Annotated in this window: 44 protein-coding genes (1 of these 44 cut by a window edge); 18 read left to right on the plus strand and 26 right to left on the minus strand. The window is 68.4% G+C overall.

Annotation, left to right across the window (positions count from 1 at the left end; all coding sequences use genetic code 11):
* Positions 1–59: the 3' portion of a hypothetical protein gene (locus IBL26_RS04915; RefSeq protein ID WP_187783345.1), read on the plus strand. 193 nt of this gene lie to the left of the window's left edge; only the last 59 of its 252 coding nucleotides appear in the window; its start codon lies beyond the left edge, outside the window; the stop codon is at positions 57–59.
* A gap of 89 nt (positions 60–148) precedes the next feature.
* Here the strand turns inward: IBL26_RS04915 and IBL26_RS04920 are convergent, their stop codons facing one another.
* Positions 149–853: a sugar transferase gene (locus tag IBL26_RS04920; RefSeq protein ID WP_206684144.1), complete on the minus strand. Its 705-nt coding sequence runs from the start codon at positions 851–853 to the stop codon at positions 149–151.
* A gap of 395 nt (positions 854–1248) precedes the next feature.
* Between IBL26_RS04920 and IBL26_RS04925 the strand changes: the two genes are divergently transcribed.
* Positions 1249–2862, plus strand: coding sequence for an FAD-dependent oxidoreductase (locus IBL26_RS04925; protein ID WP_187783347.1), 1614 nt, complete (start codon positions 1249–1251; stop codon positions 2860–2862).
* A gap of 59 nt (positions 2863–2921) precedes the next feature.
* Here the strand turns inward: IBL26_RS04925 and IBL26_RS04930 are convergent, their stop codons facing one another.
* Both IBL26_RS04930 and IBL26_RS04935 read right to left on the minus strand, forming a co-directional pair.
* Positions 2922–3533, minus strand: a complete 612-nt coding sequence (locus IBL26_RS04930) for an isochorismatase family protein (RefSeq protein ID WP_187783348.1) — start codon at positions 3531–3533, stop codon at positions 2922–2924.
* A 14-nt stretch (positions 3534–3547) separates the two neighbouring features.
* Complete coding sequence (locus IBL26_RS04935) at positions 3548–4294, minus strand: maleate cis-trans isomerase family protein (RefSeq protein WP_187783349.1); 747 nt, start codon at positions 4292–4294, stop codon at positions 3548–3550.
* Positions 4295–4310: 16 nt separating this feature from the next.
* Here IBL26_RS04935 and IBL26_RS04940 point away from each other — a divergent pair, with 16 nt between their 5' ends.
* On the plus strand, positions 4311–5396 hold the full coding sequence (locus IBL26_RS04940) for a Bug family tripartite tricarboxylate transporter substrate binding protein (protein ID WP_187783350.1): 1086 nt from the start codon (positions 4311–4313) through the stop codon (positions 5394–5396).
* Positions 5397–5439: 43 nt separating this feature from the next.
* Here IBL26_RS04940 and IBL26_RS04945 read toward each other — a convergent pair whose 3' ends face one another.
* The 3 genes from IBL26_RS04945 to IBL26_RS04955 form a co-directional block, all read right to left on the minus strand.
* Positions 5440–6678, minus strand: coding sequence for an FAD-dependent oxidoreductase (locus tag IBL26_RS04945; protein ID WP_241749019.1), 1239 nt, complete (start codon positions 6676–6678; stop codon positions 5440–5442).
* Positions 6679–6991: 313 nt separating this feature from the next.
* Positions 6992–7648, minus strand: coding sequence for a GntR family transcriptional regulator (locus IBL26_RS04950; RefSeq protein ID WP_187783351.1), 657 nt, complete (start codon positions 7646–7648; stop codon positions 6992–6994).
* Between the two features lie 156 nt (positions 7649–7804).
* The gene (locus IBL26_RS04955; RefSeq protein WP_187783352.1) at positions 7805–9031 is read right to left on the minus strand and encodes an MFS transporter; all 1227 of its coding nucleotides are present in this window, start codon (positions 9029–9031) and stop codon (positions 7805–7807) included.
* 110 nt (positions 9032–9141) lie between these two features.
* On the opposite strand from IBL26_RS04955, the gene IBL26_RS04960 reads away from it, so the two are divergent.
* On the plus strand, positions 9142–10128 hold the full coding sequence (locus tag IBL26_RS04960) for an AraC family transcriptional regulator (RefSeq protein ID WP_187783353.1): 987 nt from the start codon (positions 9142–9144) through the stop codon (positions 10126–10128).
* A gap of 102 nt (positions 10129–10230) precedes the next feature.
* Here IBL26_RS04960 and IBL26_RS04965 read toward each other — a convergent pair whose 3' ends face one another.
* Both IBL26_RS04965 and IBL26_RS04970 read right to left on the minus strand, forming a co-directional pair.
* Entirely contained in the window at positions 10231–11094 is an 864-nt protein-coding gene (locus IBL26_RS04965; protein ID WP_187783354.1) for a hypothetical protein, read from the minus strand.
* 340 nt (positions 11095–11434) lie between these two features.
* Entirely contained in the window at positions 11435–12376 is a 942-nt protein-coding gene (locus IBL26_RS04970; protein WP_187783355.1) for a LysR family transcriptional regulator, read from the minus strand.
* A gap of 191 nt (positions 12377–12567) precedes the next feature.
* On the opposite strand from IBL26_RS04970, the gene IBL26_RS04975 reads away from it, so the two are divergent.
* The 8 genes from IBL26_RS04975 to IBL26_RS05010 all read left to right on the plus strand — a co-directional run bounded on the left by IBL26_RS04975 (position 12568) and on the right by IBL26_RS05010 (position 21548).
* Positions 12568–13422, plus strand: a complete 855-nt coding sequence (locus IBL26_RS04975) for a dihydroorotate dehydrogenase electron transfer subunit (protein ID WP_241749021.1) — start codon at positions 12568–12570, stop codon at positions 13420–13422.
* On the plus strand, positions 13419–14366 hold the full coding sequence (locus IBL26_RS04980; protein WP_187783356.1) for a dihydroorotate dehydrogenase: 948 nt from the start codon (positions 13419–13421) through the stop codon (positions 14364–14366). The genes IBL26_RS04975 and IBL26_RS04980 overlap by 4 nt, the downstream gene beginning before the upstream one ends.
* On the plus strand, positions 14363–15610 hold the full coding sequence (locus tag IBL26_RS04985; RefSeq protein WP_187783357.1) for a Zn-dependent hydrolase: 1248 nt from the start codon (positions 14363–14365) through the stop codon (positions 15608–15610). The genes IBL26_RS04980 and IBL26_RS04985 overlap by 4 nt, the downstream gene beginning before the upstream one ends.
* Positions 15607–16281: an orotate phosphoribosyltransferase gene (locus tag IBL26_RS04990; protein WP_187783358.1), complete on the plus strand. Its 675-nt coding sequence runs from the start codon at positions 15607–15609 to the stop codon at positions 16279–16281. The genes IBL26_RS04985 and IBL26_RS04990 overlap by 4 nt, the downstream gene beginning before the upstream one ends.
* A gap of 424 nt (positions 16282–16705) precedes the next feature.
* A complete protein-coding gene (locus tag IBL26_RS04995) occupies positions 16706–17488 on the plus strand; it encodes a DeoR/GlpR family DNA-binding transcription regulator (RefSeq protein WP_187783359.1) in 783 nt (260 codons plus the stop codon).
* Positions 17489–17539: 51 nt separating this feature from the next.
* Positions 17540–18934: an NAD(P)/FAD-dependent oxidoreductase gene (locus IBL26_RS05000; protein WP_187783360.1), complete on the plus strand. Its 1395-nt coding sequence runs from the start codon at positions 17540–17542 to the stop codon at positions 18932–18934.
* Complete coding sequence (locus IBL26_RS05005) at positions 18931–20130, plus strand: NAD(P)/FAD-dependent oxidoreductase (protein ID WP_241749024.1); 1200 nt, start codon at positions 18931–18933, stop codon at positions 20128–20130. Before IBL26_RS05000 ends, IBL26_RS05005 begins: the two co-directional genes overlap by 4 nt.
* The gene (locus IBL26_RS05010) at positions 20127–21548 is read left to right on the plus strand and encodes an FGGY family carbohydrate kinase (protein ID WP_187783361.1); all 1422 of its coding nucleotides are present in this window, start codon (positions 20127–20129) and stop codon (positions 21546–21548) included. Before IBL26_RS05005 ends, IBL26_RS05010 begins: the two co-directional genes overlap by 4 nt.
* A gap of 30 nt (positions 21549–21578) precedes the next feature.
* On the opposite strand, the gene IBL26_RS05015 is transcribed toward IBL26_RS05010, so the two are convergent.
* From IBL26_RS05015 to IBL26_RS05035, 5 genes are all read right to left on the minus strand, one after another.
* Entirely contained in the window at positions 21579–22574 is a 996-nt protein-coding gene (locus IBL26_RS05015) for a Bug family tripartite tricarboxylate transporter substrate binding protein (protein WP_241749026.1), read from the minus strand.
* 123 nt (positions 22575–22697) lie between these two features.
* Positions 22698–23834: an iron-containing alcohol dehydrogenase gene (locus IBL26_RS05020; RefSeq protein ID WP_187783362.1), complete on the minus strand. Its 1137-nt coding sequence runs from the start codon at positions 23832–23834 to the stop codon at positions 22698–22700.
* A 6-nt stretch (positions 23835–23840) separates the two neighbouring features.
* On the minus strand, positions 23841–24731 hold the full coding sequence (locus IBL26_RS05025; RefSeq protein ID WP_187783363.1) for an isocitrate lyase/PEP mutase family protein: 891 nt from the start codon (positions 24729–24731) through the stop codon (positions 23841–23843).
* A 27-nt stretch (positions 24732–24758) separates the two neighbouring features.
* Positions 24759–25253 carry a LeuD/DmdB family oxidoreductase small subunit gene (locus IBL26_RS05030; protein ID WP_187783364.1) on the minus strand — a complete coding sequence of 165 codons (495 nt, stop codon included), beginning with the start codon at positions 25251–25253 and terminating at the stop codon, positions 24759–24761.
* The gene (locus tag IBL26_RS05035; protein WP_187783365.1) at positions 25250–26536 is read right to left on the minus strand and encodes a 3-isopropylmalate dehydratase large subunit; all 1287 of its coding nucleotides are present in this window, start codon (positions 26534–26536) and stop codon (positions 25250–25252) included. Before IBL26_RS05035 ends, IBL26_RS05030 begins: the two co-directional genes overlap by 4 nt.
* Before the next feature lie 173 nt (positions 26537–26709).
* Here IBL26_RS05035 and IBL26_RS05040 point away from each other — a divergent pair, with 173 nt between their 5' ends.
* Positions 26710–27774, plus strand: coding sequence for a LacI family DNA-binding transcriptional regulator (locus IBL26_RS05040; RefSeq protein WP_187783366.1), 1065 nt, complete (start codon positions 26710–26712; stop codon positions 27772–27774).
* Positions 27775–28168: 394 nt separating this feature from the next.
* On the opposite strand, the gene IBL26_RS05045 is transcribed toward IBL26_RS05040, so the two are convergent.
* The 6 genes from IBL26_RS05045 to IBL26_RS05070 all read right to left on the minus strand — a co-directional run bounded on the left by IBL26_RS05045 (position 28169) and on the right by IBL26_RS05070 (position 34650).
* Complete coding sequence (locus IBL26_RS05045; RefSeq protein ID WP_187783367.1) at positions 28169–29116, minus strand: PfkB family carbohydrate kinase; 948 nt, start codon at positions 29114–29116, stop codon at positions 28169–28171.
* A gap of 188 nt (positions 29117–29304) precedes the next feature.
* Positions 29305–30717, minus strand: coding sequence for a M20 family metallopeptidase (locus IBL26_RS05050; RefSeq protein WP_187783368.1), 1413 nt, complete (start codon positions 30715–30717; stop codon positions 29305–29307).
* A 98-nt stretch (positions 30718–30815) separates the two neighbouring features.
* Complete coding sequence (locus IBL26_RS05055; RefSeq protein WP_187783369.1) at positions 30816–31976, minus strand: M20 aminoacylase family protein; 1161 nt, start codon at positions 31974–31976, stop codon at positions 30816–30818.
* Positions 31973–33031 carry a pyridoxal-phosphate dependent enzyme gene (locus IBL26_RS05060; RefSeq protein ID WP_187783370.1) on the minus strand — a complete coding sequence of 353 codons (1059 nt, stop codon included), beginning with the start codon at positions 33029–33031 and terminating at the stop codon, positions 31973–31975. Before IBL26_RS05060 ends, IBL26_RS05055 begins: the two co-directional genes overlap by 4 nt.
* 97 nt (positions 33032–33128) lie before the next feature.
* Positions 33129–33920, minus strand: a complete 792-nt coding sequence (locus IBL26_RS05065) for an aldolase (protein ID WP_187783371.1) — start codon at positions 33918–33920, stop codon at positions 33129–33131.
* A 79-nt stretch (positions 33921–33999) separates the two neighbouring features.
* Positions 34000–34650 carry an arylsulfatase gene (locus IBL26_RS05070; RefSeq protein ID WP_187783372.1) on the minus strand — a complete coding sequence of 217 codons (651 nt, stop codon included), beginning with the start codon at positions 34648–34650 and terminating at the stop codon, positions 34000–34002.
* Positions 34651–34840: 190 nt separating this feature from the next.
* Here IBL26_RS05070 and IBL26_RS05075 point away from each other — a divergent pair, with 190 nt between their 5' ends.
* From IBL26_RS05075 to IBL26_RS05085, 3 genes are read left to right on the plus strand one after another with little or no spacing between them, the layout of a single operon-like run.
* A complete protein-coding gene (locus IBL26_RS05075) occupies positions 34841–35707 on the plus strand; it encodes a MurR/RpiR family transcriptional regulator (RefSeq protein WP_187783373.1) in 867 nt (288 codons plus the stop codon).
* The gene (locus tag IBL26_RS05080) at positions 35704–37059 is read left to right on the plus strand and encodes an aspartate aminotransferase family protein (RefSeq protein ID WP_187783374.1); all 1356 of its coding nucleotides are present in this window, start codon (positions 35704–35706) and stop codon (positions 37057–37059) included. The genes IBL26_RS05075 and IBL26_RS05080 overlap by 4 nt, the downstream gene beginning before the upstream one ends.
* 39 nt (positions 37060–37098) lie before the next feature.
* Entirely contained in the window at positions 37099–38106 is a 1008-nt protein-coding gene (locus IBL26_RS05085) for an amino acid ABC transporter substrate-binding protein (RefSeq protein ID WP_187783375.1), read from the plus strand.
* A 70-nt stretch (positions 38107–38176) separates the two neighbouring features.
* Here IBL26_RS05085 and ggt read toward each other — a convergent pair whose 3' ends face one another.
* The 5 genes from ggt to IBL26_RS05110 all read right to left on the minus strand — a co-directional run bounded on the left by ggt (position 38177) and on the right by IBL26_RS05110 (position 45282).
* Positions 38177–39784 (minus strand): gamma-glutamyltransferase, encoded by a 1608-nt coding sequence (gene ggt, locus IBL26_RS05090; RefSeq protein ID WP_187783376.1) that lies wholly within the window; start codon positions 39782–39784, stop codon positions 38177–38179.
* 327 nt (positions 39785–40111) lie between these two features.
* On the minus strand, positions 40112–41107 hold the full coding sequence (locus IBL26_RS05095) for a Bug family tripartite tricarboxylate transporter substrate binding protein (RefSeq protein ID WP_367615371.1): 996 nt from the start codon (positions 41105–41107) through the stop codon (positions 40112–40114).
* 127 nt (positions 41108–41234) lie between these two features.
* On the minus strand, positions 41235–41735 hold the full coding sequence (locus tag IBL26_RS05100) for a GAF domain-containing protein (RefSeq protein ID WP_241749027.1): 501 nt from the start codon (positions 41733–41735) through the stop codon (positions 41235–41237).
* A 2-nt stretch (positions 41736–41737) separates the two neighbouring features.
* Positions 41738–43333: an ABC transporter substrate-binding protein gene (locus IBL26_RS05105; protein ID WP_187783378.1), complete on the minus strand. Its 1596-nt coding sequence runs from the start codon at positions 43331–43333 to the stop codon at positions 41738–41740.
* Between the two features lie 125 nt (positions 43334–43458).
* On the minus strand, positions 43459–45282 hold the full coding sequence (locus tag IBL26_RS05110) for a CocE/NonD family hydrolase (protein WP_187783379.1): 1824 nt from the start codon (positions 45280–45282) through the stop codon (positions 43459–43461).
* Between the two features lie 130 nt (positions 45283–45412).
* Here IBL26_RS05110 and IBL26_RS05115 point away from each other — a divergent pair, with 130 nt between their 5' ends.
* Entirely contained in the window at positions 45413–46351 is a 939-nt protein-coding gene (locus tag IBL26_RS05115) for a LysR family transcriptional regulator (protein ID WP_187783380.1), read from the plus strand.
* Positions 46352–46639: 288 nt separating this feature from the next.
* Here the strand turns inward: IBL26_RS05115 and IBL26_RS05120 are convergent, their stop codons facing one another.
* Both IBL26_RS05120 and IBL26_RS05125 read right to left on the minus strand, forming a co-directional pair.
* Entirely contained in the window at positions 46640–47257 is a 618-nt protein-coding gene (locus IBL26_RS05120; RefSeq protein WP_187783381.1) for a hypothetical protein, read from the minus strand.
* Entirely contained in the window at positions 47257–47760 is a 504-nt protein-coding gene (locus IBL26_RS05125) for a hypothetical protein (protein WP_187783382.1), read from the minus strand. Before IBL26_RS05125 ends, IBL26_RS05120 begins: the two co-directional genes overlap by 1 nt.
* A 290-nt stretch (positions 47761–48050) precedes the next feature.
* On the opposite strand from IBL26_RS05125, the gene IBL26_RS05130 reads away from it, so the two are divergent.
* Positions 48051–48200 (plus strand): transposase (locus IBL26_RS05130; RefSeq protein ID WP_187783383.1); only part of this gene is annotated, 150 nt, incomplete at its 3' end.

Below are 48200 nucleotides of genomic sequence, written 5' to 3' on the forward strand. Positions count from 1 at the left end.
TCCTCCGCTTTGTCACGGTGAAGGTTGCCACTATTCATTTTCGTGTTCAATGGAATTGACCGTAAACGCACTTCAAGCCAAAGCTTAACGAATCGCGGCCAAAGCAGTGTTTGCTCTCACCAGTAAAGACGGCTTCATAGGCTCGGCCTCAACGGGCGCCCTTGCGCAGCAGCACCGCCGGGACTGTCTTGGCCAGGATCTTGAGGTCGGTCCGCAAAGACAGTTGCTGCACGTACAGAGTATCGAGAGCGACGCGTTGCTCGTAGCTGGTATCGCTCCGGCCGCTTACCTGCCACAAGCCGGTGATTCCGGGGCGCACGGAGAGATACGCGGCCGCGTTGGGCCCGTACTGCTCTTCCAACTCGGCATGCACGACGGGCCGGGGGCCAACCAGGCTCATGTCCCCACGCAGAACGTTATAAAGCTGCGGCAGCTCATCGAGGCTCGTGGCCCTCAGGAAGTTTCCTACCAAGGTGACACGGGGGTCCCGATCGAGCTTCCGATGCGTCTTCCACATTTCAGCCGCTCTGGCATCCCGTTCGAGCAATGCCGACAGCGCCTGCTCCGCATTCGGCACCATGCTGCGGAACTTCAGGCAATGGAACACCTTGCCACCCCGTCCGATCCTCGCATGGCCGAACAGCACCTTGCCGCCGTCGCTCCACACCACCAGCGCAATGGCGAGCAGGACCGGGACGAGAATCATCAGCATCGTGCCGGATAGAACGAGATCGAGGATGCGTTTGGAAGCCCGCTTCCAGGAGTAGCGGTCGCGCAGATCCGGGACCAGCAAGGCCGCTTGCAGCAGCGCCTCGCCTCCCGGCGCACGGACACCAGGCGAATTGAAATTCATGTCGCTCACGGGCTCACCTCCTGCAGCAACAAATCCCTTTTGCGTCCGCCCTCAAGCGTGTCGGGCCGCCCCAAGCAGGATCTTGGCCACGACTATGCTGCAACTGCTCACATAGTTTCAATACGATTCGGTAATGTGCCGGATTTTACTTAAGATACTTTAATTCAATCTTTCTGATATTATCACGCGGCCTGACGCCATGTTGAACCGGTGTCTTTCTCAAAGCGTGATTATTGCAAGCTCACGCACACGCATTCCGGAACGTAAGATTTTTCACGGCAGGCGCTTCGAGAAGGCGCGTGATCTCGCCACGCCGCCAGCGGCCTACCCACTCCCTGGCGTGTGAGCCCGCCGCGGTGCAAAGACAACCGGTGGCTTCAGGCGTGGATCAGGCGATGACAGGTTATGCGACCGATGTGTTGGTGCTGGGCTCCGGTTCGGCAGGGCTGACGGCAGCCTTGGCAGCCGCGAAGCGCGGACTCTCTGTGACTGTGCTGGAAAAGACCGATCGGCTGGGCGGCACCACGGCCATGTCCGGCGCCGGTACCTGGATTCCCGCAAACCATCTGGCGGCGGAAGCCGGTATCGACGACAACGCCGAGGATGCACTCGCCTATATCCGCGCCGCCGCGCCTTCGGGCTGGGCGCAAACGGAGGAGTTGCTCTGGCAGGCCTTCGTCCACGCCGCGCCGGAGATGCTGCGCTTCGTCGAAGCCAACACCCCGCTGCGCTTCGCCCTGACCACCGAGCCTGATCCACTCCGCACCCTGCCAGGCGCGAAAGCGCGCGGCCGCATGATGTCGCCTTTGCCCTTGAGCCGCTGGCGGGCGGGGCGGTTCGCCTTCCGAATCCGCAAGTCCACCATCCCGGAGATCTTCACCTATCATGAGGCGGTCACCACCGACCTCTACCACAAGCCCTACCGGACGGTGCTCGAACTGTGGCCGCAATTGCTCTGGCGATTGCTGACCAACACGCGCGGCAAGGGCACCGCGTTGGTCACCGGCCTGTTGCGCGGTTGCCTGGACGCCGGGGTGAAGGTGGTGCTGAACGCGCGTGCCGTCGCGCTGACGCAAGACGAGACCGGCGCCGTGACCGGCGCCGTCGTCGAGCACCAGGGGCGGCCTGAGACCTGGGCAACCCGCGCCGGCGTCGTCATCGCGACCGGCGGCTTCGAATGGGACACCGTGCGGATGCGCCGCCATTTCCCCGGCCCGGTCGACTTTCGCGGTAGCCCGGGCGCGCATGAAGGTGACGGCCAGCGCATGGCCGAGGCCGCCGGCGCCGCGCTCGACCACATGGACCAGGCGACTATCACCCCCGCCATCCCGGTCCGCTACAAGGGCGAGGTTCTGGCACAGCCTGTGCCCTTCCATACCGAGCCCTATGCCATGCTGGTGAACCGCCATGGCGAGCGCTTCACTAATGAGCTCACCTTCAACATCGGCGAGGTACTGGACAGGCGCGATCCGGTGAGTGGCGAGCCCGTGAATCTGCCAGCCTGGGTCATCACCGATTCCCGCATGGTGAGCGAGGTGCCACCGGTCCGCTGGGCCGCCAAGGCTGATCCTGGCTGGATGCGCCAAGCGCCGGACGTGGCCGGGCTGGCAGGGCAAATCGGCGTGCCGCCGGATGCATTGGCGGCCAGCGTCGCTCGCTTCAACGCCTTTGCCACGGCCGGGCTGGACGAGGACTACGCCCGCCCCGCGCGGGCCGATGCCGCTTCGGCCGGCGACAGGCGGCGGCGGGCCGGCATCAAGCCGATCGTCCAGGCGCCCTTTCTGGCCATGCCATTTAGCCGCTCCATCCTTGGCACCAAGGGCGGCGCGCGCACCAACGAACATGCCGAAGTGCTGCGCCCGGACGGCAGTATCATTCCGGGACTCTTCGCCGCCGGCCTGGCCATGGCCAACCCGATCGGCACCCGCAATGTCGGCACCGGCACGACCATCGGCCCCAACATGGCGTGGGGCTATATCGCCGGTCAGCGCCTGGGCCGTCGCAACTGACGAGATCTAAGGAAAAGGACGGGCAAATTCCTTCTTCGCCCTCCTTCCTCAGTCCCCCCTCAGTTCCGCGCCATAATCGCCGTGCTATCCATCAAGTCCGCGTATTTCTGTTGCATGTCGAACAGGTTTGCCTGGTGCGGCCCCATGGCGCGGTCACCAACGCAATCCTGCACGACAATGGTGCGCATGTTGTGGGAGACCGCGTCCACCACGGTCGCCCGCACGCAGCCGGATGTGGTACAGCCCGTCACCAGCAGCGTGTCGGCACGGCGCCATTGCAACCAGCCGGCCAGTTCGGTGCCGAAGAAGCCGGAAGCCTGGCGTTTGCGGATCACCAGTTCGCCCGGCAGTGGCTGTAGCTCTGGCACGATCTGGCTGAGCGGACTCGTCTCGGTCAGTTTCAGCAGGCCTGTGGCCTTGCGGGTAAAGGCACCGGCATCCGCGCCGTCATCGGCATAGACCACGCGGGTATGCACCACGGGCCAGCCGCGCTGCCGCGCATGCGCCAGTAACGGAACGGTGCAGGCAATGGCATCGGTGATGTTGCCGCCACCAAAATGCGCTGGGTCGGTGAAGCCAACGACGAAGTCCACCATGATCAGCGCGGGGCTCTCGCCCATGCCGATGGAGGCGCCCATGCCCTGCCGGCTATAGATATCCAACTCGTTCATGCCATCGGCCCCGCTCAGAACTCGGCCATCAGGGGGCCGAAGCCGTCCATCTGGTCGTGGATGTTGTTGCTGCGCAGCGCGTGCCAGTAGGTCGCGGTGTTGATGGCGATGACGGGCTTGCCAAGCCACAATTCTGCCGCCGCGGCCAGCCGCATCATGGACAGGTTGGTGCCGACCTGCACGATGGCATCGATGTCATCGCCATCCAGTTCCCGCAGCGTATTCCGCAGCGTCTCCGGCGTCACCTCGGCAATAGCGATCCAGGATGGGCACTGCAGGGCCACATCGCGCACAACGCTGAAGCCCATGTCGCCAAAGTAGCGCGAGACCTCGCTGTTCATCGAAGGCCAGTAGGGCGAGAGGACGGCCAACCGCCGGATGCCGCCATGACGGTTCAGCGCCGCCGTACAGGCGTGGCTGCCGACACTGATGCGCAGGCCGGACTCGTCCTCCACCTGCTTCACGAAGCGATCCGCGCCTTTGACGCCGTCGAAGAATGTCACGGCGGACATGCCCATCACCAGATGGTCCGGCTTGCAGGTCATGACGCTGCGGACAGCGTCCAGCGTGTTGCCGGCAATCACCTCTGCACCGGCGCGGAAGCTTTCGTTGCTGATGGCCTGGGCATTCGGCGTGAAGATGCGGCTGTAATGGTTGGTGACACCGCGCGGGCGCAGCGCATCGAAATCCGGCTGGACGATGGTGTTGGTCGACGGACCCAGCACGCCGAACTTGGCGCGCCAGCCTTGAGCGTCTGGCATTCCCGATTCTCTCCTCATGGATGATGAATCCAACCAGGCTTCATCATGGAACTTGATGTGTGGGCATCCTGGCATGCATCCTGCATCCCGCAAAACACCAAAACATCGAGGTCAGCTGATGCGCCCTGCATTTTCGCTTTGTCGCCGCTCGCTGCTTGCGGCGATTCCATCGCTGGCCCTCCCCGGCATCGCCCGTGCGCAAGGTGGATGGCCAGCGCGCACCATCCGATTCGTCAATCCCGGCCCAGCCGGTGGCTCTGGCGATGTCGTCGCCCGCATCGTCATGGAGCGTGTTGGTGCCTTGCTCGGCCAGACCATCATCATCGACAACCGCCCGGGCGCTGGCACCAATATCGGCATGGCGCAGGTGGCGCAGTCAGCACCCGATGGATACACGATGGGCCTGGCATCCATCGCGGCGAACGCGGTCAACCAATGGATCTACAAGACACTGCCCTTTGATCCCGAGCGGGATTTCGCCGCCGTGTCACTAATGGTTCTGATGCCAAATATCATGGTCGTGCCATCATCCTTGCCGGCCGGCAACGTCGCGGAGTTCATTGCCTACGCAAAGCAGCGTCGGTCGATCGACTACGGCTCCGTCGGTGCCGGCTCGTCGCAGCATCTGGCCGGCGTGCAGTTTGCCCTCTCGACGGGGCTGGATATGCAGCATGTGCCTTACACAAACTCCGGGCAGCTCAACAGCGACCTGATCGAAGGCCGCACGACTGTTCTGTTTCAGTCCGTCTCCGCTGTCGCGGAAATGGTACGGGCGGGCCGGATGAAAGCGCTTGCCGTGACCGGCACCCAGCGCCTTTCAGCTTTCCCCGATGTACCGACGCTGGTGGAAGCCGGTGTCGACATCACCTCGACAGGTTGGTTCGGCGTTGTCACCCCGGCGAATGTCCCGGCTCCCATTCTGGATGCTATGCATAAGGCCACCGTTACCGCGATTGCCGATCCTGGCGTCCAGAAGAAGCTGACCGAGCTGGGCGCAATCCCGCGCAGCAGTGAAAGCCGGGATTCGTTTGCGGCATTCATGCAAACGGAAACGCTGAAGTATCGCGACATCATCAAGGCGTCCGGCGCGACCGCCAACTGAAGCCAGGTCCGGGGCATGGCCTGCGCCATGCCCCGTGGCGTTGTCAGGCCACCTCGTCCAAGGCGCGCAGGGAGGCGATCATCGAAGTCCGCATCAGGTAATCCTTGTGTCTGGCGGCATCATCCGCAGTCGCTCGCAGGTCGTCGAGCGACGCACGCCGCACCGCCGGGTCGCGCTGGTTCAGCGTGGCTCGGTTCCGCAAGGCCTGCTGCTGCACGACATCCAGCGCCACCTTGCGGCGCTGCCGTTCATATCGGCCCAGCACGGCCGGGTCGGCCCCTTGCCAGACCCGCGTCAGCTTCTCGGCCAGGTTGAAGGCGTCATGGATGCCGCCATTCATGCCCATGCCACCGAGCGGATTGTTCACATGCGCCGCGTCCCCGGCCAGCAGCACGCGGCCAGTGACGTAGCGCTCCGCCACCCGCTCATTCACCCGGTAGGCGGTGCGATGGCGGATCTCGTAGTCGCCCGCCTTCGGCAGCACCGCCTGCATCCGGGCCTGGATACGCGCGTCGGAGAGCATGACATCCTCCGGCTCCGCCGGATCGGTCGGCAGCAGCAGGCGCCAGACGCTGGTGGTGCGTAGCAGAACGAACCATTCGTCGGGGTCGGAGATATAAGCGATGTTGGTCAGCACGGGCATCACCTCCTGATACTGGAAGGTGGTGGAGCACGTCAGGTAGAGCTCCGGGATGGTCTGCCCTTGGAAGCCGATCTGCATCGCCTTACGCACGGCGCTGCGCGCGCCGTCCGCGCCGATCAGCCAGCTGCCGCGCAGCGATTCCGCGCTGCCATCCTCCCGCTCGATTCGCAGGATCACGCCGTCGGCATCCTGCGTCACGCCGGCCGCGCGGGCATCGTAGACGAAGCGGACATCTGGGTTGGCTGCCAGCCTGTCGCGCAGCAGGCGGGTCAGTCGCCACTGCTCGCATTGCAGCCGGTAGGGGTGTGCCGTCTCATCCCGCAGCAGGCCAAGGTCGAACGTGGCGACGGGACCGTCGCGCCGGTCACGGAACTGCCATTGCGGGCAGATCAGCCCCTGGTCCACCAGAATCTCCGAGACCCCGAAGCGGTCGAGCATATCCAGCGTCGGCGGATGGAACGTGGAAGCCCGCAAGCCGTCCGGCAGGTCCCGCTCGGCCTCGACGACGGTGACTGGAATGCCCGCCTCTGCCAGCGCGGCCGCGGCGACCAGCCCCACCGGTCCGGCGCCGGCGACCAGCACCGGTGCCCGCCCCGCCTGCCTGCTGCCCACCATGGGGGCACCCAGGTCACACGCCATGGTCGTCACTCAGGCCGCCTGCCCTGTTCCGCATGACGTCTACACCATGCGCCGTCCGGAGCCGCCTCAGCCTGGGGGCCGGACAAGCTGCGCAGTGCGTATCTCCAGACCTCTGCTGCGGCCGGTAAGCCGGCCATGGCCGATCATGGCGCTGCATCCGCCTCTCCCCCTGAATAGGTCGAGGTCATTGTGTACAATTATTGGGGCGCGTCACGCACAAAATCCGGGGCGCCTCAAGTTTGGCCCGCCGTGGCTATCCGAACCGCTCCTGTTTGAAGCAGTTATCCACGGCCACTGCCCTTAGTGTGTACAATCAACCGCCCTTGGCCTCGATCTCCGCTACCAGTCTCGCTGGTCTGGTCGAATTCAGGTGGGCGCCCATCATCAGCCCCGCCCATTCGGCGTTGCGGGCCGCCAAGGCCTCGATGATCTCGCGGTGCTGGCGGTTGGAGCGGCCGATATTGATCCATTCCTGCATCCGATACTGCTTGAGCAGCACCAGCGGCACCTGCACCACCCACCCCATCATGCCTTCCAGCCGGCGCGACCCGGCGGCGCGGACGATGGTCATGTGGAAGTCGCGGTTCAGGCCGCTGAAGCGGGCGGTGCCGGCTTCGTCCGGTGTCTCGATGGCCTCCATGGCGTCGGCCAGACGGCGCAGCTCCGCCAATTCCTCGGGCTTGATCCGCTGCGCGGCGCGGCGGGCGGCGAAGCCCTCCAGCATGGCGCGCAGCTGGTACACCTCATGCAGGTCATCGCCCGTGATCTCGGCGACGAAGGTGCCGTAGTTGCGCTCGCTCTCCACCAGCCCGTCCGCCAGCAGGCGGCGCAGCGCGTCCCGCACCGGCGTGCGGCTGACGCCAATCTCCGCCGCCAGCATCTCCTCCCGCAATGGCGAGCCCGGCGGGAAGCTGCCATCCATGATTCGCTGCCGGATGGTCTGATAGGCGCGCTCCGCCGCGTTCGACATGACGGGTCCGTCTCCTCCAACCTCTCCCGGGCTTTGCCGGGGGAAGCGGCCGGAGCACAAGGGGGCTATCGCGGAGCTGCCACCCGTCGCCGCCATCAAGCCCGGCCGTGGGCCCGCATCAGCGATGCGGGCACGTCAGCTTAGAATGGTGCGGCCTCACAGTACGGCGGGGTGCTGGCCGGCATGGCCCTCCGTCGGAAGGTCGCGCCCCACGCGCGGCACCAACAGGATCGCGGCCAGCAGCAGTAGCACGCCGCCGGCACCGAACACGCCCGCCACGCCCCGCATCTCAAAAATCAGCCCACCCAAGGCGGCGCCCGAGGCGATGGCCAGCTGCACCGCCGCCACGATCAGCCCGCCGGCGCTCTCCGCCTCGTCCGGCACGGTTCGCGCCACCCAGGTGGACCAGCCGACCGGCACGGCACCGAACGCCATGCCCCACAGCGCGACCACCGCCGCCTGCAGCGGCAGCCCCACCTGCAGGTGGGCCAGCACCAGCGCCGAGCTGCCGATCAGTACCGGCATCGCGATCAAGGTCAGGCGCAGGCTGCGCTGCAGCAGAAAACCGGCCAGGAAGGTGCCGAATAAATTGGCGACGCCGAAGCCCAGCAGGATCAGGGCCATGCGCTCGATATCCACGCCAGCCGTCAGCTCCAGCATCGGGCGGATATAGGTGAACAGGGCGAAATGCCCGCCGAACACCAGCACGGTGCACAGCATGCCTAGTGCCACGCCCCGCCGCCCCAGCACCATCGCCAGGGTGCGCAGCTTCGCCGTTCCGGTGGGCGCCAGCGGCGGCAACGTCGCGAACTGCGCCAGCAGCCCCACCACGCCGATGGCGGCGGCCAGTAGGAAGACGCTGCGCCACCCGTACATCCCGCCCAGATAGCTCCCCAGCGGCGCCGCCACGATGGTGGCCAGGGACACGCCGCTGAAGATCATGGACAGCGCCCTGGGCACCATCTCCTGCGGCACCAACCGCATCGCCATGGCGGCCGCCATGCTCCAGAAGCCGCCCAGGGCCACCCCCAGCATCACCCGCCCCAGCAGCAGCAAGCCCAGGTTGGGCGCGAACGCCACCAGCAGATTGGACCCGATCAACAGCACCGAGAACGCCATCAGCACCAGCCGCCGGTCGATGCCCCGCGTCGCGGGCGCGGCCAGCAGGCCGGCGGCCAGCGCCACCATCGCCGTCACCGTTACCGCCTGCCCCGCCACGCCTTCCGACACGCCAAGCGTCGCCGCCATCGGCGTCAGCAGGCTGGCCGGCAGGAATTCGGCCGTGACCAGGCCGAACACGCCTAAGGATAGGGAGACGACGGCCGCCCAGGCCGGAGTCTCCCGCGCGCCATCCGGCGCTACGCCTACTCCATCGCTACTCATGACCCATCCTCGCATTGCAACCTGTGTTGCAGCGCAAAGTAAGGTTGAGCTGTCGGACGATCTATGGCATCACGTCCGATATTGTTGACCGAAACGCCGGCGATCACGCCATGACCCAGCCTGCTCCAGACCTGATGAGCGAATTGCTGCTCGGCATGCGGTTGCGCGGAATCCAGTGCCGCCGCATCCAGGTGACGGCGCCGTTCGGCCTGGGCTTCGGCGCTGCGGACCGGCGGGCGCAGTTCCATTTCATCGCCGCGGGCCATGTGGTGCTGCGCAGCGCCAGCGGTGTGCTGCACCCGCTGGAGGCCGGCACCGCTGTGTTCCTGCCGCATGGTGGCGCCCATCAGCTGCTCTCCAGCGCCGAGGCCCAGTGCCGCGACATCGCCAGCTTCAGCTCCGCCCCGCTTTGCGACAATGTCTGCGCCATCACCGCCTGCTGCGACGCACCGGATGCCGGCAGCACCATCATCTTCAGCAGCGCCATGGAGTTCGAACTCGGCGGCATGCAGAGCCTGGTCGCGCTGATGCCGGAGGTGATGCTGGTCAGTACGTTGCTGGACCGCCAGCCGGAATTGCTGCCGATCCTGACTGCCATGGAGAACGAGGCCCGGCTGCAGCGCGTCGGCTTCGCCGGTATCCTTGCCCGGCTGGCGGATGTGGTCTCCGCCACCATCGTGCGTGGTTGGGTGGAATGCGGCTGCGGCGGCGCCTCAGGCCTGGTGGATGCCATTCGCGATCCCAGGCTGGCCCGCACCATCGCCGCGCTGCATCGGGACCCGGGGCGGGACTGGACGGTCGCCGCCCTGGCGGCGGAGATGGGCAGTTCCCGCTCCGTCTTCGCCGAGCGCTTCCAGGCCGTGCTGGGCATCCCGCCGCTGCGCTACATCACGGAGTTGCGGATGCGCCTTGCCGCGCAATGGATCACGCAGGACAAGGTCCCGCTCGACGCCGTCGCGCAGCGCCTGGGCTATACCTCGCTGGCGGCCTTCAGCCGGGCCTTCAAGCGTGTCACCGGGGAGCCGCCCGGGGCGCTGCGCCACCCACGAGCGGCACCTCCGCCCGCCATGGCCGATGGCCCACGCGCGGTGGCCTGAACGGCCCCCGAACGCCAAGATCGCCCCGCCTCCGCCACGAACGGAGCATAAAAAAGGCCCGGCGGATCGCTCCGCCGGGCCGTGTCCGATGCACCAAGCCTGTTATGTATCGCGCAGCCGTCCACCCCAACCCGCGGCGGCGGAGGCCACGAAGGCACCGATCAGCATCGACAGCGCCGTGTAGATGGAGAACTTGGCCGCGGCCTTGCGGGCCTCGTCCACCGCCGTCTTCGCTTTCTCGGCAGCCTCACGCGCACGGGTCACCGTGGCATCCACCCGGCTACGCGCGTCGGCCTGGGAGATCCCGGCGCGGGCGGAGACGAGCTGCGCCAGATAGGCGCGGTCGGCTTCCGGCACATCTCCATTGGCGACACCATTGGCAATGATTCGGCCGGCCTCGGCCGAAGCATCCGCCGCGTTGGCGTTGGCATCCGGTTGCGCCCGACGGAACAGGCTGTCCATGTCGTAGCCTTCAGTCAGCTCGGACATGGCGCCGGCCGCACCCTGCGCCGCACCACCACCCACGCTCGCCGCCGCCTGCACACCGGTACCGATGGCGGACGACGCAGCCGAGGCCAGCAGCCCGACCGTCACCAGCGTCGCCAGCGACCAGGCCAGGAATCCGTGGGCGGTATCGCGGAAGAACGACTCATCCGCGTGGATGCTGCTCCACTTGGTGCGAAGGCGCCCGGCCATGTAGCCACCGACGCCGGAGGAGAACCACTGCACGATGATCAGCCAGATCACCGTCGCCACGCCCAGCGTGGTGGCCGTGTTGCCTTCACCACTCCAGGGCGAGGCGGCGGACAATCCAAGGCCGGAACCCAGGGCGATCAGGATCAGCGTGATCGCCATGGACGCCACGGCGCCACCGATGATGGCGCCCCAGGAAATGGCCGATTGCGTGGCCTCCTGCGTGCTGGCAGCGGCTACGCTACCAACGGGGCTTCTTGCTTCCAGGGGCATGAGGGTCTGTCCCGTGTCTCAGCGCCACAGCAGCGCGAGAAGGATGATCACCGGGATCGGCACCCCAAGCAGCCAAAGCAGAATTCCGCGACCCATGACCCGTCTCCTCTTCCTGGGTATCTGGGTGTAACGCCGCAGATTGTAACAGGTTGCCCGAGGCGTAAGGTCGGCCGTAAGGCCGGCGCCGCCAAGATCGCTCGCCCTGATAAGGGCCATCAGCAGTGGCCGAGCCGCTCGCTGGCGCCCGCCAAAACCATGCGCGGTTTCCAGGTGCCGGAGCCGGGGTTTCCGAAGGCCTTGGGCCCTCGGCAAAAAAGATTTGAGAAAGGCGGCGCCCCTCTCAAACCTCTCCGCCACCCTCCATTGCCTCGCACTCCCGCATGGCGGTCGCCAGCAGCGCCGCCGCCGCCTCCACCGCGATCGGCAGCGACGTATCGGCCCGCGCATACAGCCCTAACTCGCTGAACACCGGCCCACGCTGGTGGTGCAGCGGCACATGCACCAGCTCCCCGCGCTGCAACGCCTGCTCGACGCCGACGCGTGTCATGAAGGCGACACCCATGCCCCGCAGCACCAGTTGCTTCATCATCTCCACCGAGCCGGCCTCAAACTGTCCCCGGTCCGGCAGGCGCGACTGGAAGAACAGCGCGTGCAGCTGGTCGCGATTAGCGAAGTTCAACTTCGGCAGGATCAACGGCTGCTCCAGGCAATCACGCAGAGACACCACGGCGCGGGCCGCCAGCGGCGAGTCCGGCCGCACCACCGCACCCAGCCTGAAGCGCGCCACGGCCAGTTGCCGCAACTCCGCCCGCCGCCGGACCTCGAAGGCCAGGCCAAGATGCACGTCGCCATCCATGATCGCTGCGGGAATCTGCTCCGTTCCCATCACACCGACGCCGAAGGTCAGGCGGGGATAGGCCGCATGCGCCGCCCGCAGCGCCTCCGGCACGATCTGGTGGCACAGCCCTTCCAGTGTCGCCAGCTCGACATGCCCGACCCGAAGGCCCTTGATCGCGTCGAGCTCGGAGGATGCGCGTTCCAGGTCCCGCATCACGGTGGTCACATGGTGTGCCAGCACCTCGCCGGCCGCGGTCAGCTTCAGCCCGGCGGGCAGCCGCTCGAACAGCGGCGCGCAGAGTTCCGCCTCCAGCTTGAGGATCTGCCGATTCACGGCGGAGGACGCGACGTTCAGCCGCCGGGCGCCCTCCCGGATGGAACCGGCGCGGCGCACCGCATCGAAATACTGCAAGGCAGCGGCATGAATCCGCAGCGGCCTGGCCATGGTCTCTGCCTTCTTTCCGATGCCGAACCGGCATCACCCTAGGCGAAAATCGGCACTTTGGCGAGCGGAGTGGGGATTGCAGACTGGCATCGTGCCATTGCCCGTCCCGGCTTTCGGCCAAGCGCACAAGCGGGGGCGGCCACCGCTTCCGGCTCTGGCACCGGTGGCATGGATTGGAAAGGGAGTTCCGAATGCGTGACGAAGCCGGTCCCCAGCCATCCATGGGGCTCCGCGGCCACAGCGCCTTCCAGCCTAGCGCGGTTGCGGAGAAGGCACTCATCATCTCCCACGAAGCCGTCAATGGCGAGTACCGGCACATGCGGCTGGCGTGCAACGCCGTCGCTGCCGGCGCGGCCCCCGGCCAGTTCTTCCAGCTGCTCTGCCCCGCTCCGCCTGGCGAGGCGCCCTTCCTGCGGCGGCCGATGAGCGTCTATGGCGCCGACCCGGCAACAGGCACCGTCGAGTTCCTGTACAAGGTCACCGGTGCCGGCACCCGTGGCCTGGCCATGCTGGGGGTCGGCGATCAGCTGGATATCCTCGGCCCGCTGGGGCAGGGCTTCACGCTCGACCCCGCCTGGCGCCACATCGTCGCGGTCGGGCGCGGCGCCGGGCTGGCGACGCTGGCGCCGCTGGCCCGGGCGGCCCGTGCGCAGGGCATCGGCGTCACCGCCATCCTCAGCGCCAGGCGGCCGGAGCTGGTGGTGTCCGAAGCGCAGTTCCGCGCCCAGGGCGCCGAGGTCCTGGCAGTGACGGAAAGCGACGGCACCAGCAGCCCCGCCTATGTCGAGCGTCAGTTGCGTGCGCTGACCGCCGCCGGGCGCTGCGATGCCTTCTTCACCTGCGGCTCCGCCCGCCTGCTGCGCCTGCAACAGGATCTGGCGCGGGAATTCGGCCTGCCGGGGCAAGTGGCGTTGGAACAGCAGATGGCCTGCGGCCTTGGCATATGCTTTTGCTGCGTGCGGGACTTCCAGGTGGAGGGCAGGACGTTGCACAAGCGCGTCTGCTGGGATGGCCCGGTCTTCGACCTGCTGGAGGCCGTGGCATGACCGACATGACGGTGCGCATCGGTGGCCTGACCCTGGCCAGTCCGGTCATGCCCGCCTCCGGCACCTTTGCCGAGGGGCTGGCGCGGGTGATGGATCTCGACCGCCTCGGCGCCCTGGTGACCAAGACCATCACGCGCGAATTGCGGGACGGCAACCCGCTGCCCCGCGTGGCGGAGGTGCCGGGCGGCATGCTTAACGCCATCGGCATCCCGTCCAAGGGCGTGCCCTGTTTCCTGCGGGACAGCCTGCCCTTCTACCAGCGTTGGCGGCCGCCCTTGGTCGTCTCCATCTCCGCCCCCACGGCGGAAGGCTTCGCCGCCTTGGCTGCCGAAATCAGCGTGCCGGGCGTCACCGCCATCGAGGCCAACATCTCCTGCCCCAATATCGAGGAGGACGGCAAAGCCTTCGCCATGCAGGCCGGCTCCGCCGCCGCGGTCATGCGGCGGCTGCGGGCAGCGACCAGCCTGCCGCTCTGGGCCAAGCTGACCCCCAATACCGGCGACATGGCCGCTGTCGCCCTGGCCTGCGAGGATGAGGGCGCGGACGCGCTGGTGGTGGCCAACACCATCCTGGCGATGTCGATCGACCTGCAGACCTTCAAGCCACGCCTGGGCAACATCATGGGCGGCCTGTCCGGCCCGGCGGTGAAGCCGATCGTGCTGCGGCAGGTCTATCAATGCGCGCGGGCGGTGCGCATTCCTGTCATCGGCTGCGGCGGCATCTCCACCGCGCTGGATGCCGCCGAATACATGCTGGCCGGCGCCACGGCCGTGCAGGTCGGCACCGCCACCTTTCTGCAACCCGAGGCGATGACGCAGGTGATCGACGGTCTGGCGCAGTTCTGCGCCGCCCGTGGCATCGGCCATGTCGCCGAATTGACCGGCGCCCTGAAGCGCGAGGATACGCATGAAGCCGATCTTGCCTGGGCCGCCCCGGCACCATGACTGACCATCTGGCCGAGCGGCTGTTCGCGCAGTTGCGGGACGAGAGCTTCGACGGCGTCGGCATCACCCGCGAATGCTACACCCCGGCCGAGACCCGGGCGCTGGAGCTGGTCGAGGCCGAGGCACGCCGGCTGGGGCTGGAGACGAGTTGGGACACCGGCGCCAACCTATGGGCCACCCTGCCCGGCAGCGATCCCACCCTGCCCGCCGTGGCTTGCGGCTCTCACCTCGACTCAGTCCCGCAGGGTGGCAATTTCGATGGCGCCGCCGGGGTGCTGGCGGGGCTGCTGGCGCTGGGCCAGTTGCGGCGCGAAGGCTTCCAGCCGCGCCGCTCCCTGCGCCTGCTGGCGCTGCGGGGGGAGGAAAGCGCCTTCTATGGCCAAGCCTATCTGGGCTCCTCTGCCCTGTTCGGCCGCCTGCGGGCGGAAGATCTGGCCGCCGCCAACGTGGCCACCGGGCGCAGCCTGGGGGAGGCGATGCGCTCCGTCGGCATCGACACCGACCGGGTGGAGCGCGGCGAGGTATTGCTGAACCCCGCCTCCCTGGCCTGCTGGCTGGAACTGCATATCGAGCAGGGCCCGGTACTGGTGGCGCGGGACATGCCCGCCGCCGTCGTCACCGGCATCCGTGGCAACCTCCGCCACCGGGCCGTGGAGTGCCTCGGCGAGGCCGGCCATTCCGGCGCCGTGCCGCGCTGGCTGCGCCATGACGCGGTCTTTGCCGTGGCCGAGCTGATCACCCGGCTGGACCGCCACTGGCGCACCCTGCTGGAACGCGGCCGCGACCTCGTGCTCACCTCCGGCATCATCGGCACCGACCCGCGCGAGCACGCCATGGCGCGCATCCCCGGCCGCATGACCTTCTCGCTCGATATCCGCTCCCAGAGCCCGGAAACGCTGGAGGCGTTCTACGACCTCTTTCTCTCGGAATGCGCCGGGCTGGCGGAGGAGCGTGGCGTGCGGTTCGAGCCTGGCCGGCGGGTGGATGCCGCGCCGGCGCAGATGGATGCCGCGCTGATCGCCCGCCTGCGGGCCAACCTGCAGGCCATGGGCCAGCCGGACGAACCCATCCCGAGTGGCGCCGGCCATGACGCCGCGGTATTCGCCAATGCCGGCGTGCCCAGCGGCATGATCTTCGTCCGCAACGCCAATGGCTCCCACAACCCGAAGGAGGCCATGGAGATGAGCGACTTCCATGTCGGTGCCGAGCTGCTCCGGCGCACCCTGCGGGAGTTGGCCGCGTGAGCCGCGACAGCCATCAGGCCATCACCGGCCGCAGTATCTCCCGCCTGCTGCTGGAGGCCGGCGCCATCCAGGTCAGCCAGGACCAGCCCTTCTTCCTGGCCGCCGGCTGGGCCAGCCCGGTCTATGTCGACTGCCGCCTGTTGGTCGACCGGCCCCGCTGGCGCCGCACCGTCATCGACCTGGCCATCGCCACCCTGCGCCGCTCCCCTTCCCTGGACATCGACATCATCGCCGGGGCGGAGACGGCGGGCATCCCATGGGCCGCCTTCCTGGCCGAGCGGCTGGACCTGCCGTTGCGCTATGTCCGCAAGCGCCCCCTCGGCATCGGCCGCAACGCCCAGGTAGAAGGCGGCAGCGTGGAAGGCCGCAACGTGCTGCTGGTGGACGACCTGACCACCGATGCCAGCAGCAAGGCCTCCTTCACCCGTGGCTTGCGCCAGGCCGGCGCCGTCGTCACCGACGTCTTCTCCATCTTCCACCACGCGGTCTTCCCCGGCGGGCAGGAACGGCTGCAGGAACTGGGCCTGCGCCTGCACTACCTGGCCAGCTGGGAAGACCTGCGGCGCCTGGAGCCCGGCGAGGGCCTGAACAAGGCACAGCAGGCTCTGCTGGAGCACTTCCTGGCGGACCCAGTGGCGTGGTCGGGGCACCATGGCGGACGCGGCTTCTGACGTCAGGTCGCCGCGTTGAGGGGCTGGTTCTTGAGAGGGGCGCTACCCTCTCTCACATTCCCCCGCCAAAGGCCTAAGGCCTTTGCAAATCCCGGTGTTGGGGTGGGCCTACGAAGCTGTGCCCATTAAATGGGGTCTGGACGCAGAGCATCCGCTGTCATGCGGCAGCCCTGTCCATTGATAGTCTCCAAAAATGTTAATCACGCTTTCAACTGCTTCGGCGTGCAATAATCCTGTCTTCGCGCGTGCCTTGATCCAGCATCACATCTGAAGAAACGCGGGTGCAGGGGATCGCATCCCCTGCCGGGGAAGCCCGAGGGGACAAGCCCCCTCGGTCCGAACTGCAACCACCCAGCTCCCCCCAAACCTTCCCCGCCGCGCCCTTTTGGCGGTAAGCCCGTCCTGATGGACAAAGGATCACCCGATGCGTGCGGCTGAGCGGCGGGACCGGATCGTCGGGCTGGTCGCCGAGCACCAGCGGATGACAGTGGAGGCGCTGGCGCACCGCCTGGGGGCCTCGCAGGAAACCATCCGGCGTGACCTGACCGAGCTGGATGCGAAGCACCTGCTCCGCAAGGTGCATGGCGGCGCCATGGTATCCGGCAGCGTCGGCGAAGGTGCGTTTCAACGCCGTATGGTCGAGAACCTGCCGGGCAAGCGCGCCATCGCCGCGGCGGCCATCCCGCTGTTCCAGCCGGGGGAGGCCCTGTGCATTGACACCGGTTCCACCACCCTCGCCTTCGCGGCGGAGCTGGCGCGGCGGGGTGACCTGACCATCATCACCAACGCGGCAGGCATCGCCCAACAGGCGGCGCAGGGCGGCAACCGCACCTTCCTGCTGGGCGGCGAGCACCGGGCGAATGCGGGCGAGAATGTCGGCCCGCTGGTGCTGCAGCAACTGGCCGGCTTCAGCCCGGACCATGCGGTGCTGACGGTCGGCGGCATCACCGAGACCGGCCTCCATGACTTCGATCTGGAGGAGGCGATGATCGCCCGCGCCATGATCGAACGCTGCCGGAGCGTAACGGTGCTGGCCGATGCGGCCAAGTTCGGCCGTGTGGCGCTGTTCCCGCTCTGCGCCCTGGCGGGGTTGCACCGCCTCGTCACCGACGTGCCGCCGCCGCCCTCCATGGCCGCGGCGCTGAAAGCGGCTGGGACCGAGGTGGTGGTGGCACCGCCCGCGCCGCTTTCGACGGAATTTGACTGAACAGGCGGTTTGAAGGAAGATTTTTTGCCCGTTCGGTCATATCATCCGGGGATGAACGCCGACGCCCCTGCTTACGACATGGCCATCATCGGTGCCGGGGTGGTCGGCTGCGCCATCTTCCGCGAATTCAGCCTGGCCGGTCTGCGCGTCGCCCTCGTCGAGCGCGGGGCGGATATCCTCAGCGGGGCCAGCAAAGCCAACAGTGCCCTGCTGCATACGGGGTTCGATGCCATCCCAGGCAGCCTGGAAGCCGCCTGCATGCGGGAGGGGCATGCCCGCTATCAGGCATTGCACCAGGGCCTGGGCCTGCCACTGCTAAGGACCGGCGCCATCGTCGTTGCCTGGAGCCCGGCTGACCTCGCTGCCTTGCCCGGCATCGTCGCCCGCGCGCATGACAATGGCGTGCTGGATGTCCGGCAGATCAGCGCCGAGGACGTCCGGACGCGGGAACCGCATCTGGCCGATGACCTGCTGGGCGGCGTGCTGGTGCCGGGGGAAGCCGTGATCGACGCCTGGTCCGCCCCGCTGGCCTATGCCCGCCAGGGCCTGGCGATGGGTGGCACCTTCCTGCCGAACACCCGCGTCACCGGCGGCAGTCAGGCGGAGGCGGGGTGGACGCTGCAGACCTCCCAGGGACCGCTGAGCGCCTCTGTCGTGGTGAACTGCGCCGGCAACCAGGGCGATGCGGTGGAAGCCATCGCCCGGCCCAGCCCGTTCGAGATTCGGCCGCGCAAAGGCCAGTTCGTGGTGCTGGACAAGACGGCCTATCCGCTGGCCAGTGCCATCATCCTGCCGGTTCCGAATGAGCGCACCAAGGGCGTCGTCATCTGCCGCACCGCCTATGGCAATCTGCTGGTCGGCCCCACGGCAGAGGAGCAGCAGGACCGGGAGAACGCGACGGTCGACCAGGCGATGCTGGAGGGGCTGCTGGCCCAGGGCCGCCGCATGATCCCCGCCCTGGCGGCCGAGCCGGTGACCACCACCTATGCCGGCCTGCGCCCCGCCACCCAGTTCAAGGACTACCAGATCGAGGCGCTACCGCAGCGGCGCTGGATCACAGTTGGGGGCATCCGCTCCACCGGGCTCACCGGCTCGCTGGGCATCGCCGCGCATCTGCACCGGTTGTACGCGCAGCATTTCGGCCCGCTGCCAACACCGGCGGACCCAGTCCTCACCCCCGTGCCGAACCTGACGGAGGAGCATCCCCGCCCCTGGCAGCGGCCGGGGCGTGACGAGATCGTCTGCCATTGTGAGATGGTGACGCGGGGCGAAATCGCCGCCGCGCTGCAAGGTCCGTTGCCGGCCGGCGATTTGGGCGGACTGAAGCGCCGCACCCGCTGCATGATGGGCCGTTGCCAGGGCTTCTACTGCACCTGGCGGGTAATGGAGATCGCCGCGCCGCATGTGCCGGGGCTGGTCACGCCGATCCAGGGCAGCAGCGCATGATGCGCAGCGCCATCATCATTGGCGGCGGCCCCGCCGGGCTTTCCGCCGCCCGTACCCTGGTGCGCGCCGGGCATGACGACGTGCTGGTGTTGGAGCGTAACCCGGAAGCCGGCGGGCTGCCGCGCTTCGCCGCGCATCCCGGCTGGGGCATGCTGGATTTCCACCGCCTGTGGAGCGGCCCCACGTATGCCCGCAAGCTGGTGGCGGCAGCGCGCGGGGCGGAGATCCGCACCAACACCACCGTCACCGCGCTGCTACCCGGCGGTGGGGTGGAGGTCAGCGGTCCGGGTGGGATGGAGCGGCTCTGGGCGCATACCGTGCTGCTGGCTGCCGGCATCCGCGAAATGCCGCGCGGCGCCCGCCTGCTTTCCGGCACCAGGCCCTGGGGCGTGCTGGGCACCGGGGCGTTCCAGGAACTGGTCTATGCCGGTGGCGTCCGCCCCTTCCAGCAGCCGGTGATCCTGGGCACGGAGCTGGTGGCTTTCTCCGCCCTGCTCACCGCCCGCCATGCCGGCATCCGGCCGGTGGCGATGCTGGAGGAAGCGCCGCGCATCACCGCCCGCCGCCCTGGCGACTGGATCGCCCACCACCTGCTGGGCGTGCCGGTGCGCACCGCGACGCGGCTGGTGGCCATCGAGGGCGGCGCGCGCGTCGAAGCCGTGCGCGTGGAGCAAGCCGGGCGGCAGGAACGCATCGCCTGCGACGGCGTCATCCTCAGCGGCCGCTTCGTGCCGGAAGCCGCGCTGGTGCGCGCCGGGCCCCTGCAGTTCGATGCCGCCACGGGCGGGCCGGCCATCGATAACCATTTCCGCTGCACCGACCCCGCCTTCTTCGCCGCCGGCAACGTGTTGCGCCCAGTGGAGCATTCCGGCGCCGCCGCCCTAGAAGGCATCGCCGCCGCCCGGGCCATGGCGCAGGCATTGGCGGGCACCCTGCCCGCGCCCGCGCAGGGCATTCCCGTGCAGGCCCAAGGCGGCCTGCGCTATGTCTACCCGCAGCGCCTGCTGCCAGGCGACGCACCCATCCGCCTATGCGCCCGTGCCAGCGGCGAGAAGCGCGGCCGGTTGCGCGTGCTGGCCGATGGAGAGGTGGTGCAGGAGCGCAGGCTGCACGCGCTGCCGGATCGGCGCATCACCCTCACCCTGCCCGCCGCCGTGCTGCGCGGTGTGAGAAGCCTTAGTGTGGAACTGGCATGAACGGCATTCTGGCACTGGACCAGGGCACTACCTCCAGCAAGGCCTATGTCTGGCGCGACGGGCGCTTCACCCTGGCCGGCCGGCGGGAACAGCGGCAGATCCTGCCCCGCCCCGGCTGGGTGGAGCATGACGCCGGCGAATTGCTGCGCCATCTGCGGGAGCTGATCGCATTGGCCGGCCCCTGTGCCTTCGCCGGGCTGGCCAACCAGGGTGAGACGGCCGTCGCCTGGGATGCCGCCACAGGCCGCCCCCTGCACCACGCCATCGTCTGGCAGGATGATCGTACGCGGGACGCCGTCGCCCGCCTGCGCGCGGATGGCGTGGAAGTTTTGACGCTGGAACGCGCGGGCCTGCCGCTCGACCCCTACTTCTCCGCCACCAAACTGCGCTGGCTGCTGGACCACGCCGGCGGCGCGCGGGACCTGTTGCGTCAGGGCCGGTTACGCCTCGGCACCAGCGACGCCTTCTTCCTGCACAACCTGACCGGAACCTGCGCGACGGATGTCTCCACCGCGTCCCGCACCAGCCTGATGGATCTACGGCGGCTGTGCTGGGACGCCGATCTGTGCGCGGCTTTCGGCGTGCCGATGGAGTGCCTGCCCGCCATCCGTCCCACGACCGGAGATTTCGGTCACCTGGCGGATGGCACGCCGCTGGTGGCCAGCATCGTGGACCAGCAGGCGGCGCTGTTCGGCCATGGCTGCACCGACCCTGGCGACCTGAAGATCACCTTCGGCACCGGCGCCTTCGCGCTCGGCCTGACCGACACCCTGCCCGCCGCGGGCCTGCCAGACGGATTGCTCCCCACTTGCGCCTGGCAACTAGGCGACAAGCCGCCGCGCTACGCGCTGGATGGCGGCATCCTGACCGCCGGCGCAGCGGTGGACTGGCTCGGCGGCGTCGGCCTGCTGGCGGATGTCGCGCAGCTGGACGCGTTCGACGGTCCCTCGGCGCTGGAACAGGGCCTGGCCTTCGTGCCGGCGCTCGCCGGGCTGGGCTGCCCGCATTGGGACCGGGATGCACGCGGCTGCTTCCTGGGCCTGGAACTCGGCACCAGTCCGGCCCTGCTGCGCCGTGCGGTGCTGGAAGGCATTGCCATGCGTGCGGCGGAACTTGTCGGCGCTATGCGGGACCGCGCCGGCCCGCCGGCGCGCATCGCCATCGATGGCGGGCTCAGCCGCAGCACTTTCTTCGCAGGTTTCCTGGCCGCGGCGCTGGGGCGACCGATCGAGGTCGCGGAGGCGGCGGACGTTACGGCGCTGGGCGTGCTGCATCTCTGCCTGCACGCCGCCGGGCAGCCGGAACGGCCAAGGCCCCAGCCCTGGCGGCCGGTGATGCCCGATGCCATTCTCCCGGCCGTTTTGCACGAACGCTTCCAACAGGCAGTGGCACTGAGCCGGGCCTGGGGGCGTGGCTGAGGGGCAGGCGCCAAAGCCTGCCCCCATGGTTTATTCGACGCGGATGCCGCCCTCGCGGATGACCGGCGTCCAGCGGTCGTATTCGCGCTGGAGGAAGGTGGTGAAATCCTGCCGCGAGCCCCCGACGATGCTGCCGCCCTGGTTCTCCTCCACCGCACGCCGTACATCCGGCAGCTCGGCGATCTTGGCGAAGGTGGCGTTGATCTTGTCCGCCAGCGCCGGGTCCATGCCGGCCGGCGCGGCCAGGCCGTACCAGATGGCGACGTCGAAGCCCGGGATGGTGTCGTGCATCAGCGGCACGTCCGGCAGCAGCGGGGACGGCCCGGCACCCAGTGCCACCGCACGCACCTGCTTGCCCCGCAACGCCGCCAGGGTGGAGGAAAGCGAGGGGAAGCAGAGCTGCGCATCGCCGCGCATCACCGCCGTGGTGGTCTCGGAACCGCTGCGATACGGCACATGCACCATCTTGATGCCCGCCTCACGCTCCAGCAGCGCCATGATCAGGTGGCTGCCATTGCCAACGCCAGCCGAGGCGTAGGCGAAACCTTCCGGCTTGCGCTTGGCTTCCTGGATGATGTCGGCCACCGTCATCTGCGTGACGCCGGGATTGGCGATCAGCACCGCATGCAGGTTGACCATGTGCATCAGCGGCGTGAAAGCGGTCATCGGGTCGTAGCTCAGGCGCGGGTTCAATTCCTTGCCCAGCGCGTTGGCACCGATATCCGCCATCATCAGCGTGTAGCCGTCGGCGGGCTGCGTGACGGCATAGGCCCCCGCGACCATGCCGCCGGCGCCGGAGCGGTTTTCCACCACCAGCGGCTGGCCATTCGCGAAAGTCGGGAAGCGCTGGCCGAAGACGCGTGCCAGCGTATCGATAGCGCCGCCCGCACCGAACGGTACGACGACGCGCACCGGCTTGTCCGGCCAGGACGCGACGGCATTGGCGGAGGCGACGGCGGGTGCGGCGAGCAAGCCGGCGGCAAGGCCGCCAAGGGCACGGCGCGTCAGGTTCGTTGTTCTTATCATGGATGTTCCTCCGTTATGCAGGGTTGGGAACATGCCCGTCGCAGGCAGGCGCGGCGGGCGTGCTCCAGTGCTTGCTGCACACCTCGGCTCACCGGGCGTGCGGGGACGACGCTTCAGGCGGTCTCAGAAAGCTTCCTCATAGAGCCGCAGCGCATCCGCCTCGGTCAGCTCCACAGGGTTGTTGATCAGCAGGCGCTGTTGCTGCATGGCGTCGGCCGCAAGTTGCTTCAGGCTCTCGCGTGTCACCTGCAGTTCGTGCAGACGTTTCGGCATCTCGCACTGCGCCACCAGTTGCTCGATGGCGCGGAGGAAGCCTTCGGCGTTCGCCGTCTCGGCGCCCACGCTCGGCGCCAGGGCGGCGTAGAGGGGAGCGGCGGCGCGCAGATTGAAGCGCAGCACCGGCAGCAGCATCAGCGCATTGGAAAGCCCGTGCGGCAGGTGATAGCGGCCGCCCAGCGGGTAGGCGAGCGCGTGCACCGCCGCCACGGGCGCATTGGCGAAGGCCATGCCGGCCAGGCAGGACCCCAGCAGCATCGCACCACGCGCTGCCTTGTCCTGCCCGTCCCGCAGCACCAGCGGAAGGTTGGTGGAGAGCAGGGACAGCGCCTGCTGCGCCAGGATGTCGGATAGCGGATTCTTCAGCCGCCGGCTGGTGAACGCCTCGATCGCATGCACCATGGCGTCGATGCCGGTCGCCGCCGTGACAGCCGGCGGCAGGCCGAGCGTCAGGTTGGCATCCAGCAACGCTACATCCGGCAACAGGCGGCGGGAGACAACGCCGCGCTTCTCCTTCGTCGGCGTGGTGACGATGGAGATAGGCGTGACCTCGGACCCCGTACCCGCCGTCGTCGGCGCCAGGATCAGCGGCAACCGCTGACCCTTGGCGCGATCGACGCCATAGATGCTCTCCAGTTCACACGGTGAGCGCAGCAGGTAGGCCACGAGCTTCGCCGTATCCATGGCGCTGCCGCCGCCGATGGCGAACACCGAGTCCACGCCCGCAGCGCCCAACCGCTCCACCGCCGCCAGGACGATGCGTTCCGGCGGGTCGGCCTGCACGTCGTCGTAGAGTGTGACGGCGAGGCCGGCGGCGCGCAGGCTGGCCTCGACCGGGGCCACCAGCCCCGCCCGCACCAGACCCGCATCGGTCACCAGCGCCACATGCCGGGCGCCCAGCTCGGCGAGCAGCGCCGGCAGGTCGTCCAGCGCGCCGTCACGCAGCACGATGCGGGGCGTCGTGGCGAAGTCCATCGACGGCATCGAAGGCTATTCCGCGGCCTGGGACGCGTCGGGGCGGGCCCAGCGCTTGTCGAAATCCCAGACTTCCGGGAAGCCCATCAGCTCGTTCATCTGGCCGAAATCGTAGATGACGCCTTCCGGCAGTGCATTGGTGTCGCCCGCCTTGCGCAGGTGGGCGTAGGAACGCTCCAGCGCCGCCGCCACGGTCAGGAAGCCCAGCGCCGGGTAGATGGCGATGTCGTAGCCGAAGGACGCCAGCTTCTCGGCCGAAAGAATCGGCGTGCGCCCACCGCCATCGACGTTGTTGGCCAGCAGCGGCGCATCGATCTCGCCGCCGATGCGCTTCATCTCCTCCTCGCTCTCCGGGCTTTCGATGAAGACGATGTCGGCTCCGGCCTTGCGGTAGAGCTTGCCGCGGCGGATGGCCTCATCCAGCCCCAGCGTGGTCCGCGCATCCGTGCGGGCGATGATCAGGAAGTCGTCGCTCTTGCGCGCCTCGACCGCCACTTCGATCTTCAGCGCCATGTCCTCGGCGGCGATGACACGGCGGCCTGGCGTATGGCCGCACTTCTTCGGCACTTCCTGGTCTTCCAGCTGGATGGCGGTGACGCCGGCGGCCTCATAGCCCATCACGGTGTGGCGCACGTTCAGCAGGCCGCCATAGCCCGTATCGGCATCGGCGATAACGGGGGTGGAGCAGCCCTGGCTGAAGCGGCCCATCCGCCCGACCATGTCGGTAAAGGTGGCGACGCCGGCATCGGGAATGCCGAGATGCGAGGCGACGGTGCCGTAGCCGGTGGCATACAGGGCGTTGAAGCCCATGCGGTCGGCGATGCGGGCGGAGATCATGTCGTAGATGCCGGGGGCGACGATGAACGTCTTGGCGGCAAGGGCGGCCTTCAGGCGCGGATCAGCCATGGGATATTTCCTCTCAAACGAACGGATTCAGGCAGCGAGGGCTTGCCGCACGCGCGGCACCAGCCCACCGGCCGCCAGGATGGCGCGGACCTCATCGCCCAGCGCCAGGCCGCGCCAGGCGGCATCGCCCTGCGTGACGCTCATATCCTCCAGCGCGACGCGGGCTTCCTCACCCTCGCGCAGCGAAGTGGCGGCCTCCGGGCACAGGATTACCGGCAGGCCGAGATTCACCGCGTTGCGGAAAAAGATCCGCGCGGCACTGACAGCGACGATGGCGGACACGCCCGCCGCCTTCAGCGCGATCACCGCATGCTCACGCGACGACCCGCAGCCGAAATTGCGCCCGACCGCCAGGATATCGCCCGGTTGCACGCGATGGATGAAATCGGGGTCGATCCCTTCCATGCAGTGCTTGCCGAGCTCTTCCGGCTTGCGCAGCGCCAGGTAGCGGCCGGGCAGGATGACATCGGTGTTGACCTCGTCCCCGAAGCGGTGGACGCGGCCTTGAAAGGTCAGGCTCATGCGGCGGCCTTTGCGGTCTGGGCAATCTCGTCCGGCGGCACGATCTCGCCGGCCACGGCGGCGGCGGCGGCCACCCAGGCATTGGCCAGGAATACCTGGCTGTCCGGGTGCCCCATGCGGCCACGGTAGTTGCGGTTGGTGGTGGCGATAGCGGTTTCGCCCGCCGCCAGGATGCCCATATGGCCGCCGAAGCAGGCGCCGCAGGTGGGGGTCGAAATCGCCGCGCCGGCCGCCGCCATCACATCTAGCAGGCCTTCCGCCAACGCCTGGCGCCAGATCTTCTGCGTCGCCGGCACCACTACCATGCGAACGCCGGGTGCTACCTGGCGGCCGCGCAGGATGTCGGCCACCTGTCGCAGATCCGTCATCGTGCCGTTGGAGCAATTGCCGACATACACCTGATCCACCCGCTGCCCGCGCAACTGCCCCACCGGCACGCCAGAGGCGGGCGAAGGCGGCCGCGCCACCATGGGCGAGAGCGCTGACAGGTCGATGACAATGCGCTCCCGGTACACGGCGTCCGCATCCGCCAGCACGGCCGGCGCCGTCGGAACGCCACGCAGCGCCATGTCGGTGGTGGAGAGCGTATCGCCCTCGAACACGCAGGTATCGGCGCCGCCTTCCACCGCCATGTTGGCCACGGCCATGCGCGCATCCATCGGCAGGCCCGCCACGCCCGGCCCGCCGAACTCCAACGCGGCATCCGCCGCGCCGTCCGAGCCGATGCGGCGGATCAGCTCCAGGATGATGTCCTTGCCCGAAACATAGGGCCCCGGCGTGCCGACCAGTTCGACACGGATACTGTCCGGCACCCGCATCCACAGCTGGCCCATCACCAGCGCGCCAGCCAGGTCGGTGGAGCCGAAGCCGATGCCGAGCGCGTTGAACGCGCCCGCCGTGCAGGTGTGGCTGTCGGCACCGAAGACGATGGTGCCATGGCCCACCATGCCCAGCTCCGCCAGCAGCGTATGCTCGATACCACCGCGCCCTGGCTCGTAGAAATGCTCGATGCCGTGGCGCTGCGCGAAGGCCCGCGTCATCGCGATCGCACCCGCGGCGGTCACGTCCGGCGCCGGGGCGAAATGGTCGGCCACCAGCACGATGCGCGCCGGGTCGAACGGCCGGGTGGCGCCCATGGCCTCGAACTGCTCGAAAGCCAGCGGGCCAGAAACGTCGTTCAGCAGGACCACGTCCGGGCGGATGGTGACGATGCTGCCCGGCTCGGCGCGCCCATCTTCCGTATGCGCCGCCAGAATCTTCTGGGTGATGGTCTGGCCGGTCACGGCCTGTTGCCCGCGATCTGCATCGTCTTCCTCCGGTGCCGTCGCCCTCGCTCACCGGGGCGGCTTGTCTGTGCAATCGTTAGCACAAAAAATTGGCCTGGAAAGCCGATTCTTCCCTGGCCTCCATTGAGCGATCGATTGCACTGCAACACGCGGACTGGTAACCATGGCCCATGGATGATGAGCCCCAGGCGCGCGGGACCGGGCGCGCCGAGCCGAACGGGCGTGCCACCGTGGGCAGCCTCGCCCGGCGCGCCGGCGTCTCGGCCTCCACCGTCTCCCGCGCCCTGCGGAACGACCCACGCATCTCGCCCGAGGTCCGCGCCCGCATCGCGGCGCTGGCGGTGGAGGCCGGCTACACCCCCAACGTGCTGGCCCGCACGCTGGTCGGCGGCCGCAGCGGGTTGATCGGGCTGGTGCTGGGGCCGGTGGAAAACCCGTTCTATGCCGAGCTGATGCAACAGGCGGTCAGCCAGGCAGCTGCGCGCGGTTGGCGCCTGCTGCTGCTGCATGCCGGCCCCGGCCCGATCGAGGACGCGACGGCCGAAGCACTGCTGCAATACCGCGTCGATGGCTGCCTGATCACCTCGGCCGAGCTGTCTTCCCGTGCCGCGGCCATCTGCGCCGCCAATGGCGTGCCGGTGGTGATGGTGAACCGCGTAGCGCGCGAGCATGGCTGTGCCGTGTCCTGCGACAACCGTGCGGCGGGGGCGGAGCTGGCACGGCTGCTGGTGGCTGCCGGTCACCGCAAGCTGGCGGTCATCACTGGCAATGCCGCTACCTCCACCAGCATCGAACGGGCGGAGAGCTTCGCCGCCCAGGCCATGGCGGCCGGGTTGCCTGCCCCCACCATCATCACCGGTGGCGCCAGCCACGCGGCCGGCTACGCCGCCGGTCAGGCCATCGCCGCGCTGCCCCTGGCCGAGCGGCCCGACGCGGTGTTCGGCGTCAGCGACATCCTGGCCATGGGCGCGATGGACGCACTGCGCGAGGCCGGCCTTTCCATACCCGGCGACATCTCCATCGTTGGCACCGATGGTATCGGCCCAGCCAGCCGGCCGCCCTACCGCATGACCACCATCGCCCAGCCGCTAGCCGCCATGGTCGGCCGGGGCATGGACCTGCTGCTGGCACGGATCGGCGGCGCCGTGCTGCCGCAGGAAGTGGTGCTGCTCCGTGGCACGCTGATCCCGCGCCACTCCGCGCGGCTGCCGCCCGGCATGGTTCCGGTGTCCTAAAGTCCATCGACATGCATCAGGCGCGGGGAAAGGGGAGGTCAGGGGAATGAATTCCCCTGAAACCCCATCTTTTTTTCTGCGAATTTGGCGTGGGGCTTAAAGACTGGCAGGCGCAGCCTTGATGACTATTAAGAGCGGGAGCCAGGCCCGAAGTCGGAGATCAAGAACTTTGGACACCACTCCGATCGAGGTTTCAGAAGACTGACGCTTCCAAAGCCAGGCCCTAAAAACTTGCAAACAAAAAGATGGGGTCCGGGGAATTCCTTCCCCGGCCTTCTTGCCCCCGAGGCCAATGTCGATATGCGTTAGGAGGCGATCGTTTTCGGTCGCATCAGGCGCCGGATATCGTACTCCGCCGCGCAGGTCTCGCCAGTGACTGCGGAAGGCCGCGCCTTCAGGGCCCGGCTGGCTCCATCGCCGTAGCGGGCTGCAAACCACCCAGGAAGGCCTGCAACTCCGGCAGGCGCGGCAGGCCGGCGCGGGCACCAGGATGCAGGCATTTCAACGCTGCCGTGGCCACCGCCAGCCGCACCGCCTGCGCATCCCCCAGCCCACCCGCGATGGCCCAGGAAAAGGCACCGTGGAAGGCATCGCCGGCCCCGTTGGTGTCCACGGGCTGGACGGGAATGGCCGGCTGGCGGCAGGGCTGCCCCGCCGCATCCAGCCACAGATAGCCGGCGGAACCCAGGGTGACGCCGGCATGCCGCACACCAGCCACGCGCACCCGCGCCAGAGCTTCCAGCGCCGGTCCATCGGCGAACTCCGCCAGGCCGCCTTCGGAGAACACGGCGTAATCCGTCAGGCGCAGCAGCGGCAGCAGATCCGGCAGGTCGGATACATCGGCATCCAGCACCGTCGGCACGCCAGCCGCGCGGGCGGCGGCGAACATCGCCAGCGCGCCTTCCTGCCAGCGCAGATCCGCCAGCACGGCGTCCGCGCCGGTAACTTCCCCCAGCGGCAGGAAGTCCGGATCGACGGAAAGGTTTTCACCATCATGATGCGCCAGCAGCCGCTCCCCTTCCGCGTCGATCAACACGGCGGAGGTGGCGGAGACGGCACCGGCGATGCGGCGCAGCCCGTTGGTGGCAACGCCCTCGCTCTCCAGGCTCTGCCGGATGGCCAGGCCGTCGGCATCGTCGCCCACCCGGCCCCAAAGCGAGGTCCGAGCCCCCAGCCGGGCAGCGGCCACGGCGGCGGAGGACGCCATGCCGCCGCCATTGGCGAAGGCGTGCAGCGCCTTCACTTTGCGTGGCATCGGCGGGAAACGGCCGATGACATAGCTGCGGTCCAGCGTGGCGTGGCCCAGGCAGATCAGCCGGGGTGTCGTGTTGGGAGGCAGCATGTCGTCCGGTTACCAGCAATCCTGGCGCTCAAGCGTGCTCTGTTCGCAGAGCACGCTCGAGCGCTTTGTTTGATCGCGTGATTCACGCCTTAGGGCGATCACGCTTCAAGGGAGAACGCTTCGCCCCTGCCAGCAAGCCCCTGCTCCGCCAAAAGGTCCGGCGGCGTTCACCGCCGGGCCTGGTGGCCTCAGCACATGTCGAGCGCGGGCTTCTGCCCGGCCGGCAGCAGCGGCATGTAAGGCGTCTGCTCCAACCTTGCCTGGTGCTCGGCCTTGGCCTGATGCAGCAGCGTAGCATCGGCCAGCAAGTCGGCCGCGGTGGCCGCCATCACCTTCGCCACATGCACCATGCCCTTATGCGCCGCCGGCATCTTACCCTGCGCCGTCAACTGCCAGGAATGGCCCGGCGTACCGATGGCGTGGGTAGCGCCCCAGGCCTGCACCGTCGGTACTGCCCAGGAGACGTCGCCCACATCGGTGGAGCCTACCATTCGCGTGCCCGGCACCACCTTCGGCGCAATCTCCTGGCACAGCGCCAGTTCCGTCCGCCGGGCGCCGGAGCGGGCAAAGGCGGTCTCGACATCCTGGCGGGACACCGTGGCCTGGATCTTCGCCGCGAAGGCCAGATCCGCCGCATCGTATTGCGGCGGCCCCAGCCGGTCGAAATTGCGCTGCATGGCATCTTCCAGCGGCGCGTTCGCCAGCAGGTTGCTCATCGCGCTCTTGACCTCGGAGACGACGCTGGTCTCCGTCATCAGCGCGGCACCGTCTGCGATCTTGCGCACGCGGGCCAGCAGCGCATGCACGTCCGCCACTTCCAGTGCGCGGACGACGTAGCGTACCTTGGCCCGCCCCTGCACGACGTTGGGCGCGATGCCACCGGCATCGAGATAGGCGTAGTGGATGCGCGCATCGCTCGGCATGTGCTCGCGCATGTAGTTGACGCCGACATTCATCAGCTCGATCGCATCCAGCGCCGAGCGGCCCAGATGCGGCGCGGCGGCGGCGTGGGAGGAGCGGCCGGTGAAGGTGAAGTCGATGGTGGTGTTGGCGAGGGACAGTGCCTCCATCACCCCCGCAAAGGCACCGGGGTGCCAGGAGATGGCGATGTCCACATCGGCGAAGGCGCCGTCCTGCACCATGAAAGCCTTGCCGGCGCCACCCTCTTCCGCCGGGCAGCCATAGTAGCGTACGCGGCCAGGCAGGCCCTGCGCCTTCAGCCAGTCCTTCACCGCCGTCGCCGCCAGCATGGCGCCGGAGCCCAACAGATTATGGCCGCAGCCATGCCCGGAGCCGTCGCCTGGCAGCGGCCGGTGCTCAGCCACGCCGGCTTCCTGGCTCAGTTCCGGCAGCGCATCGTATTCGCCGAGGATGGCGATGACGGGGCCGCCCTCGCCAGCCTCGCCCATCACCGCGGTCGGCAGGCTGCCCAGGCCTTCCTGCACGCGGAAGCCTTCGCCGCGCAGCTGCGCGGCGTGCTCGGCGGCGGAGCGGACCTCGCGGAAGTTCAGTTCCGGCATGCCCCAGATGCGGTCGCTGAGCTCGATGAAGCTCTGCTGCTTCGCATCCACGAAGTTCCAGACTTCGGAACTGTTCTTCATCCTGACGTCTCCTTGCGCGACGGCGGTCATCTGACCAGCAGCGGCGCCTGCTGTCACCCCCCCCTCCCACGCATCCGGCGCGGCCCGCGTCACACGCCTCATGCGCGCACCGGCAGGCGTTGCCGCACCAGCGTCACCCAATAGGCGACACCGGCGGGCGTGGCGTCGTCGTTGAAATCGTAGCCGGGGTGGTGCAGCGGCAGGGAGGCCTCGCCATTGCCGATGAAGGCGAAGCAGCCTGGCACCTGCTGCAGGAAGCGCGCGAAATCCTCGGACCCCGTGCTGGGCGCTGCCATCTGCCGCACCCTGTCCTCGCCTAATGCCTGCCGCGCCGCCGCCAGCGCTGCCTCCGCCGCGGCGGGGTCGTTGATGGTCGGGATGAATTCGCGCGTGTAGTCCACCGTCACCGCGCAGTCGTAGGAGGTGGCCGTACCGGCGGCCAGTCGGCGCATCCAGGCCTCGACCTCGGCGCTGACGCGGGGGTGGAAGCTGCGCACGTCGCCCAGGATGCGTGCCTCGCCCGGCAAGGCGTTGCGCGTGCCGTCAGTCAGCAGCTCGGTCACCGACAGCACCGCCGTCTCGGCCGGGTCCAGCCGGCGGGCAACGATCGTCTGCAGGTCCATCACCAGCGAGCATGCGGCCACCAGCACCTCCCGCCCCAGTTGCGGGCGGGAGGCATGGCCGCCCATGCCGCGCAGCGTGATGATGAAGTTATCCTCTGCCGACATCACCGCGCCAGCCCGGGTCTCGAACTGCCCGGCCGGCAGTGCCGGCTGGTTGTGCAGGCCGTGAATCTCGTTGCAGGGGAAGCGTTCCTGCATGCCGTCCCGCAGCATGGCCAGGGCGCCCTGGCCCCATTCCTCGGCCGGTTGGAACACGAAATGCACCGTGCCATCGAAGCCACCTTCCGCCGCCAGGATGCGCGCGGCGCCCAGCAGCATCGTCATATGGCCATCATGCCCGCAGGCATGCATGACGCCCGGGTGGGTGGAGCGATAGGGCAGCGCACCCTGCTCCTGGATGCGCAGCGCATCCATGTCGGCGCGCAGGGCGATGCAGCCATTGCCCTGGCCCAGCCGCAGCGTACCCACCACCCCGGTGCCGCCAATGCCCTCCGCCACCTCCATCCCGCAGGCGCGCAGGCGCTCGGCTACCAGACGCGCGGTCCGGTGCTCCTCGAAGCCGAATTCCGGATGCGCGTGGAAGTCCTGCCGCCAGGCGCGCAATTCCGCCCACAGGGCTTGCCGGTCCTGCGTCATGCCGCGCCGTCGTCCAGTGCTGCCTCGGTGACCAGGACCAGCACGCGGCTGCCGGCATCCAGGCCGAAGCTTCGGTTCTCTCCTGCCTGCAGCAGCCCGGCCAGACCAGTGGCGCCGGAAGGCGTGGTTGCCGGCCCGCCGGCCGCGCACAGCACCGCGGGCGCAGCCTCCAGCCCGGCTTCCGGCACCGTCATCGCCACGGCACCGTGCCGGCGCAGCACGGCCAGGGCCGGCACGCTGGCTTCGCCGCAGGAGAGCATCTCGGCCGTTGTCTCCAGCGCCCCCGGCACCCGCACGGCACGGCCGGCGGCCAGCCCGGCACTAACGCTGGGCGCTTCCTCCGGCTCCACGGCCACAACGCGCGCGGGGGCCGCCAACCACTGCGTCAGCCCCGCCGCCATCGCCGCGGCCAGCCCGCCGACGCCGGCCTGCACGAACACATGCGTCGGCGGCGCCATACCCCCTGCCGTCATCTGCTGGCGGATCTCGGCGGCGATGACGCCGTAGCCGGCCATGACATCGCCGACCACCAGGTCGTCCGGATCATCCGTGGTGTCCGCTACCAGGATGTCGCCCTCCGTGCGCGCGGCGGCCGCGGCGGCATCGACCGCATCGTCGTAGGTGCCCTGCACCCAGACGATCTCGGCCCCTTCCGCCGCGATCCGCGCGGCGCGGGATGCGGGGACGGCACGATGCAGGAACACCCTTGCAGCGGCCCCGGCCCGGCTGGCCGCCAGCGCCACGGCCAGGCCGTGATTGCCGTCACTGGCACAGACCAGCGCCGGCTGCCCCGCCGGGCGCTCGGCCAGCAATGTCGCGATATCGCCGCCCGCCGCGCGGGCCAGGGCGCGCAGCCCGGCATAGGTGCCGCCCAGGGACTTGAAGCTCCGCAACATGCGGTGGCTCTCATCCTTGGCCAGCACCTGCTCTACGCCCAGCCGGGCGGCCAGGCGGGGCAGGTCCAGCAGCGGTGTCGGCGCATAAGCCGGGGAGAGGCGGCGCAGCTCCGCCGCGATGGCGGCGGAATCCTGCTGGCGGTGCATGAGGTCGGTCATGGCGCCATGCTAGCGCCACGAGCAGACCGTTATCGCCGAATACGGCCCCGCCCGCGCCGGTTTCCACCAGATCAGCGGCACCGGGCGGCGAAATCCGTCAGGCGAGGAATTCGGGTTCCTGCCGGGCCAGGATGCGTTTGACGCTCTCCAGATGCTTCGCCGCGCTCTCCGCCCGGCCGGCAGCTTCCTGCGCGGCCACGCGGCGCACGATCTCCTCCGGCACCGTCTTCAGCGGGCGGCCGGTGCTCAACGCCAGCACCTGCGCCTGCGCCGCGCGTTCCAGGTAGTACAAATCGTCCCAGGCCTCGGCCACCGTGGCGGCCAACACCATCACGCCATGGTTCTTCATGAAGACGATGTCGGCATCGCCGACGCTGGCGGCGATGCGCTCGCCCTCGCTGCCATCCAGCGCCAGGCCGTTGTAGTTCTCGTCCACTGCGATGCGGCCATGGAAGCGCAATGCCGACTGCCCGGCCCAGAGCAGCGGCGGGCCTTCCAGCATCGCCAGCGCCGTCGCGTAGGGCATGTGGGTGTGGAAGGCGACCTTGGCGCGCGGCTTGTGCTCATGCAGGCGGGCATGGATGTGGAAGGCCGTGGCCTCCGGCTGGCCCTCGCCCTCGACGACATTGCCATGCAGATCGCAGACCAGCAGGCTGGAAGCCGTGATCTCGGCGAAGGCCAGGCCGTAGGGATTGACCAGGAACAGGTCCGGCCGCCCGGGCACCACGGCGGAGAAGTGGTTGCAGATACCTTCCTGCAACCCGTTCCGCGCCGCCATGCGGAAGCAGGCCGCCAGCTCGACGCGCAGCTGCCGCACCGCGCCGGTGTCGAGCGGTTCGTTGTTGCTCAGCGCCGGCGTTGCGTGGATCGGCGTGATGGCATGGGCCATGGCGAGACATCCTGTGCGGAAGGGAAAGCCGTCGGCCCTGTCTGGCACGAACCTGTCCGGGCTTCAACGTGGCGTGCATTCAGCGCGAGGCGGCAGCAGCACCCGTCAGCAGGCCACGCAGCTTGCGCACGGCGCTGTCCGGCGTCGTCAGCACCGGCTTGCCGGTCGCAGCAGCCACCTGAGCTGCGGCCGAGGCCAGGCTGAACTGCGCCAGGGCGATCGCATCGCAATCGGCCAGTTGCAGCGCCGCCTCGGCCGCCAGGGCATCATGTGCCGGCTGGTCACCACGGTTCAGTGCGTCCAGCGCGCCCTCCGCCAGCAGCGGCCGCAAAGTGATGCCGGCCGGAAATTCCGGCGGCATGGATTGCAGCGTCGGGGCGAAACTTGCGAGCAGGCCGATGCGCCCGCCCAACTGTGCCGCTTCCTCCACCATCGCCTCGTTGGGCTTCAGCACCGGCAGGCGCGGATAGTCCCGCTGTACCGCCTCGATGCACGGCCCGAAGGCGGAGCAGGTGAACAGGATGCCGTCCGCGCCCGTGCCCACTGCGTAGCGCGCCAGCGCCTGGAAGCGCCCGGTCATCGCCGGCGTCAGCGCGCCGTCCCGCGCCAGGTCGGCGGAGAGGCTGTCATCCAGCAGGTTCATCAGCCGTGCTTCCGGCCACAGGCGGGCGAAGGCGGCCTCGATCGGCGGCGGCGAGTGCCGCAGGGCATGGATGAGGGCAATCCGCATAACGCTCGCACTCCTTTGAAGCGGGATGACCCGGGACGGGATGACCAAGGGCATAAGCCGCGCCATGCATGGGCTGTATCGCGCGCCGTGACCGCGGAACGCACGCTCGGGCCGCACGACGATCGAAGCGATGCGCCGACTCCATAAAACAAATGTTGCATTACTCCAACTCGCCCGCAACACTCATTACATGGCCGATGACACACCGATCGACGCCCTGCGCCGTGCCCTGCCCGGCCTGCCACCCCGGTTGCAGCAGGCAGGCCGCTTCCTCGCCCGGCATGATTTCGACGCCGTCACCCGTTCCATGCGCGACCTGGCCGCCGCCGCCGGCACGCACCCTGCCACCTTCACCCGGCTGGCCCAGGCCCTGGGCTACAGCGGCTGGGAACCGTTGCGGGACGCGTTGATCGAGGTCCGCCGCGACAGCGCCCAGGCCCCCTTCTCCGGCCGCGTCCGCCCCACCGGGGCCGAGCCCGCCACCCAACTGCCGGCCGAAATGCTGGCCAGCGACGCCGCCGGCATCAGCCGGCTGGATGCGGCGCCCATCGCCGCCGCCGCCCGCACCCTGCATGCCGCGTCGCGCATCTGGATCGCCGGCTTCCGCTCCTGCCGTGGCATGGCGCAGTTGCTGCATTACCAGCTGCGCCTGTTCCGGCCGGATGGCGTCCGCTTGATCGGCGGCGCCGCGCCGGAGGACCTGGATATCGGCGCCTTGCAGGCCGGGGATGCCGTCGTCCTGTTCAGCTTCGCGCCCTATTCGCGCTCCATCGCGCTGACCGCCCGCACGGCGCAGGCTGTCGGCTGCACCACCATCGCATTGGTGGACACACCGGACGCACCGATCGCCGAGGGCGCGCACCACCTGCTGCTGTTCGATGCCGCCGCCGGCCCGGGCTTCTTCCCCAGCCTGACCGGTGCGCTGGCCACGGCGCAGGCCCTGGCCGCCGCCACCTTCGCGCTGGGTGGCGAAGCCGCGTTGACCCGCCTGCGCGAAACCGAAGCCCGCCTCGCCGCCCTGGCCGAATACGTGCCGGAGAAGGAACGCCGCCCATGAACGCCCCTGTCACCCGCAGCCGCGTGCTGCACCGTTCCTCCCGCACCGCGCCGCCGCTGGCTGTCGGCGGGCATGGCGTCTGGCTGGTGGAACAGGGCGGGCGGGAGGTGCTGGACGCCTCCGGCGGCGCTGCCGTCTCCTGCCTCGGCCATCAGCATCCGCGTATCGTGGAGGCCATCAAGCGGCAGGCTGACCGACTCTGCTACGCCCATACCGGCTTCTTCAGCAACGAGCCGGCCGAGGCGCTAGCGGAGGAACTGGTGGGCCACGAGCCGGGTGGGCTGGCCCAGGCCTATTTCGTCTCCGGTGGTTCGGAAGCAGTGGAGGCGGCATTGAAGCTGGCGCGCCAGTACTTCCTGGAACTCGGCCAGCCGCGCCGCAGCCGCTACATCGCCCGTCGGCAGAGCTACCATGGCAACACGTTGGGCGCGCTGGCCGCCGGCGGCAATGCGGGCCGCCGCGCGCCCTACGCGCCGTTGCTGACCGATGCGTTCAGCCATGTCTCCCCCGCCTTCGCCTATCGCGAACAGCAGCAGGGCGAAGATGAAGCCGCCTTCACCGCCCGCCTCGCCGCCGAGTTGGAAGCCGAGTTCCAGCGCCTGGGTCCCGACACGGTGGCCGCCTTCGTTGCCGAGACGGTGGTCGGCGCCACGGCCGGCTGCGTCCCCGCCCCCGCCGGGTACTTCCAGGCGGTGCGTGAGATCTGCGACCGCCACGGCGCCCTGCTGATCCTGGACGAGGTGATGAGCGGCATGGGCCGCACCGGCACCCGCCATGCCTGGGAGCAGGAGGGCATCGCGCCCGACCTGCAAGCCATCGCCAAAGGGCTGGGCGGTGGCTACCAGGCCATCGGCGCCGTGCTGGTCTCGGCCCGCATCGCCGATGCGGTGGAGCGCGGCAGCGGCGCCTTCCAACACGGCCACACCTACTTGGCGCACCCCATCGCCTGCGCCGCCGCGCTGGAGGTGCAGCGCGTCATCCGTGAGGACGGATTGCTGGCGCAGGTCCGGAGCATGGGCGCGCGGCTGGAGGAACGGCTGACAGAGCGCTTCGGCAACCACGCCCATATCGGCGACATCCGCGGCCGCGGCCTGTTCCAGGCCATCGAGCTGGTGGCCGACCGCAGCAGCCGCGCGCCCTTCGACCCGGCCCTGAAGGTGCACCAGCGCATCAAGGATGCCGCCTTCGCCCGTGGCCTGGGCTGCTACCCCGGCGGCGGTACGCTGGACGGCCAGCGCGGCGACCACGTGTTGCTGGCACCCCCCTACATCGTCTCCGCCGCCGAGATCGACCTGATCGTCGAACGGCTGGGCGAGGCCGTCGATACCGCCATCGCCAGCCTGCCGCGCTGACCGCAGCCCTATTCAACATCCCTGTCGAGACATGACACCATGAAAACTCTCTTCCTTGCCGCCGGGCTGCTGTTCGCCGGCGCGGCCGCCAGCCAGGCCGCAACGCTCGATACGGTGAAGCAGCGCGGCCAGCTGATCTGCGGCGTCAGCACCGGCTTCGCCGGTTTCTCCGTGCCGGACAGCCAGGGCAATTTCCGTGGCATCGATGCGGATTACTGCCGTGCCGTCGCCGCCGCCGTGCTGGGTGATGCCGGCAAGGTCCGCTTCGTTGGTCTGACGGCGCAGAACCGCTTCACCGCGCTGCAATCCGGCGAAGTCGACGTGCTGATGCGCAATTCCACCCAGACCTTCCTGCGCGACGCTTCGATCGGCCTCAACGCCGGTCCAGTGAACTTCTACGACGGCCAGGGTTTCGCCGTGAAGCGCGAGGCCGGTGTTACCAAGTTGTCGGAGCTGAACGGCGCCACGGTCTGCGTCGCCCAGGGCACAACCCATGAAGTCACGCTGGGCGACTACGCCCGCGCCAACAACCTGACCTTCCAGCCCGTGGTGTTCGAGCGGGTGGACACCATGTACCAAGCCTTCTTCTCCGGCCGCTGCGATGCCATGACGCAGGATGCCTCGGCTCTCGCCGGCGCCGTCTCTGTCGCGCCCAAGCCCAGCGACTACATGGTGCTGGCCGAGACCATCTCGAAGGAACCGCTCGGCCCCTTCACCCGCAATGGCGACGACCAGTGGGCCAACATCATCGGCTGGGTGCATTACGGCCTGGTGGAAGCCGAGGAACTGGGCGTCACCCAGGCCAATGCAGGCATGCAGGCTAGTGGCCCCAACCCGACCACCCAGCGCCTGCTGGGCCAGGCCGGCGAGTTCGGCTCTCGCCTCGGCCTTGACAACGGCTGGATGCTGGCGGCGGTCAAAGCTGTCGGTAACTATGGCGAAATCTTCGAACGCAATGTCGGCAGCGGTAGCCCGCTGAAGCTCTCGCGCGGCCTGAATGGGCTGTGGAACCAAGGCGGCCTGATGTACGCCATTCCGTTCCGCTGAAGTTTGGGGCCGTCGAATGAGAAGGCCGGGGAAGGAATTCTCCGGCCTTCCCCTCCTACGACCATTCCCCTCAGGCCCGCATCACCATCCCATCCCGCTGCGGGTCGGCACCACCGCTCCATTCGCCGTCCCGCCAGGCCAGTCCATGCGGCGCGCCGAAGGCGAAGCTCTGGTAGGAGCGGGCGATCGGGTAGCCCTGGGATTCCAGCGCATCCGTCACCCCATGCGGAACGCGGTTGCTGACATCGATGGTATTGCTGAGCGCGACGATGCGCGGCGCTGCCACAGCCTCCGCCATGCTCATGCCGAAATCGACCACGTTGCTGATGGACTGGGCCAGCGCCGGCACGATGTAGGTGCCGCCGGGGGCGCCGATAACCATGCGGGGCGCGTCTCCCTCGAACAGCATGGTGGGTGCCATGGCGCTGCCGCGGCTCTTGCCGGGTGCGATGGAGGCAGCGCGGCCGGGGCGTGGATCGAAGCCGCTCATGCAGCCATTATACATGAAGCCCAGCCCGGGGGTGATGACGCCGGAAGGGATGCCCAGCGTGTGCGTCAGCGAGACGGCATTGCCCTCGGCGTCCACAACGCAGACGACCGTGGTGTCCGGCGGGTCCTTCGGCTCCTCCGCGCGCGGCACGTCGGCCTTCTCGCCGGACTGGATGCGGGCGGCCAGCGCGGCGGCGTGCTCGGTGGAGAGCAGGCGCTCCAGCGGCACATCGACAAAGTCGGGGTCGCCCATATGGGCGTCTTTGTCGATGGTCATCCACTTCATCGCCTCGGCCAGGATGCGCAGGTGCTCCGCGCTTCCATGCTCCAGCGCGCCGAGGTCGAACTGTGCCATGATATGCAACAACTCGATGAGCGAGCCGCCACCCGCGGGCGGCGGGTTGGACGCAACGCGCAGCCCGCGATAGCTCCCCCAGCACGGCGCCTTCTCCCGCACGCGGTACGCCGCCAGGTCTTCCATCGTCACGCCGCCGCCCCGTGCCGCCATGTCGGCGGCGATCTCCCGCGCGATGTCACCGCGATAGAAGGCCTCGGCACCACCTTCGGCAATGCGCTCCAGCGTGCGTGTCATTTCAGGGTTATGCAGCACATCGCCGGGCCGCTTCAGCCGGCCGTCCGGGCGGAAATAGACCTGCCGCCCCGTCTCGCTGAAGCGCAGCTTGTCTTCCACATTGACCTGGCCATCACCGCCGTGGTCCAGCGCCCAGTAGTAATGCACATAGGGCCGCACCATCACGCCTCGGCGCGACTGCCGGATGGCCGGTGCCACCACCTCACGCAAATTCATGGTTCCGAAGCGCGTCAGCGCCTCCGTATAGCCCGCCACATTCCCCGGCGTGCCGACCGAACCGTAGCCGATATCGTTGCTCTGGTCGTCCAGCAGAAAGACGAAGCCGTCGCGGGACTGGCCGACGAACTTGCTCTCCCACATATCCGGCGTGGCAGACAGCGGCGCGCGGGCAAAGAACTCCAGCACCGTATGCACGCCACGCTTCGGCAAGCAGATCTGCATGGCACCGAAGCCACCGACACCGCACATCTGCGGGTCCACCACGCCTTGGCTGAAGGCGCAGGCAATGGCCGCATCCACCGCGTTGCCGCCCTGCCGCAGCACCTCCGCACCCGCCTCGGCCGCCTCCGGCTGCGCCGCCACCACGATTCCGCGCATCGCTTGTCTCCTGCTCGGGCTTTCTTCGGGCATGGTCGGCTCAATGGCCTTTCCGTGCCACGCCTTGTTTGGGTTCTTTAAGAACACTCGGCTTGGTTCGGTGAATCAAGGCTGGGAAAGAATTCCCCAGACCCCATCTTCTTTCTTCGAGTTAGCTCCAGGCTTCCATTGCGAGGTAGGAGTCCGATGGTCTCGGAAGGAGAAGTGATTTGGTCGGCCGCTCCGTCCGGCGAACCCTTACAGAAAACTGATAAAACATGCAGAAGGAAGATGGGGCCTGGGGAATTCTTTCCCCAGCCTTCGCTTCCATCCCCAATCTCAACACTGTTAATCCGGCGTAATCCCGGACGCCTGGATCACCGGCGCCCACGCTGCCACTTCCTGCCGCACAAAGGCCTGGGCATCATCCAGGTACAGCCGGCCCGGGGTAGTGGAGGTCTCGGCGAAGCGGCGTTGTACGTTCGGGCTGGCCTGGGCCTTGCGCACAGCCTCGGCCAGCTTGTCCAGGATAGGCCGTGGCGTGCCTGCCGGGGCGGCCAGGCCGGCCCAGCCATCCGCCACGACATCGGCATGGCCCAGCTCGCGGAAGGTCGGTACGTCGGGGAAGTCGGCGGAGCGCTCGGGCGCCGAGGTCGCCAGCGGCCGCAGGGCGCCGGAGCGTATGTGCGCGCTGGTCGCTGTCAGGCTGTCCAGCACGCTCGGCACCACGCCGGCCATGACGTCGGTGATGGCCTGGGTGGAGCCACGGTAGGGCACATGTTCCAGCGTGGCGCCGGTCGCCCTTGCCAGCCGCAGCCCCAGCAGATGCGCGACGCCGCCGACGCCGGAGGTGCTGTAGCCCATTGGCTTGACGCGCGCGGCCTGGAGGTAATCGGCCAGGCTGCGGATCGGCAGCTTCGGGTCGACGCAGAGCAGATACGGGGTGCCCATCATGATGGCGACATGGGCGAAGGACTTGTCCGCATCGTACTGGATGCGGTCCCTGTACAGCGTCTGCCCGATGGCCAGGCCGCTGATGGTGGTAATCAGCAGCGTGTACCCATCCGGCGGCAGGCGCGCGACATAGCCGGTGCCGAGGGTGGAACCGGCACCGCCGCGATTCTCCAGCACCATGCTCTGCCCCAGCGTCCCCTGCATCTCCTGCGCGATGACGCGCGCGGCGATGTCCGTGGCGCCGCCGGCGCCGAACGGGACGATGATGCGGATGGGCTGAGCCTGTGGCCAGGGCGCCGTCTGGGCGCCGGCCTGGCGTACCGGCAGCATCAGGGGCGCCAGGGCAGCGGCGCCCCGCAGCAGATGGCGGCGGTTCACTCCATCAGTCACGGCGATCCTCCTTCAGGCTGGGCGGGCTGGCATGATGCCGGGCGCCGGTGACGGATCTGGCGAGGGCCTGGAGCATGATGGCTTGAGGTGGAAACACTGAAAGCCTGTGTCACGCGACCAGCATGCTCTAGGCGCGCTCGGCCAGCAGCAGGAAAGCAGGCACGGCGAACTGGCAGAAGCTGCGCACCAGCAGCAGGTCGTCCTCGGTGTACCACCCGGCCTGATGCATCAGATTCACCTGGCCCAGGGTGCGCCCCTGCCAACGTACGGGCGTGTTCATGGCGCTGCCGCAGCCCAGGGCGCTGGCCCCGGCATGGTCCGGGTAGCTGGCGCGCAACTCCGGCTCGGTGCGGATCAGGATGGGCCGGCCATGCTCCATCAGTTCCCGCATCCGCGGCGCGTTGGAGGCGAGCTTGCGCCCGCCCACCGGGTAGTGCCCGGGTTGGTTGGAGTACACGCGTTCCGCCTCCCCGCCCGCATAATGCACCTGCATGGTACACAGGCGGTGGCCGACCACCGCGGCCAGTGCCGTGTCCAGCGCACTCAGAACGGCCTGTGGCTGGCCGGGTTCCGCCTGTGCCGAAGCCAGGCGGGCCAGATGCGGCATCGGGTCTGGGCGCGCGCCCATGCTCAACCCGCCAGGCTGGCGTCGACGGCCAGCGTGCGCTCGTCCGAGCGCGGCGCGAAGGTAATGCCCTTCCGCACCGCCCACAGGTTCTGCAGCATCAACAGCGGGATGATGGGCACATCCGCCATGGCCTTCTCCGTCGCCTCGATCAGCAGCGCCTCGCGCGCTGCCTCATCGACGGTGGAGACGGCGCGGGCGGACATCTGGTCCAATTCCGCATTGCTGTAGCGGCCGTAATTGTACAGGCCGAGGCTGCGTTCCTTGTTGTAGGTGGCAAAGCACTGGCTGAGCATGTAGCCGCCTTCGAAGGTAGCGCTGCCCCAGCCCCACAGCCCCATGGAGAATTCCTGCCGGCCGCCGCGCGCGGCATAGGTGCTCCACGGCATCGCCTCCACCGTGGTCTGCACGCCGATGCGCGTCCACATCTGCGCCACGGCCTGGGCAAGACGGGCATCGTTGGGGTAGCGGTCGTTCGGCGTGTGCAGGGTGAGGCGGAAGCCGTCGGGCAGGCCGGCCTCGGCCAGCAGGCGGCGCGCACGCTCCGGGTCCGGCTGCGGCGCGGCCAGCTTAGGGGCGTAGGAATAGGCACCCGGCGGCATCCACTGGCCAGTGGCCGTGGCAGTGCCCAGCATCACCCGGTCCGCCAGCGCGTCCCGCTGCAGGGCCACGGAGAGCGCCTGACGGACGCGCAGGTCGCGGAACGGGTTCCGTGCCAACGGCTTGCCGCTATTGTCGGTCACGAACGGGCTTTCGCCTTCGCGCGACAGATCCGGCACCAGATAAATAAGCCGGATGCCCGGAATGGCCGCCACCTGGATGCGGCTGTCGTCACGCAACCGCGGCAGATCGCTGACAGAGGGCGTGTCGATCAGGTCCACGTCACCGGACAGCAGCGCGGCGGTGCGCCCGGCGGGATTGCTGAGCAGGCGCAGGGAAACGCTATCCCACCCTTGCTTCGGCCCCCACCAGAGATCGTTTCGCGCCATCTCCACCCTGTTGCCAGGGGTGTAGGAGACGAACTTGTAAGGCCCCGTGCCGATCGCCGCCTTGCCGGAGTTATAGTCCGCCGTCGTCGCCCCTTCCCCCACGCGGCGGGAAACGATGCCGACATAGGTCAGGTTCGGGCCGAGATCCGGCGCCGGCACCGGCGTGTGCAGGCGGATGGTCAGCGGGTCCATCACCTCCACCCGCTCCACCGCGCGCAGGAAGCCGCCGAAGCCGCCGGGGCTGTTGGGGACGTCGCGCGCGCGCTCGAAGGTAAAGACCACGTCGTCGGCGGTGAAGTCGCCGCCATCGTGGAACTTCACGCCGGGGCGCAGCTTGAATTCCCACAGCGTGTCGGAGAGCGGCTTCCATTCCGTGGCCAGGCCGGGGATCAACCGGCCGTCCGGCGCGCGGTTGATCAGCCGTTCGAACATATGCATCGCCACGGTGTGGTTGGGCACCGCGTGGTAGAAATGCGGATCCACCGTGGTGAAGGCGCCACCCAGCCCGATCTGCAACGCCTTGCCGGCGGCCTGGGCAGGACGGGGCGCCAGAGCACCCCAACCGATGGTGGCCAGGGCACCGGAGGCAGCAAGAAGGTCACGGCGTCGCATGGGCAACTCCTGTTAGTTGGGGCACGGTGGAAGCAGCCTGCGTCAGCCGGAATGCCGGATGACGCAGCAGGAAACGCGATGGCGACGCGGCAGCGGCCGATCCCGGCCGCCGTCACGCTGCATGGTCAGCGGCGGGCACGCAATGGAAGTTCCAGGGCCGAGGCCTGTTCGCCGCCACGCGACAGGCTCAGCACCGGCGGACGGCCATGCGGCACCTGCACGCAATGGTCGGCATCCATGCCGGCCACCGAGAGGCGGATACGGCTGCCGGCACGGAACACCCAGGAAGTCGGCAGCAGCGGGATACGGATGCGCTCAACCTGCCCTGGCACCAGCGGCGCCGCGTCCTCCCGCCGGAAGGAGCGGAACGGCCAGGTGGTGCGGTAATTCGCCGGCGCCGGGCTTTCCTTGCGATGCAGCGCCCGCAACAGACCTTCAGTGACGTAGCGCACCGTGCCATCCGCCTCGACTTCCGAGACATAGACGAACACCGCCGCGTCGGGCGTGTCGGCGCTGAGCCAGAGATCGGCCAGACCGTGCCCGGTCAATTCCATCGCCTGCTCCAGCGGGGCGGAGGACCAGCCCACCAGTTGCGCTTCCCGCCCCTGCCAATCGGCGTAGTAGGTGGTGCTGTTGATGCCGGCGATGCGCTCATAACGCGTGCCGGCGCCGCTGCCCCAGGCGAAATCGGCACGGACGCAATCCTCGTCCGCCGGGCCCGCGACAGGCGCCAGCGTGGCCGCGGCGCCCAGGTACAGGCGCTGCACATCCTCCACCGGCGGCCAGGACGCCGCTTCGCGCCAGGCTTCCTCATGCAGGCTGAAATAGTGCACCGGCTGCTCGGCCTCCAGGCCCGTCGGCCGCCGCAGCAGGTAATGGTCGAAGAAGCGCAGCAACTCGCCCAGCAGGGCGAATTCCGACGTCTGCTCCCTGCGCCAGGGCGAGATGTTGCAACGCGCGCCGTGGTCCCACGGCCCCAGCAGCAGGTGCACCTTGTTGTCCCGCAGCGTCAGGAACCGTGCGATGGCGCCATTGGCATAGCCCGCGCCATCCATCCAGCCGGAGGTCGCCAGCACCGCGACATCCTGGCCGATGCCTTCGCTCACCGAATAAGGGCTGAAGGAGGCCGAGCTGAAGGAGGGATCATAGGGCAGCGGGTCCTCGCGGAAGCGGAACTCCCCCATGAAATCCGGCTGGCGGAAATTGCCCTGATGCTCCTGCAGCGCCGCCGCCAGCAGCGCGCCATCCGCATCCTCGTCTACCGGATGCGGGCCGGCGAGGTCGGGGTTGGCGTAGTAGACGTAGTTGCGAAGCAGGTCCCGCCGGTCGTGGTCCATGGCGACCATCAGGTCGTCATAGCTCTTGGCCAGCTGCTTCAGCAGGATGCCGCCCGGATAGTAGTTATCCGCATAGGTGTCCCACACCGCGAAGAGCGGCGCGATGGCCTTCACCGCCGGATGCCCGGTGCTGGCCAGAAAGTCGGACGCCGCGCCGGGATAGGAAATGCCCGTCGCGCCGACCTGCCCATCAGACCAAGGCTGCGCCACCACCCAGTCGGTGATCTCCCGCGAATCCTCGCGCTCCTTCGGGGAGCGGAAACTGTCCCGCGTGCCGAAGGAGGCGCCTGTGCCGCGCACATCCACCACCACCACCGCATAGCCGCGCGGCACCAGGTAGCGGACGAACTTGCCGGCGTTGGGGATGGCATCCGCATCGCTGCCCGCCGCCACGGCGAAGCGCCGGTAATACGGCGTCAGGATCAGGATAGCGGGCACGGGGCCGGTGGCGCCTTCCGGCCGCCAGACATCCACGGCGATGCGGCAGCCATCCCGCATGGTCAGATAGCGTGACTCCGGCACGGCGGGCAGCGCGAACTCCACCGGGCGCGCTGCCGCGTAGTCGGAGGGCGTAACCAGCCAGGCGGCACTGCCGTGATCGCTATCGGACATCGTCGGGCCCCCGGTTGCCGGCACGCGGGCCGGCGGTGTCATGACGCTGTCACCGATGCCGAAGCTATGTCAGTGCGTCAAATGCATTATAACGATCAGATCATGCGGAAAACGCACATGGGAGGCCGGCTTGCACAACCTGAGGTCACTGGAAGCGCTGCGGGCCTTCGTGGAAGCCGGATCGGTCTCCCGCGCCGCCACTCGGCTGGGCCGCACCCAGCCGCAAGTGGGCCGCCTGCTCTCGGCCCTGGAACAGGAACTGGGCTTCGATCTGTTCAGCCGCGACAACCGCCGCCTCGCCCTCACCGCCGAAGGCCTGCGCTTCTACCAGCATGCCGAGCGCGTGTTGGCCGGGCACGACGGGCTAGCCCGGCTGGCCAACGGCATCCGCCAGGGCCAGACCGACCGGCACTTGCGGTTGTTGACCGCCCCTCAGGTCGCCAGCCTGCTACTCAGCCAGGCCCTACGCGTCATGGCGAAGCGGGTGCCGGACTTCACCGCAGTGGTGGACACCCGCATCCGCCTGGATGCCGAGACGGTGGTGGAGCAGGAGCATTTCGACCTTGGCGTTACCGTGCTGCCGCTGGCGCATCCCGGTTTGAAGGTGGAACCGCTCTGCGAGGTGGAAGCTGTCGCCGTCATGCGGCGGGACCACCCGCTGGCCCGCCTGTCCCACGTCACCGTCGCCGACCTGGCCGGGCACGACATGGTCCTCACCCACCCCCGTTCCCTGCTGCGGCAAGGGCTGGAACGCCATTGCCGCGACGCCGGCCTCACGCCGCGTACGCGGTTCGAGGCCTCCAACGGCGTCGTGGTCTGCCAGATGGCGGCGGCGGGGCTCGGTGTGGCGCTGGCCGACCCGTTCGTCGCCCGCTCTTCCCCCGCGCCATCCCTCGTCCTGCGCGCCTTCGTGCCGTCGATCCCGCTGCCCTACGGCCTGTTCTTCCCTGCCTGGCAACCGCGCTCCGACATCGTCAGCGACTTCGCCGCCCTGGTGGCCGAGACAGCGCGGCACGAGGCGGAGGCCACATTGCGGAGCCTGCGCCGCCGGCAAGGTGGCGGGGGCTGAGTGGCATCTGTGGAGGAAGGCTGGGGGAAGGAATTTTCCCGGACCCCGATCTTTTTTCTGCGAGTTAGGCTGTCGGTGCCGGCTTTCGGTTTCCATGAACCAGCTTCTAGCGGCGCGATACGAATGCAATTGCATCGAGGGTGCGGAATCGTATCAGCGCTTTGAAGCGATAAGTCCGAAGGGTACCTTGGCGGCAGAGCGGGCACCCCGATCACTGCTACGATCCAACTATCCTGTCACACACCACCAGACCCTAGGTGGCCCAGGTAGCGGACCAGCTCTAAAGCCTCAGGGCGAACCAGGCGAAGCCAGCTCCAGCTCGCTGATGGGAAGCCATCCTGTCACGGCGCGGGAACCAGCCACATATCGTGCCCGCACCCAGCTTCCGCGCTGTTCCAAAACCACCAGTGGATCGCCCTCCACCACGTACGGCGCACGCGGGGCCGGTGCACCGGGAGCAGGACGGAAGGCCGCGCGATCTGCCTTGACCAGAGCCACATCGACCCATCCCTCGCCCTGCCGGTTAACTACGGAGCTGTAGGGCTGCTGCGTCATGTCGCCGGACGTCATGAGGCAGCCATCGTGATTCTCGCGCAGCATCAGGGATGCGCGCCCGCTTTCGAATGAGAGGTTTCCCGGGATCGCTTCCTCGCCGGGATACCATGTTTGCACGATGCCGCGGCCGCCGCTCAACTGGCCGCGCAACAGGAAGCGGCAGGAGAACTGCGGTGCGGCATCACTGCCGTTGCCAGCACGACCCTCGGAAAACACGCCGCTCACTCTGTCACCGCTAACGGCCAGGGTCAGGCCGCCATACTGGCCTGATATCGGCGGATCCGCACGGGCCTCGGGCGCGGCGAGGCTGGCGAGAGCCGGCAGACATGCAAGCCACGCCAGCTTCGGCATCAGAGGTTGCGTTCCAGCAGCTGCGTAATGGCTTGGGTGCGGTCCTGCAGGTCGGCGGTATTGGCGTAGGGGCGCCAATTGATATCAAGCATGCCATCCTTGAACGTCAGCCCATTGGGATAGTTCGAGGCCGGGGCAGTCTTCTCGTCGTAGCGGATATGGATACGCTGCAGCTTCGCCTTCAATGCGTCGCGGCCCATCGGATCTGTGGTGATGCTGCGCAGGGCCGCTGTCAGTGGCTCGAAGATCGTCTTCCCGAAATAGTCATCCTGGGCGTAGTAGGCAGCATCGCCGGGAAGCGTCAGCTGGTCCCATTCCACATCGACCGGCACGGGGAAGCCGGCGGCCTGCTGGATGCCAGCCTCGATCGCTGGATACTTCTCCTGGCGGTAGGACGCGATGGCGCGCCGCTCGGCCAGGCCGATCGTCGCCTGGGCCCTGGCCGCCAGCGGGGCCAGAGGAATGACAGCAAGCAAGCCCAGCAAGCCGCGGCGCGACGCCATGGTCATCTCCATTTGCATGTGACGCAGAATGGAGCGGGCCTTGTCCGAATCAGCAAGCGCCCCTTCCGTGACGTTTGCGCGAGCATCCGGGCACTTCACCATCCGGCTTCTACCCGGAAGCAAAGGAGTATTGCCCGGCTTCCGGCCTCTACAGGTATGGGGGAGTGGCGTGCGTTATTCCAATGCCGGAAGATCGACGTCCGTAGATACGCCCGTTATCCAAGTCGGCCACTGCATTAAGTTAGAGGCTGTTATGGACCTTTGGGCGGGTAATGATCAGGCTGAGGGGCATGAGTGCCCGCAAGCCGTACCCTTCTGACGTTTCCGATGATGAATGGGCGCTGGTAGCGCCCTACCTGACGATGCTGCCGGAGGACGCCGGACAGCGCGAGCATACGCTGCGCGAGGTGTTCAACGGCCTGCGCTATGTGATCAAGACC

The organism is Teichococcus aerophilus (assembly GCF_014490485.1).
In the GTDB taxonomy this organism is placed as follows: domain Bacteria; phylum Pseudomonadota; class Alphaproteobacteria; order Acetobacterales; family Acetobacteraceae; genus Pseudoroseomonas; species Pseudoroseomonas aerophila.

Coding starts and splice junctions, on each gene's coding strand:
- IBL26_RS05085 (WP_187783375.1), top strand. CDS start 37,099: ATGAAAACTCTCTTCCTTGCCGCCGGGCTGCTGTTCGCCGGCGCGGCC.
- IBL26_RS04965 (WP_187783354.1), bottom strand. CDS start 11,094: ATGCCCCTGGAAGCAAGAAGCCCCGTTGGTAGCGTAGCCGCTGCCAGC.
- IBL26_RS05050 (WP_187783368.1), bottom strand. CDS start 30,717: ATGAAGAACAGTTCCGAAGTCTGGAACTTCGTGGATGCGAAGCAGCAG.
- IBL26_RS05005 (WP_241749024.1), top strand. CDS start 18,931: ATGATGCGCAGCGCCATCATCATTGGCGGCGGCCCCGCCGGGCTTTCC.
- IBL26_RS05125 (WP_187783382.1), bottom strand. CDS start 47,760: ATGGCGTCGCGCCGCGGCTTGCTGGGCTTGCTTGCTGTCATTCCTCTG.
- IBL26_RS05075 (WP_187783373.1), top strand. CDS start 34,841: ATGGCCGATGACACACCGATCGACGCCCTGCGCCGTGCCCTGCCCGGC.
- IBL26_RS04920 (WP_206684144.1), bottom strand. CDS start 853: ATGAATTTCAATTCGCCTGGTGTCCGTGCGCCGGGAGGCGAGGCGCTG.
- IBL26_RS05010 (WP_187783361.1), top strand. CDS start 20,127: ATGAACGGCATTCTGGCACTGGACCAGGGCACTACCTCCAGCAAGGCC.
- IBL26_RS05060 (WP_187783370.1), bottom strand. CDS start 33,031: ATGACCGACCTCATGCACCGCCAGCAGGATTCCGCCGCCATCGCGGCG.
- IBL26_RS04930 (WP_187783348.1), bottom strand. CDS start 3,533: ATGAACGAGTTGGATATCTATAGCCGGCAGGGCATGGGCGCCTCCATC.
- IBL26_RS05070 (WP_187783372.1), bottom strand. CDS start 34,650: ATGCGGATTGCCCTCATCCATGCCCTGCGGCACTCGCCGCCGCCGATC.
- IBL26_RS04960 (WP_187783353.1), top strand. CDS start 9,142: ATGACCCAGCCTGCTCCAGACCTGATGAGCGAATTGCTGCTCGGCATG.
- IBL26_RS05120 (WP_187783381.1), bottom strand. CDS start 47,257: ATGCCGAAGCTGGCGTGGCTTGCATGTCTGCCGGCTCTCGCCAGCCTC.
- IBL26_RS05105 (WP_187783378.1), bottom strand. CDS start 43,333: ATGCGACGCCGTGACCTTCTTGCTGCCTCCGGTGCCCTGGCCACCATC.
- IBL26_RS04955 (WP_187783352.1), bottom strand. CDS start 9,031: ATGAGTAGCGATGGAGTAGGCGTAGCGCCGGATGGCGCGCGGGAGACT.
- IBL26_RS05055 (WP_187783369.1), bottom strand. CDS start 31,976: ATGACGCAGGACCGGCAAGCCCTGTGGGCGGAATTGCGCGCCTGGCGG.
- IBL26_RS04995 (WP_187783359.1), top strand. CDS start 16,706: ATGCGTGCGGCTGAGCGGCGGGACCGGATCGTCGGGCTGGTCGCCGAG.
- IBL26_RS04975 (WP_241749021.1), top strand. CDS start 12,568: ATGCGTGACGAAGCCGGTCCCCAGCCATCCATGGGGCTCCGCGGCCAC.
- IBL26_RS04980 (WP_187783356.1), top strand. CDS start 13,419: ATGACCGACATGACGGTGCGCATCGGTGGCCTGACCCTGGCCAGTCCG.
- IBL26_RS05000 (WP_187783360.1), top strand. CDS start 17,540: ATGAACGCCGACGCCCCTGCTTACGACATGGCCATCATCGGTGCCGGG.
- IBL26_RS04935 (WP_187783349.1), bottom strand. CDS start 4,294: ATGCCAGACGCTCAAGGCTGGCGCGCCAAGTTCGGCGTGCTGGGTCCG.
- IBL26_RS04940 (WP_187783350.1), top strand. CDS start 4,311: ATGGATGATGAATCCAACCAGGCTTCATCATGGAACTTGATGTGTGGG.
- IBL26_RS05100 (WP_241749027.1), bottom strand. CDS start 41,735: ATGGGCGCGCGCCCAGACCCGATGCCGCATCTGGCCCGCCTGGCTTCG.
- ggt (WP_187783376.1), bottom strand. CDS start 39,784: ATGCGCGGAATCGTGGTGGCGGCGCAGCCGGAGGCGGCCGAGGCGGGT.
- IBL26_RS04950 (WP_187783351.1), bottom strand. CDS start 7,648: ATGTCGAACGCGGCGGAGCGCGCCTATCAGACCATCCGGCAGCGAATC.
- IBL26_RS04925 (WP_187783347.1), top strand. CDS start 1,249: ATGACAGGTTATGCGACCGATGTGTTGGTGCTGGGCTCCGGTTCGGCA.
- IBL26_RS04985 (WP_187783357.1), top strand. CDS start 14,363: ATGACTGACCATCTGGCCGAGCGGCTGTTCGCGCAGTTGCGGGACGAG.
- IBL26_RS05030 (WP_187783364.1), bottom strand. CDS start 25,253: ATGAGCCTGACCTTTCAAGGCCGCGTCCACCGCTTCGGGGACGAGGTC.
- IBL26_RS04970 (WP_187783355.1), bottom strand. CDS start 12,376: ATGGCCAGGCCGCTGCGGATTCATGCCGCTGCCTTGCAGTATTTCGAT.
- IBL26_RS05080 (WP_187783374.1), top strand. CDS start 35,704: ATGAACGCCCCTGTCACCCGCAGCCGCGTGCTGCACCGTTCCTCCCGC.
- IBL26_RS05045 (WP_187783367.1), bottom strand. CDS start 29,116: ATGCTGCCTCCCAACACGACACCCCGGCTGATCTGCCTGGGCCACGCC.
- IBL26_RS04945 (WP_241749019.1), bottom strand. CDS start 6,678: ATGGCGTGTGACCTGGGTGCCCCCATGGTGGGCAGCAGGCAGGCGGGG.
- IBL26_RS05020 (WP_187783362.1), bottom strand. CDS start 23,834: ATGCCGTCGATGGACTTCGCCACGACGCCCCGCATCGTGCTGCGTGAC.
- IBL26_RS05110 (WP_187783379.1), bottom strand. CDS start 45,282: ATGTCCGATAGCGATCACGGCAGTGCCGCCTGGCTGGTTACGCCCTCC.
- IBL26_RS05065 (WP_187783371.1), bottom strand. CDS start 33,920: ATGGCCCATGCCATCACGCCGATCCACGCAACGCCGGCGCTGAGCAAC.
- IBL26_RS05025 (WP_187783363.1), bottom strand. CDS start 24,731: ATGGCTGATCCGCGCCTGAAGGCCGCCCTTGCCGCCAAGACGTTCATC.
- IBL26_RS05015 (WP_241749026.1), bottom strand. CDS start 22,574: ATGATAAGAACAACGAACCTGACGCGCCGTGCCCTTGGCGGCCTTGCC.
- IBL26_RS05040 (WP_187783366.1), top strand. CDS start 26,710: ATGGATGATGAGCCCCAGGCGCGCGGGACCGGGCGCGCCGAGCCGAAC.